Origin of the sequence: Streptomyces similanensis (assembly GCF_039543625.1) — a bacterium.
In the GTDB taxonomy this organism is placed as follows: domain Bacteria; phylum Actinomycetota; class Actinomycetes; order Streptomycetales; family Streptomycetaceae; genus Streptomyces; species Streptomyces similanensis.
The window spans coordinates 1-57263 of the sequence record NZ_BAABKC010000095.1 but is presented as its reverse complement, the minus strand read 5'-3'; the positions used below and the strand labels follow the sequence as shown (position 1 = coordinate 57263).

General features: G+C 72.9%; 46 protein-coding genes and 1 pseudogene (1 of these 47 running past the window's edge). 22 read left to right on the top strand and 25 right to left on the bottom strand.

Translation table 11 applies throughout. The annotated features are described in order from the left end of the window. The 3 genes from ABEB07_RS29235 to ABEB07_RS29225 form a co-directional block, all read right to left on the bottom strand. Window positions 1–349: the beginning of an LpqB family beta-propeller domain-containing protein gene (locus tag ABEB07_RS29235; RefSeq protein ID WP_345671087.1), read on the bottom strand. 1601 nt of this gene lie to the left of the window's left edge; only the first 349 of its 1950 coding nucleotides appear in the window; its start codon is at window positions 347–349; its stop codon lies off the left edge, out of view. Window positions 350–418: 69 nt separating this feature from the next. Next, complete coding sequence (locus ABEB07_RS29230; protein ID WP_176151150.1) at window positions 419–1723, bottom strand: M20/M25/M40 family metallo-hydrolase; 1305 nt, start codon at window positions 1721–1723, stop codon at window positions 419–421. Then, entirely contained in the window at window positions 1716–2549 is an 834-nt protein-coding gene (locus ABEB07_RS29225) for a M55 family metallopeptidase (protein WP_176151149.1), read from the bottom strand. The genes ABEB07_RS29230 and ABEB07_RS29225 overlap by 8 nt, the downstream gene beginning before the upstream one ends. Before the next feature lie 230 nt (window positions 2550–2779). Here ABEB07_RS29225 and ABEB07_RS29220 point away from each other — a divergent pair, with 230 nt between their 5' ends. Continuing rightward, the gene (locus ABEB07_RS29220) at window positions 2780–3871 is read left to right on the top strand and encodes a C40 family peptidase (RefSeq protein WP_345671085.1); all 1092 of its coding nucleotides are present in this window, start codon (window positions 2780–2782) and stop codon (window positions 3869–3871) included. Here the strand turns inward: ABEB07_RS29220 and ABEB07_RS29215 are convergent. The 6 genes from ABEB07_RS29215 to ABEB07_RS29190 all read right to left on the bottom strand — a co-directional run bounded on the left by ABEB07_RS29215 (window position 3868) and on the right by ABEB07_RS29190 (window position 13740). After that, complete coding sequence (locus ABEB07_RS29215) at window positions 3868–4737, bottom strand: class II glutamine amidotransferase (RefSeq protein ID WP_345671084.1); 870 nt, start codon at window positions 4735–4737, stop codon at window positions 3868–3870. The genes ABEB07_RS29220 and ABEB07_RS29215 overlap by 4 nt on opposite strands. A gap of 76 nt (window positions 4738–4813) precedes the next feature. After that, entirely contained in the window at window positions 4814–6244 is a 1431-nt protein-coding gene (locus tag ABEB07_RS29210; protein ID WP_176151146.1) for a glutamate decarboxylase, read from the bottom strand. 116 nt (window positions 6245–6360) lie between these two features. Beyond that, complete coding sequence (locus tag ABEB07_RS29205) at window positions 6361–7494, bottom strand: glycosyltransferase (protein WP_176151145.1); 1134 nt, start codon at window positions 7492–7494, stop codon at window positions 6361–6363. Beyond that, window positions 7491–10385 (bottom strand): bifunctional glycosyltransferase/CDP-glycerol:glycerophosphate glycerophosphotransferase, encoded by a 2895-nt coding sequence (locus ABEB07_RS29200; RefSeq protein ID WP_345671083.1) that lies wholly within the window; start codon window positions 10383–10385, stop codon window positions 7491–7493. The genes ABEB07_RS29205 and ABEB07_RS29200 overlap by 4 nt, the downstream gene beginning before the upstream one ends. A 199-nt stretch (window positions 10386–10584) precedes the next feature. Beyond that, window positions 10585–13137, bottom strand: coding sequence for an MFS transporter (locus ABEB07_RS29195; protein ID WP_345671082.1), 2553 nt, complete (start codon window positions 13135–13137; stop codon window positions 10585–10587). 159 nt (window positions 13138–13296) lie between these two features. Further along, window positions 13297–13740 carry an SRPBCC family protein gene (locus tag ABEB07_RS29190; protein WP_176151142.1) on the bottom strand — a complete coding sequence of 148 codons (444 nt, stop codon included), beginning with the start codon at window positions 13738–13740 and terminating at the stop codon, window positions 13297–13299. 202 nt (window positions 13741–13942) lie between these two features. Here ABEB07_RS29190 and ABEB07_RS29185 point away from each other — a divergent pair, with 202 nt between their 5' ends. After that, complete coding sequence (locus ABEB07_RS29185) at window positions 13943–15022, top strand: Rv2578c family radical SAM protein (protein ID WP_345671081.1); 1080 nt, start codon at window positions 13943–13945, stop codon at window positions 15020–15022. Window positions 15023–15241: 219 nt separating this feature from the next. Here ABEB07_RS29185 and ABEB07_RS29180 read toward each other — a convergent pair whose 3' ends face one another. From ABEB07_RS29180 to ABEB07_RS29170, 3 genes are read right to left on the bottom strand one after another with little or no spacing between them, the layout of a single operon-like run. Next, complete coding sequence (locus ABEB07_RS29180; protein WP_345671079.1) at window positions 15242–15703, bottom strand: DUF6415 family natural product biosynthesis protein; 462 nt, start codon at window positions 15701–15703, stop codon at window positions 15242–15244. Window positions 15704–15729: 26 nt separating this feature from the next. Further along, window positions 15730–15918 carry a hypothetical protein gene (locus tag ABEB07_RS29175; protein WP_345671078.1) on the bottom strand — a complete coding sequence of 63 codons (189 nt, stop codon included), beginning with the start codon at window positions 15916–15918 and terminating at the stop codon, window positions 15730–15732. A 37-nt stretch (window positions 15919–15955) separates the two neighbouring features. After that, on the bottom strand, window positions 15956–16675 hold the full coding sequence (locus tag ABEB07_RS29170; protein ID WP_345671077.1) for a GntR family transcriptional regulator: 720 nt from the start codon (window positions 16673–16675) through the stop codon (window positions 15956–15958). Between the two features lie 54 nt (window positions 16676–16729). Between ABEB07_RS29170 and ABEB07_RS29165 the strand changes: the two genes are divergently transcribed. From ABEB07_RS29165 to ABEB07_RS29150, 4 genes are all read left to right on the top strand, one after another. Further along, window positions 16730–17545 (top strand): class I SAM-dependent methyltransferase, encoded by an 816-nt coding sequence (locus ABEB07_RS29165; protein WP_176151139.1) that lies wholly within the window; start codon window positions 16730–16732, stop codon window positions 17543–17545. Between the two features lie 501 nt (window positions 17546–18046). Next, complete coding sequence (locus tag ABEB07_RS29160; protein ID WP_345671075.1) at window positions 18047–18553, top strand: hypothetical protein; 507 nt, start codon at window positions 18047–18049, stop codon at window positions 18551–18553. Window positions 18554–18771: 218 nt separating this feature from the next. Then, entirely contained in the window at window positions 18772–19296 is a 525-nt protein-coding gene (locus tag ABEB07_RS29155) for a DUF3761 domain-containing protein (protein WP_345671074.1), read from the top strand. 192 nt (window positions 19297–19488) lie between these two features. Next, on the top strand, window positions 19489–21096 hold the full coding sequence (locus ABEB07_RS29150) for an alpha/beta hydrolase (protein ID WP_345671073.1): 1608 nt from the start codon (window positions 19489–19491) through the stop codon (window positions 21094–21096). An 81-nt stretch (window positions 21097–21177) separates the two neighbouring features. Here ABEB07_RS29150 and ABEB07_RS29145 read toward each other — a convergent pair whose 3' ends face one another. Beyond that, window positions 21178–21753: an adenylosuccinate lyase gene (locus ABEB07_RS29145; RefSeq protein WP_176151135.1), complete on the bottom strand. Its 576-nt coding sequence runs from the start codon at window positions 21751–21753 to the stop codon at window positions 21178–21180. Between the two features lie 423 nt (window positions 21754–22176). Between ABEB07_RS29145 and ABEB07_RS29140 the strand changes: the two genes are divergently transcribed. From ABEB07_RS29140 to pssA, 9 genes are all read left to right on the top strand, one after another. Continuing rightward, window positions 22177–23982 (top strand): 3-hydroxyacyl-CoA dehydrogenase family protein, encoded by a 1806-nt coding sequence (locus ABEB07_RS29140; RefSeq protein WP_345671072.1) that lies wholly within the window; start codon window positions 22177–22179, stop codon window positions 23980–23982. 118 nt (window positions 23983–24100) lie between these two features. Beyond that, window positions 24101–24946 (top strand): TetR family transcriptional regulator, encoded by an 846-nt coding sequence (locus ABEB07_RS29135; RefSeq protein WP_217711093.1) that lies wholly within the window; start codon window positions 24101–24103, stop codon window positions 24944–24946. Window positions 24947–25475: 529 nt separating this feature from the next. After that, window positions 25476–26813: a crotonyl-CoA carboxylase/reductase gene (gene ccrA, locus ABEB07_RS29130; RefSeq protein WP_164583068.1), complete on the top strand. Its 1338-nt coding sequence runs from the start codon at window positions 25476–25478 to the stop codon at window positions 26811–26813. 16 nt (window positions 26814–26829) lie between these two features. Then, window positions 26830–28878 (top strand): protein meaA, encoded by a 2049-nt coding sequence (locus tag ABEB07_RS29125; RefSeq protein ID WP_345671071.1) that lies wholly within the window; start codon window positions 26830–26832, stop codon window positions 28876–28878. Next, the gene (locus ABEB07_RS29120; RefSeq protein ID WP_164583058.1) at window positions 28875–29840 is read left to right on the top strand and encodes an HpcH/HpaI aldolase/citrate lyase family protein; all 966 of its coding nucleotides are present in this window, start codon (window positions 28875–28877) and stop codon (window positions 29838–29840) included. Before ABEB07_RS29125 ends, ABEB07_RS29120 begins: the two co-directional genes overlap by 4 nt. A gap of 5 nt (window positions 29841–29845) precedes the next feature. After that, complete coding sequence (locus ABEB07_RS29115; protein WP_176151131.1) at window positions 29846–30358, top strand: MaoC family dehydratase; 513 nt, start codon at window positions 29846–29848, stop codon at window positions 30356–30358. Beyond that, a complete protein-coding gene (locus ABEB07_RS29110) occupies window positions 30359–31564 on the top strand; it encodes an acyl-CoA dehydrogenase family protein (protein ID WP_345671069.1) in 1206 nt (401 codons plus the stop codon). A 170-nt stretch (window positions 31565–31734) separates the two neighbouring features. Then, on the top strand, window positions 31735–32391 hold the full coding sequence (locus ABEB07_RS29105) for a phosphatidylserine decarboxylase (RefSeq protein ID WP_164583064.1): 657 nt from the start codon (window positions 31735–31737) through the stop codon (window positions 32389–32391). A gap of 22 nt (window positions 32392–32413) precedes the next feature. Next, the gene (gene pssA, locus ABEB07_RS29100; RefSeq protein WP_164583071.1) at window positions 32414–33232 is read left to right on the top strand and encodes a CDP-diacylglycerol--serine O-phosphatidyltransferase; all 819 of its coding nucleotides are present in this window, start codon (window positions 32414–32416) and stop codon (window positions 33230–33232) included. Window positions 33233–33571: 339 nt separating this feature from the next. Here pssA and ABEB07_RS29095 read toward each other — a convergent pair whose 3' ends face one another. Beyond that, the gene (locus ABEB07_RS29095) at window positions 33572–34690 is read right to left on the bottom strand and encodes a glycerate kinase (RefSeq protein WP_345671112.1); all 1119 of its coding nucleotides are present in this window, start codon (window positions 34688–34690) and stop codon (window positions 33572–33574) included. A 215-nt stretch (window positions 34691–34905) separates the two neighbouring features. Between ABEB07_RS29095 and ABEB07_RS29090 the strand changes: the two genes are divergently transcribed. Both ABEB07_RS29090 and ABEB07_RS29085 read left to right on the top strand, forming a co-directional pair. Next, a complete protein-coding gene (locus ABEB07_RS29090; protein ID WP_164587638.1) occupies window positions 34906–35406 on the top strand; it encodes an NUDIX domain-containing protein in 501 nt (166 codons plus the stop codon). Window positions 35407–35562: 156 nt separating this feature from the next. Then, on the top strand, window positions 35563–35994 hold the full coding sequence (locus ABEB07_RS29085) for a DUF7144 family membrane protein (RefSeq protein ID WP_345671068.1): 432 nt from the start codon (window positions 35563–35565) through the stop codon (window positions 35992–35994). 57 nt (window positions 35995–36051) lie between these two features. Here ABEB07_RS29085 and ABEB07_RS29080 read toward each other — a convergent pair whose 3' ends face one another. Continuing rightward, the gene (locus ABEB07_RS29080; protein WP_345671067.1) at window positions 36052–36543 is read right to left on the bottom strand and encodes a methylated-DNA--[protein]-cysteine S-methyltransferase; all 492 of its coding nucleotides are present in this window, start codon (window positions 36541–36543) and stop codon (window positions 36052–36054) included. Window positions 36544–36565: 22 nt separating this feature from the next. After that, window positions 36566–38077, bottom strand: coding sequence for an AlkA N-terminal domain-containing protein (locus ABEB07_RS29075; RefSeq protein ID WP_345671066.1), 1512 nt, complete (start codon window positions 38075–38077; stop codon window positions 36566–36568). 249 nt (window positions 38078–38326) lie between these two features. Between ABEB07_RS29075 and ABEB07_RS29070 the strand changes: the two genes are divergently transcribed. Continuing rightward, window positions 38327–39388, top strand: a complete 1062-nt coding sequence (locus tag ABEB07_RS29070; RefSeq protein WP_345671065.1) for an alpha/beta hydrolase — start codon at window positions 38327–38329, stop codon at window positions 39386–39388. Between the two features lie 65 nt (window positions 39389–39453). On the opposite strand, the gene ABEB07_RS29065 is transcribed toward ABEB07_RS29070, so the two are convergent. From ABEB07_RS29065 to ABEB07_RS29045, 5 genes are all read right to left on the bottom strand, one after another. After that, window positions 39454–39966: an O-acetyl-ADP-ribose deacetylase gene (locus ABEB07_RS29065; protein ID WP_345671064.1), complete on the bottom strand. Its 513-nt coding sequence runs from the start codon at window positions 39964–39966 to the stop codon at window positions 39454–39456. Window positions 39967–39973: 7 nt separating this feature from the next. Beyond that, window positions 39974–41383, bottom strand: coding sequence for a phytoene desaturase family protein (locus ABEB07_RS29060; protein WP_345671063.1), 1410 nt, complete (start codon window positions 41381–41383; stop codon window positions 39974–39976). A 200-nt stretch (window positions 41384–41583) separates the two neighbouring features. Continuing rightward, window positions 41584–42456, bottom strand: coding sequence for an inositol monophosphatase family protein (locus ABEB07_RS29055; protein WP_164587633.1), 873 nt, complete (start codon window positions 42454–42456; stop codon window positions 41584–41586). A 132-nt stretch (window positions 42457–42588) separates the two neighbouring features. Continuing rightward, the gene (locus ABEB07_RS29050) at window positions 42589–44418 is read right to left on the bottom strand and encodes a gamma-glutamyltransferase family protein (protein ID WP_345671062.1); all 1830 of its coding nucleotides are present in this window, start codon (window positions 44416–44418) and stop codon (window positions 42589–42591) included. A 271-nt stretch (window positions 44419–44689) separates the two neighbouring features. Next, window positions 44690–46099 (bottom strand): DHA2 family efflux MFS transporter permease subunit, encoded by a 1410-nt coding sequence (locus ABEB07_RS29045; RefSeq protein WP_345671061.1) that lies wholly within the window; start codon window positions 46097–46099, stop codon window positions 44690–44692. A 167-nt stretch (window positions 46100–46266) separates the two neighbouring features. Between ABEB07_RS29045 and ABEB07_RS29040 the strand changes: the two genes are divergently transcribed. The 3 genes from ABEB07_RS29040 to ABEB07_RS29030 all read left to right on the top strand — a co-directional run bounded on the left by ABEB07_RS29040 (window position 46267) and on the right by ABEB07_RS29030 (window position 49567). Further along, window positions 46267–47142 carry a LysR family transcriptional regulator gene (locus tag ABEB07_RS29040; protein WP_345671060.1) on the top strand — a complete coding sequence of 292 codons (876 nt, stop codon included), beginning with the start codon at window positions 46267–46269 and terminating at the stop codon, window positions 47140–47142. A 450-nt stretch (window positions 47143–47592) separates the two neighbouring features. Further along, on the top strand, window positions 47593–48657 hold the full coding sequence (locus ABEB07_RS29035; protein WP_345671059.1) for a lipoate--protein ligase family protein: 1065 nt from the start codon (window positions 47593–47595) through the stop codon (window positions 48655–48657). Window positions 48658–48871: 214 nt separating this feature from the next. Next, a complete protein-coding gene (locus ABEB07_RS29030) occupies window positions 48872–49567 on the top strand; it encodes a hypothetical protein (protein ID WP_345671058.1) in 696 nt (231 codons plus the stop codon). A gap of 63 nt (window positions 49568–49630) precedes the next feature. On the opposite strand, the gene ABEB07_RS29025 is transcribed toward ABEB07_RS29030, so the two are convergent. The 4 genes from ABEB07_RS29025 to ABEB07_RS29010 all read right to left on the bottom strand — a co-directional run bounded on the left by ABEB07_RS29025 (window position 49631) and on the right by ABEB07_RS29010 (window position 56384). Beyond that, window positions 49631–50350, bottom strand: coding sequence for an FHA domain-containing protein (locus tag ABEB07_RS29025; RefSeq protein ID WP_345671057.1), 720 nt, complete (start codon window positions 50348–50350; stop codon window positions 49631–49633). Beyond that, window positions 50319–52328: an AAA family ATPase gene (locus ABEB07_RS29020; protein WP_345671056.1), complete on the bottom strand. Its 2010-nt coding sequence runs from the start codon at window positions 52326–52328 to the stop codon at window positions 50319–50321. The genes ABEB07_RS29025 and ABEB07_RS29020 overlap by 32 nt, the downstream gene beginning before the upstream one ends. Before the next feature lie 100 nt (window positions 52329–52428). Next, entirely contained in the window at window positions 52429–54075 is a 1647-nt protein-coding gene (locus ABEB07_RS29015) for a hypothetical protein (protein ID WP_345671055.1), read from the bottom strand. Then, a complete protein-coding gene (locus ABEB07_RS29010) occupies window positions 54072–56384 on the bottom strand; it encodes a protein kinase domain-containing protein (protein WP_345671054.1) in 2313 nt (770 codons plus the stop codon). Before ABEB07_RS29010 ends, ABEB07_RS29015 begins: the two co-directional genes overlap by 4 nt. A 362-nt stretch (window positions 56385–56746) precedes the next feature. On the opposite strand from ABEB07_RS29010, the pseudogene ABEB07_RS29005 reads away from it, so the two are divergent. Beyond that, window positions 56747–57263, top strand: a pseudogene (locus ABEB07_RS29005) (hypothetical protein); the annotation flags it as partial.

Sequence of the window (57263 nt, the reverse complement as noted above, 5' to 3'; positions counted from 1 at the left end):
GGGAGAGGGGGGTGAGCGGGCGCGGCTCGCCGCCCGGCCGCCAGGAGTACAGCCGCTGGTCGGCGAAGTTCACGAACACCAGCAGGGGCGCGCCCTCGCGCACCGTCCCGGTCCACGGCCGGCCGCCGTACTCGATGACCCGGCTGCGGACGTTCCACGGTTCGGGCAGCACCGCCTCCTCGCCGTCGGCGGTGCGCCGCACCAGGGTGCGCCGGCCGCCCTCCGCGGGCCGGCACGCCGTCCACCAGACCTCGTCGCCGACGAAGCCGGCGAACTCCGGCCTGCCGTGGGCGGCGGCGAGGGCCGCGTCGACGGGCGAGGGCCAGGAACCGTACGGCAGTGTCTGCACTGTCTCCCCTTCGCGTTCGGATGGTTCGGGCGGCGCGTCCGTGACCGGGGGCCGGTCGTCGGCCCGGGTTCAGACGGCCCGCAGGAAGCGGTCGAGGACGCGGACGCCGAAGTGCAGCGCCTCCACCGGGACCCGCTCGTCCACGCCGTGGAACATGTGGTGGTAGTCGAAGCCCTCGGGCAGCTTCAGCGGCGAGAACCCGTAGCCGGTGATGCCGAGCCGGGAGAACTGCTTGGCGTCGGTGCCGCCCGCCATGCAGTAGGGCACCACGTGGCCCTCGGGCGCGAACTCCTCCACTGCGGCGCGCATCGCCGCGAACGTCGGCGAGTCGACCGGCGACTGGAGCGCCGTCTCGCGGTGCTGGAACTCCCAGTCGACGTCCGGGCCGGTCAGCCGGTCCAGGGTGGCGCGGAACTCCTCCTCGCCGCCGGGCAGGAACCGCCCGTCGATGTGGGCGACGGCCTCGCCCGGGATGACGTTGACCTTGTAACCGGCCTCGAACATGGTGGGGTTGGCGCTGTTGCGGACGGTGGCGGCCACCAGGTCGGCGGCCGGGCCGAGCTTGTCCAGCAGCGCGTCCGCGTTGTGCAGGTCAGGCTCCAGGCCGTAGAGCGCGGCGAGTTCGGTGAGCGCCGCGCGGACGGTCGGGGTGAGTCTGAGCGGCCACGTGTGGGCGCCGATCCGGGCGACGGCGGCCGCCAGCCGGGTCACCGCGTTGTCCGCGTTGACCCGGGAGCCGTGGCCGGCCCGGCCGCGCGCGGTCAGCCGGAGCCAGGCGGTGCCGCGCTCGCCGGCCGCGATCGGGTAGATCTGCCGGCCGCCGCCGTCGTGGAAGGTGAACGCGCCGGACTCGCTGATCCCCTCGGTGCAGCCCTCGAACAGCTCGGCGTGCCGGTCGGCGAGGAAGCCGGAGCCGTCCTCGGCGCTGGCCTCCTCGTCGGCGGTGAACGCGATCACCACGTCCCGGCGCGGGCGCACGCCCTGCCGGGCCCAGGAGCGGACCACGGCCAGGATCATCGCGTCCATGTTCTTCATGTCCACCGCGCCCCGCCCCCACACGACGCCGTCGCGCACCTCGCCGGAGAACGGGTGCACGCTCCAGTCCTCGGCGCGGGCGGGCACCACGTCGAGGTGGCCGTGGACGAGCAGCGCGGGCGCCGACGGGTCGGTGCCCTCGATCCGGGCGACGACGTTGGTGCGGCCCGGGGTGCGCTCCAGCATCAGGGGGTTCAGGCCCGCCCCGGCCAGTTGCCCGGCGGCGTACTCGGCGGCCGGGCGCTCCCGGCAGTCCCCGCCGCCCCGGTTGGAGGTGTCGAGGCGGATCAGGTCGGATGTGAACCGGACGACCTCGTCCAGTGCCAGTGCGTCAGCCATACTGTTCCTCCACGGCGGCCGAGGCGATCGTGGTGACCGCCTTGAAGGTACGGATCCCCTCGTACATGGTGGCGCTGGTGTAGGCCACCTTGCGCTCCCCGACGCGGGACACGCCGGGGACGACGGTGGCGGCCATCGCCAGGTGCTCGGCGTCGAACTCCACCGCCACGGTGAACGGGCCTGCGTCGGAGCGTTCCTGACGCACCGCCAGCTCGGTCGCCCGCCCGGCCGCGGCGCGGATGTCGGCGGCGGTGCGGGCCGGGGTGCGGCACACGGCCGCGTAACGCGACACATGGTCCTTGACGGCGACCTTCAGCGCCTCGGGCGCGTAGCCGAGCGCGTCCTCACAGGCCACGTCGTCCCCGGTGACGAGGACGACCGGCACCCCGTACTCGGCGGCCACGTGCGCGTTGAGCAGCCCCTCGCTGGCCCGTACGTCGTTCAGCCACACGCCGGTGATCTGGTTGGCGAGGTAGGTGTGCGCGAGGACGCCCTCCATGCCGGCGCCCGCGTGGTAGCCGACGAAGGCGACGCCGTCCACGTCGCCGTGCTGCACGCCCTCCACCATGGACAGCGACTTGTGCCGCCCGGTGAGCATCTCGGCCCGCTCGTCCAGTCGCTCCAGGAGCAGGTTGCGCATCGACCAGTGGGCCTCGTTGATCAGCACCTCGTCGGCGCCGCCGTCGAAGAAGCCCAGCACGGCCGCGTTGACGTCGGAGGTGAACATCGAACGGCAGCGCTCCCACTGCGGTGTCCCCGGCAGCACGTCCGCCGGCCAGGTGACACCCGTCGCGCCTTCCATGTCGGCGCTGATGAGGATCTTCATGGTGCCTCACGTTACGCGTCGGCCGCAGGAGTTCCTATGAGCCGGCGAAGGAGATCGGACGGCCCTCCGGGCCCCGGCGCGGTGTGCCGTTCGTGGTGAGTCGCGTGCAAGTAATGGAGGGCGTGGTGGGGTTTTGTGCTCCGAGGAATTGAATTCATCACGATCAGGTCACTAAGGTTTGGCTTCGAACTTCCGATCGGGTGCTCACCCAGAAGAAGGAGAACGCTTCCGTGGCGTCCCACCGTCGACCCAGACAGCCCAGCCGCGCACGGGTGACCGTGCTCACCGCGACAGCGGCGGCAGCCGTCGCGATCAGCGCGCAGGCGGCCAACGCGGCGCCGAGCGCGAAGCCGAGCAAGGACGAGGTCAAGTCCAAGGTCGACAAGCTCTACGAGCAGGCGGAGCAGGCCACCGAGAAGTACAACGGCGCCAAGGAGAAGCAGGAGAAGCTCCAGAAGGAGATCTCCACCATCCAGGACAACGTCGCCCGCGGCCAGCAGGACGTCAACAAGCTGCGCGACGGCCTGGGTTCGATGGCGGCCGGCCAGTACCGCACCGGCGGCATCGACCCCTCGCTCCAGCTCTTCCTCTCCGCCGACCCGGACGACTACCTGGACCGGGCGACCGCCCTCGACCGGGTCAGCGGCCAGCAGGCCGACGCGCTGCGGCAGATCCAGGACAAGCAGCGCGAACTCGCTCAGCAGCGCGCCGAGGCCACCGCCAAGCTCAAGGACCTCTCCGCCACCCGCACCGAACTGGGCAGCCAGAAGCAGGCGGTGCAGGGCAAGCTCGCCGCGGCGCAGAAGCTGCTCAACTCCCTCACCGCGCAGGAGAAGGCGGCCCTCGCCGCCGCCGACGGCACCCGCGCCACCCGCGGCACCGAGCGCCCCGGGATGAACGGCGGCACCGGCGGCACCGGAAGTGCCGGCGACACCGGTGAGAGCGGCCACACCCCGGTCACCGGCAGCGGCCGGGCCGGCGCCGCCTTCGCCGCCGCCCAGAGCAAGCTGGGCAGCCCGTACCAGTGGTCCCACGCCGGCCCGTCCACGTTCGACTGCTCGGGCCTGACCTCCTGGGCGTACGCGCAGGCCGACGTGTCGATACCGCGCACCTCCGAGGCGCAGGCCAACATCGGCACCCGGATCTACTCGCAGAGCCAGCTCCAGGTCGGCGACCTCGTCTTCTTCTTCAACGACATCCACCACGTCGGCCTCTACGCGGGCAACGGCCAGGTGCTGCACGCCCCGCGCAGCGGCACGGTCGTCCGCTACGAGTCGATGAGCACCATCGGCGGCCCGTTCATGTTCGGCGTCCGCGTCTAGGAGGGCCGCTGGGAGGCGGCCGCGTCGGGGCGCAGGTCGTCCAGGGTGAGCCGGTGTGCGGGCGGGTCGGGCAGCACGACCCGCCCGGTGGCCGCGGGGCCCGGGGCGACGTGCAGGAGTTCGCCCGCTTCCAGCAGCCGCCACATCGGGTTGTCGTCCATGCGTTCGCTGGCGACGACGACGGCGGGCTGCCCGGCCAGGCTCTCGGAGTGGACGCGCATCCGGCCGTGGCGGCCGCTGTGGTCCAGGTGCCGGTCGCCGTGCAGACCGCCCGCCCGGCGGTCCAGGACGTACAGCTCGTGGGTGTCGGGGTAGCGCAGCGCCCACAGGTCGTCCGGGGTGACGAGGACGAGGTTGAGGGCGTAGACGGGCAGGTTCGCGGCGATCCAGCCGGCGGCGGCCTCGATCCCGGCGCCGACGTCGCCGCCGCGCTCGCGGGTCTCCCGGGTGATCAGGGCGAAGAAGCGCTCGGAGTCGGTGTCGCCGCGCACCAGGCAGCGGTCCGCGCCGAGGTGGTCGTCGAGCCGGTCCAGGCCCTCGACGACCCCGTTGTGCGCGAACAGGCGCCCGTCCTGTTCGAAGGGGTGGGTGTTGCGCGGGTCGAGACCGCCGGTGGAGGCGTAGCGCACGTGGGCCACGAAGGTCGCCGACTCCACCTGCCGGGCCTCCTGGGCGAAGGCGCGGTCCTCGTACGCCGCGATCGGCGCCTTGTCGACGCGTGGCACGCCGTCCGCGGTGAACCGGCCCAGACCGGTGCCGTCCGGTTCCCGGTGGCTCTGGCGGCTGAGGCTGTCGGGGGCGTCCAGCAGCCAGAAGGTGGCGCGGGTGCGCCGCGGGGCACTGCTGAGGCCGAACAGGCGGCACATGGCGTCCTCCGGTGGTCGGTTCCGGCAGGCGCCGGATCGGGCCCCGGCCGGACGCGGCCGGGGCGGGTCCGGCCGGTCAGTCGCGGCCCGGGCGGAGCGGGTTCTTGGTCTCCGCGCCGTGCGCGAACCCGCCGGCGTCGTCGGCGTCGCGGTGCGGCTCGTGCTGCTTGTCCAGCCGGGGCAGCACCCGGCGCAGGTCGTCCAGCAGCAGGTCGGCCAGGTCGTGGCTGAACCCGTTGCGCACCACGATGCGCAGGACAGCCAGATCGGTGCGGTTCTTCGGGAAGGTGTACGCGGGCACCAGCCAGCCGCGTTCGCGCAGCGCGGCGGAGACGTCGAAGACGCTGAAGCGGTCGATGTCCTCGCGCACCCGGAACGCGAAGACCGGGATGTCACCGCCGTCGGTGAGCAGCTCGAACGGTCCGAGCCGGGCGATCTCGGCGGCCAGCCGGGTGGCCACGTCCCGGCAGGTGCGCTGCACGCGCCGGTAGCCGTCGAAGCCGAGCCGCAGGAAGTTGTAGTACTGGGCGACGACCTGGGCGCCCGGCCGGGAGAAGTTCAGGGCGAAGGTCGGCATGTCGCCCCCGAGGTAGTTGACGTGGAAGACCAGGCTGTCCGGGAGGGCGTCCCGGTCGCGCCACAGCGCCCAGCCCACGCCGGGCATGACCAGGCCGTACTTGTGGCCGGAGGTGTTGACGGACGCGACCCGCGGCAGCCGGAAGTCCCACTTGAGGTCCGGGTCGAGGAACGGCGCGATCATCCCGCCGGACGCCGCGTCCACGTGGATCGGGATGTCCAGGCCGGTGCGCCGGTGCAGGTCGTCCAGGGCGGCGGCGATGCCGGCGACCGGCTCGTAGCTGCCGTCGAAGGTGGAGCCGAGGACGGCGACGACGCCGATGGTGTTCTCGTCGCACAGCTCGACGGCGGTCTCGGGGGTGAGGTGGTAGCGGTCCCCCTCCATCGGCACATAGCGCGGCTCGACCTCGAAGTAGTCGGCGAACTTCTCCCAGCAGATCTGCACGTTGACGCCCATGACCAGGTTGGGCCGGTCGGTGGGCTTGCCCTCGGCGCGCCGCCGGTGCTGCCAGCGGCGTTTGAGGGCGAGGCCGCCGAGCATCGCCGCCTCGCTGGAGCCGGTCGTGGAGCAGCCGACGGCGTCGCGCGGGTCGGGGGCGTGCCACAGCCGGGCGAGCATGTGCACGCACCGGGTCTCGAGTTCCGCGGTCTGCGGGTACTCGTCCTTGTCGATCATGTTCTTCTCGGCGCACTCGTCCATCAGCCGCAGCGCCTCGGGCTCGGCCCAGGTGGAGACGAACGTCGCCAGGTTCTGCCGGGCGTTGCCGTCGAGCATCAGCTCGTCGTGCACCACCTGGTAGGCGGTGGCCGGCTCCATCTCGCCGTCCGGCATCGCGTACCGGGGCACCCGGAGGGGCTCCCGGCTGAAGACGGGGTTGACCGCCAGGTCACGGCTCTCGCCGTGGCCGCCGCGGGGGTGCCGCACCGTCATGCGCGCTCCTGAAGTACGTCGCCGGCCTCGCCGGCGGGCCTGGTGGGGATACCGCACCGCCGCGGGCGCGCCGCCGGCCGCCGGGCCGTGGCCCCCGCGGCCGGTGGCGCGCCCGGTCAGCGCTCCAGGAAGTCGAACAGCTCTTCCCAGCGGCGGGTGATGGTGTCCGGGTCGAAGCGGCGCACGCTGCGCAGGGCCTGCTCGCCCAGCTCGTCGCGCAGCCGCTCGTCGGACATCAACCGTACGAGATGGCGGGCGAGTTCGGTGGTGTTGCCGGGGCGGGCGAGCAGTCCGTCCGCCTCGTGGGAGACGATCTCGCGCACTCCCGGCGCGCAGTCGAAGGCCACGCACGGCACTCCGGTGGCCATCGCCTCCAGCAGCACCAGCGGGAAGCCCTCGCCGCGGGAGGACTGGACGAAGACGGAGGAGGCGCGCAGCGCCCCGGGCACGTCGTCGCTCTGCCCGGCGAAGTCCACCGAGTCCTCCAGGCCCAACTCCGCGCACTGCCGCCGCAGTGCGTCCTCGGCCTCGCCCTTGCCGTAGATCCGCAGGGTCCAGCCGGGCTGCTTGGCCACGGCCTGGGCCCAGGCGTCGAGCAGCAGGTCGACGCCCTTCTCGTGGGAGAGCCGGCCGACGCTCGCCACCACCTTGGCGGTGCGCGGCGAGGGCTCGCCGGGCGCGATGGGCAGCGGGTTGGGCATGAAGCCCATGTTGTTCAGGCCCTCGCCCACCCAGCGGTCGGCGTCCTCCTGGGTGAGGGCGAGCAGCCGGTCGACGTCCGCGAAGTACCGCTTCACGCGGGCGAAGCGGGAGGTCTTGCGGGAGGTGTCGAAGGACTCGTGGGTCATGCCGACGACGTGGTGCCCGGCGGTGTCCGCGAGCGCCACCCACTCCATCGCCCACACCTGCGGCACGACGATCATCGCGCCCGGCGCCGCGGCCCGGAACAGCCCGGTGAGCCGGGAGGCGGCGGCCCGCATGTGCGCCTCGTGGCGGCGCACGGCCGGGTCGAGGGAGCCCAGCGGGCGGCGCGCCCGGGGCCGGCTCGGCGGCCGGCGGGCGTAGAGCGTGACCGTCCGGAACGGGGGCGTCTCGCCCAGGTCCATCGGGTGGTTGGCCGGGGTGATGCCGACGACGGTGACCCGGTGGCCGCGGGCGGCCAGCAGGCCGGCGAGCTGGGTCTGCCAGCGGCCGACGCCGCCGAGTTCGTTGACCTCGTTGGCCACGAAGAAGATGTCGCGCTGGGTCATCGGGTCTCTCCCGCGGGACCGAAGAAGCGGTCCACGATCTGCGCCGCGGCGTCCCCGCGGTCGTACTCACCGTACTTGTCCACGAACTCCTTCAGCCGCGCCTCGTAGGTGGTGCGCAGGTTCTTCAGGTCGCCGAGTGCGGCGAAGAGTTCGTCCGGGGTGCGCGGGACGGGGCCCGGCGCCTCGGCGAGCAGGTCGAAGTAGGTGCCGCGGATGTCCTCGGCGTACTCCTCCCAGTCGTAGGCGTAGAAGACGATGGGCCGTTGCAGGAGCGCGTAGTCGAACATCACCGAGGAGTAGTCGGTGATCAGGGCGTCGGCGAGCAGCATCAGCGGGGTGATGTCCGGCTCGGCGCTGACGTCGATCACCCGCCCGGCCACCGACGGGGGCAGGGTGAGCCGGTTCAGGTAGTGCGCGCGGACCAGCAGCACGCAGTCGTCGCCGAACCGGGCGGCGAAGTCCTCGACGTCGAAGGGGAAGGCGAAGTCGCGCACCTTGCCGCCCGCCTGGGCGCGGAACGTGGGCGCGTACAGCAGCACCCGGCGGCCCGGCTCGATGCCGAGGCGCTCGGCGAGCCGCAGCGCCTCGGGGTGCTGCGTCCCCTTCTCCGGGTTCTCCTGGTTCTCCCGGGCCCGCACCAGCGCGTCGTTGCGCGGGTAGCCGGTGCGCAGCAGCTTGTGCTCGGGGATGCGGTAGGCGCGGGCGAGGGTGCGGACGTCGTGCTCGCCGCGGACCACGAAGTGGTCGAAGCGGTCCAGGGCCTGCTGGTAGGCAAGCTGCTCGACCTCGGACAGCATCCTGAGGCCGGGCTCGTCGAAGCCCATCCGCTTGAGCGCGGAGCCGTGCCAGGTCTGGATGTACGTGGTCTCCGGGCGCTTGGTCAGGCGCAGCGGGTAGCCCTGGTTGTCGATCCAGTACTCGGCCTGGGCGAGCGCCTTGAGGTAGCGCCAGGACCAGCGGCGCACCAGTTCCGCGTCCTCGGGGAAGCCCCGGGGGCGTTCGCCGGCGTAGGACCAGATCGGGGTGACGGGTGTGCCGCGGCGGCGCAGCTCCTCGTAGACGGCGCGGGGGCTGTCGCTGTACTGCTTGCCGAGGTGGCTCTCGAAGACGACCGTGCCCTTGCGGACGGGCAGCTTGGTCAGCATGCGCTCGTAGACCTGGAGCTTGCGGGTGCCGGAGTTCAGCTCCCGGCGCACGGCGCGCGCCTTGCGGTAGGCGCTCTTGGCGACGCGGGCGGGGCGGCCGTGCAGGTTGCGCTCGACGGCGGCGCGCCCGGTGCGGGCGAGCCGGCCCTGCTGGGTGAGCCGGAAGGCGAGGTGGCCCTTGGCGGACACCTGCGCCTCCAGGCGGTCGGCCATGAGCCGGGTGAGCCGCGGCCGCACGGGCACCGGCTCGGCGTCCTCCAGGTCGACGGCGCCGACGGTGAGCCTGCTGGTGGTGCGCTTGCCGTCGGCGGTGAGGTGCAGCCGTACGTCCCAGACGTCGTCGACGATGCCGAGCGGCCTGAGCAGCCGGGCCAGCGGGACCTCGGCGCGCCAGGTGATCGCCTCGCCCTCGTGGCGCGGGGCGGGCACCGGGAAGCGGAAGGTCTGGAGGCTGCGGCGGCGGGCCTTGAACTCCAGCTCGGCGGTGAGTTCGGCGTCCGCGGCCACGGTGTGCAGCGGGTTGACGATCCGGCCGGCGAGGGTGACGTCACCGCCGTGGACGGTGTACTCGGTGAGCCGGTTGCGCAGGAACATCTGGTTCAGCCGCTTGGCGTGGTAACCGAGGGGGGTGACGTCGAGGACGGCGCGCATCTCGGGGTCGTCGAGGTAGCGGTCGGTCCAGAAGACCCGGCCGTCGCGCTCGACCAGGGGTGTGGCGACCTTGCCGCGGTTGAGCAGCGCGTCGATGGCCGGCATCAGGTCGGTCCAGTCCTCGCGCAGCAGCAGCTGGGCGCAGATGGCGTGGATCTTGTCGAGCTCGGCGTAGGCCGCCTCCGGGAAGTCCTGGAGGTAGCCGCGGGCCAGCTCGGCGAAGCGGTGCCGGTAGTCGTCGTCGAGGAAGGGCAGTTCCCGCAGGTACAGCACGAGGTCGTGCTTGAGGAACTTGATGTCCTTGCGCAGCTTCAGCTCGTCCTGGCCCTGGCGGTCCAGGAGGGCGTCGATCCGGCGGTGGATCTCGACCCGGTGGGCGAAGTTGGCGATCTCGCCGCGCCGGTTGCTGATCGACTTGACGGCGGTCTTCTGGACGACGTTCCAGTGGTAGACCGTGTTGGGGATGAGGGTGATCCGCTCGGCGGCCAGATAGGCCTGGGCGGAGAAGAGCAGGTCCTCGTAGTGGATGCCGCGCGGGAAGGCGAGGTCGTTGTCGAGGAGGAAGCCGCGCCGGTAGCACTTGTTCGTGGACAGGGTGTCGAAGACGAACAGGTCCGGCAGCTCGGCGACGGAGTCCAGGGTGCGGGTGGTGCGGTACAGCCACGGGTACCAGAGGGTCCGCTTGCCGTGCCGGTTGTCGGTGTGGACCCGGACGCACAGACCGGAGACGAGGTCGGCGCCGGTGCGGTCGGCGGCGTCGACCATGTTGCGGCACGCGTTCTTCTCGAGGGTGTCGTCGCTGTCCAGGAACATCACGTACCGGCCGCGGGCGGCCTTGACGCCCTGGTTGCGGGGTTCTCCGCAGCCGCCGCTGTTCTCCGGCAGCCGGATCGCGCGGACCTTGCCGGGGTGGGCCGCGGCCAGCGCCTGGGCGACCTCGTGGGAGCCGTCCGTCGAGCAGTCGTCGGCGATGATCACCTCGACATTGCGCAGAGTTTGCTCAAGGACGGAACCTACGGCCGTCGGAAGTCTGTCTTGGTCGTTGTAGACGATGACGACAACACTGACGTCCGGATCGGGCGCGACGGTCGACACGGCCACCTCTCGTCTCTGTTCCGTTCGGGATGCGGCGGGGTGGACGTAACCCTACAGGCAGTAGGGGACGGGCCCTTCCCCCACCTCCCCCAAACTACGTCAATGCGACAATAAGCCACTGGCCGGACACGCATGGGCCCCCGTGAGGCCGCCGACTCGTCACCGTGCGCGTCCGGCCGGCGGCCCTCGCGGAGGCCGGTCAGTCCTCGTGTCCGAGCTGGAGGTCGCGTTCGGTGCGGCCGCCGCCGGCCACCTGGAGCACCGTGGCGACCGGCGGGTAGCCGGCCGCGATCACGGTGTACTCGCCGGAGGACAGGTCCACGAACCGGAACGTTCCGTCGGCGCCGGTGGTGAGGGTGTCGACGACGTTGCCGGCCGCGTCCAGCAGCGTCACCCGGGCCTCCTCGACCGGCCGGCCGCCGCTGGCCCGGACGGTGCCGCGCAGCACGGCGCCGCCCGCCAGCTCGACGTCCTGGCGGGTCTCGCGCGAGGCCTGGACGCTGACCGGCAGCGCCGCCGGGCGGAAGGCGGGCGCGCTGGCCGCGAGGGTGTACTCGCCGGCGACCAGCTCGGTGATGACGTAGCCGCCCTCGCGCCCGCTGCGGGTGCTGGCGACGACCTCGCCGTGCACGTTGGTGAGGGTGACCGTGGCGTCGCGCACCGGGGTGCCGTCGGCCGTGCACACGGCGCCGGCGAGCCGTCCGGCGCCGCCGAGGACGACGTCGAGCTCGACGGGCCGCTCGCCCACGGTCACGGAGACCGCCTGCGGCTGGTGTCCGCCGGCCGCGGCGATCAGGACGTAGGAGCCGGTGCCCGGCGTGGACAGCGCGTACCGCCCGTCCTCGCCGCTGGCGCCCCGGCCGATCTGCTGTCCGGCGATGTCGATCAGGGTGAGGGCCGCGCGCGGTACGACGGTGCCGTCGGCGTGCTGCACCGTGCCGCACACGGGGACACCGGCCGGGTACGGCGCCCGGGCCTGCGGCACGGCGGAGGGCGCCGGCGCGGGGTGCGGCGCGGCGGAGTGCGAGTGCGGGGCGGCGGCGTACGGCGGGGCGGTGTCGGGCTCGAAGGCGGCGGGGGCGGGGGTGTTGTGGGACACCAGGGGTTTCTCCTTGAGGAAGAAGGCGATGACCGTGCCGAGGACGAGCACCGGCACGAGGTAGAGGAAGATCCGCGGCATGGCGTCGGCGTACGCCTGGATGTAGGCGTCGCGCAGGGCCGCCGGGAGGGCGCGCACCGCCTGCGGGGTGATCGACTCGGCGTCGGGCGGGGCGCCGCCCGCGCGGGCGGGGACGCGCTCGCGCAGGGCGTCGGTGAGCCGCCCGGCGAAGAGGGTGCCGAAGACGGCGGCGCCGACGCTGCCGCCGATCTGCCGGAAGTAGTTGTTGGCGCTGGTCGCGGTGCCGAGGTCGGCGGGGCGCACCGAGTTCTGCACGGCGAGCACCAGGACCGGCATCACCAGACCGATGCCGGCGCCGAGCACGGCCATCCAGAGGCTGTAGTGCAGCCGGGGCGTGTCGGTCTCCAGCCGGGACAGCAGCCACATGCCGACGGCGGAGAGGGCGCCGCCGAGGAGCGGGTAGAGCCGGTAGCGGCCGGTGTGGCTGATGAGCTGTCCGGAGACGATGGAGGCGCCGACGATGCCGCCCATCATGGGCAGCATGAGCAGGCCGGACTCGGTGGCCGAGGCGCCGTCGACCATCTGGAGGAAGGTCGGCAGGTAGCTGGCCGCGCCGAACAGGGCGACGCCGATGACCAGGCCGACCAGGGCGCTGACGTTGAAGACGGAGTCCCGGAACAGCCGCAGCGGGATGAGGGGTTCGGCGGCGAAGCGCTCGGCGACGACGAAGAGGACGGCGGCCGCGACGGCCCCGGCACCGAGGCCCCAGATGACGCGCGAGTTCCAGGCGTACTCGGTGCCGCCCCAGCTGGTCAGCAGCACCAGGCAGGTGGAGGCGGCGGCGAGCAGCAGTGCGCCGAGGACGTCGAAGCGCCCCCGGGTGACGGGCTTGGGCAGTTTCAGCACGGCGGTGACGACGGCCAGGGTGACCAGGCCGAAGGGCACGTTGACGTAGAAGCACCAGCGCCAGGAGAGGTGGTCGGTGAAGTAGCCGCCGAGCAGCGGGCCGGCCACGGAGGCGAGGCCGAAGGCGGCGCCGATCAGGCCCATGAAGCGGCCGCGCTGCCGGGGCGGCACGATGTCGGCGATGATGGCCTGGACGCCGATCATGAGCCCGCCCGCGCCGACGCCCTGCACCGCGCGGAAGGCGATCATCTGGTCCATGGTCCGCGCCCGGCCGGCGAGGGCGGAGCCGACCACGAAGACCAGGATGGCGAACTGGAACACGCCCTTGCGGCCGATGAGGTCACCGAGCTTGCCGTAGACGGGCAGTCCGACGGTGGAGGTGAGCAGATAGGCGGTGATGGCCCAGGACATCCGGTCCAGGCCGTGCAGCTCGCCGACCACCTTGGGCAGGGCGGTGGCGACGATCATCTGGTCCAGCGCGGCGAGCAGCAGCGCGAGCATCAGCCCGAGGAAGACCAGGCGCACCCGGCGGGGGCTGAGGGCCGGGGCGGCGTCCGGCGGTGCGGTCGCGCGGGGCCCGTGGGGCGCTTCGCGGGTGTCCGGTGGCGCCGCGTGAGTGTCCGGTGCCACGTGGGTGTCCGGTGCCACGTGGGTGTCCGGTGGCGTGACGCGGGGGTCCGGGGGCGGCGCCGCCGGTTCGTCCTGCGCCAGAGTGATCCCGCCCACGTACCTCTCCCTCGTCGTACCTGCCGCGCAATTTCCGCGCGTGAAGCGACAACTACGGGCAGGTGCGACGAGTTACGGCATATCTCCGGACAACGGTGAGATCACCCGAACCGGTGACGGCCCAACAGAGGCTTTTTCAGGGCGAGTTGAGGTGCGGGACTACTTCTCGACCTCGGCGGCGAGCTTGGCGAGCAGGGCGTCGTAGATCCGGCCGAGACCCTTGGGGGCGAACGTCTTCTCGAAGAAGCCGCCGATGCCGCCGGCGCCCTGCCAGGTGGTGGTGACGACCACGCGGGACCTGCCCTCGCCGGCCGGGGTGACCCGCCAGGCGGTGACCATGGAGGAGTTGCGGTCCTTCTCCACCAGCTCGCCGTCGGTGGGCTCGGTCACCTCCAGCAGGCAGTCGCGGATCCGCTTGCTGGTGGCCTGGAGCTTCCAGTGGACGAGGGTGCCCTCGCCGTCGCCGCCCTCGCGCACCTCGTACTCGCTGAAGTGCTCGGGCAGCAGCCTCTCGCGGGTGCCGCTGTAGTCGGCGAGGGCGTCGAACACCTTCTCCGCGTCCGCCGCGACGACCCGCTCCGTAGTGGCCTCGACCTGCGCCATGGGGTTCCTCCAGGACATCCGTTCTCACAGTTGGGGCAAGCCAACCACCCCGTCGCCCGGGCGCCCAAATCGGGGTGCGGCAAGTGATCGCGCGGGTCCGCGGGCCGGTCGCGAACGACGTCCGAACGGCGCCCGAACGGTCGTCCGCACGATCAAGGGAACATATGTTCTATTCTGAGGCCAGTGCTACCGAGGAGGCGTCATGCGCTGGGACAACCTCACAGCGAACCCCACGGACTCCGAACGTCCCGCCGACCACGCGGGCGGCGCGGGGGCGGCGGAGAGCCGGCGCGGGCCGGCCGGGGCCGCCGCGCTGTTCGGCGCGGACGCGGTGACCACCCGCACCTTCGACACACCCGAGTTCCGCGGGATCACCTTCCACGAGATCCGGGCCCGTTCGATCATCAACCGGGTGCCGGGTGCCTCCCGCATGCCGTTCGAGTGGACGGTCAACCCGTACCGCGGCTGCGCGCACGCCTGCGTCTACTGCTTCGCCCGCAAGACGCACAGCTATCTGGACCTGGACACCGGTCTCGGCTTCGACAGCCAGATCGTGGTGAAGGTGAACGCGCCGGAGCTGCTGCGCCGCCAGCTGGCCTCCCGCCGCTGGCAGGGCGAGCACATCGCGATGGGCACCAACGTCGACTGCTACCAGCGCGCCGAGGGCCGCTATCGCCTGATGCCGGGCATCCTGTCCGCGCTGCGCGACCACGCGAACCCGTTCTCGATCTTGACCAAGGGCACGCTGATCCTGCGCGACCTGGACCTGCTCGTCCGGGCGGCCGAGGTCACCGACGTCGGCGTCTCCGTCTCGGTCGGCTTCACCGACGCCGAACTGTGGCGCACCGTCGAGCCCGGCACCCCGGCCCCGGAACGCCGCTTGGACGTCGTGCGCGTCCTGGGCGAACACGGCATCGGCTGCGGGGTGCTGATGGCGCCGGTGATCCCCTTCCTGAGCGACCATCCCGACCAGCTGCGCGCGACGGTACGGGCGATCGCGGCGGCCGGCGCCACCTCCGTCACCCCGCTGACGCTGCACCTGCGCCCCGGCGCCCGCGAGTGGTTCATGGCCTGGCTCACCCGCCACCACCCGCACCTGGTGCGCCGCTACGAGCGCCTCTACGCCGACGGCGCCTACGCCCCCAAGTGGTACCAGCGCCGCATCACCCGCCAGGTCCACGACCTGGCCCAGGAGTACGGAATCGGCCCCACCCACCGCCGCATCCCGGTGGCCCCGTCCGCACCCGTCTCCGCCGAGCCAGTGCAGCTCTCGCTGATCTAGTTGTTCTGTCTCGGGAGGTTGTGGACGGGGTGAGCCAGGTTTCGACTGAGGGGGCTTGAACGGGTGAGGGCCTTCCGGTTCGGTGTGGATTGCGACGTCTACACCGGCAGAAAGGCCCTCATGCCCCACGCGGCGCCTCCGGAAGGACAGGCGTAGGGATGCGGCCCGTCGCGAAGCGGCCGCCTTGGGCCCCGTGAAGGCGGGGCGGGCGAGGGGCCCTCAGACCTGTCGGTCTCGGGCGGCGCAGAGGAGGTGGACTCGGCCGGGCCGACTGCCCTCGGCGAGGACTCGGCCGCCTTGGAACGGCTCCCAGTCCTCGCCGGGCTGGATGGGCTTGTCGCACAGCAGGCACGTCCGAAGGCCGGTCAGGGCGTCGTGGTGGTCACATGCGGCGAGGACCGACTCGGCGATCTTCTTCACTCGCTCGAACTCGCCCCGCAGTCCCGGAGCCTCAGGCTCGGCGAGCCGTCGGCGGGCCTCCGCGAGCGCGGCCAGGGCCACTCTCGCGGGCACCTCGTCGGCCGCCATGGCGCCGGCGAGATCCTCGACTCGCGGGATCAGCCCTTCGAGGGTCCTGCGAAAGCCGTCCTCGAAGGCCCTCATGGTGCCGTGGCGCGGGAGGGCCTTCTGGTCCAGGAACCAGCCCGCGGCGGCGCGCACCGTCACAGAGGCGAGCGCCACGCCTTCAGGCTTCGCGTCGACGCCGTTCACTCGACGGACTCCGGCTGCGCCTCGCGCGTCTGCGGCTCCGCCGCACGGTGGAGCGGGCAGGCGCAGGGCGGGCTCACGAAGCTCATCGGGGTGGGCTCGGGCTGGTGACTGTGGGGTACGGTCACGACGGCGCGCGGCTCGGTGCGCGTGCCGTCGCCGCGCACCGTATACACGCGGATGGTCATCGGTGGACCGGTCCAGTCAAGTCGCTTAGAGGAAGTGCTATCCCATGGGATATGTCTCGGTCTGTTCGAAAACGTGCGCGGGGGTGACGCCCTCCTCGCAGACGAGGGCGCGGTGGTCGTCGTCGTAGGCCGTGTGCAGGATGACAGCGACGGCGGCCGGCTGGACCACCTCCAGCAGATGCGACTCCTCGTTGCTGGCCAGGCGGACCGTAGTGGTGTCGACGCCCTCCCTGGGCGATCGCCCGGTTTCCCTGCGCACGTAGTGCGTGGTGCCCTCGGCGATGGGGCCCGGCAGTGCCAGGCGAGGGGCAGCGTCGGCGATGTCAGGCGGGAACCAGGCGGTGACAAGTGTCCCTGGGGAGCCGTCTTCGAGGAGGACCAAGCGCATCCGCCGCAGTGCGGTCTGACCGGGCTTCAGGGCGAGGACATCCACGACGTGTGCGGGTGGTACGAGTCGGTCCGGCATGCCCAGGCGCCGGTAGGCGGCACCACCGGCGACACGCTTGGAGCCGGCACGGCGGCCGCCCGCCGGCCTGGCGATCGGCGTCTCGGTGACAGTGAACCCCGTGCCCTGCTTCGTGACGACCAGGCCGTCACCCCTGAGTACCTCGTATGCCTTGACCACCGTGGCCCGTGAGACGTGCCACTGTTGGGCGAGGTCACGACCCGAGGGCAGCAGATCGCCCGGCCCGAACTCGCCGCTCTCGATGCGGGTCCGGAGATCTTCGGCGATCTGCTCGTACTTCAGCAGGGGCATGATGCAAGTTTCCGATCACTGGACTGGTCCACTCTTCGGGACCAGAATGCCCGCATGACCCTTCCTGAGCTAGCGCCGGAGATCGCGAGGTTCTACAGCGAGACCATTGATGAGGCGAATCGGCTGGCCAGCACGGCCGACGGGCGCCTGGAAATGGTACGCACCCAGGAACTGCTCCACCGCTACCTTCCGGCACCGCCGGCCCGCGTCCTTGATGTCGGCGGTGGCCCCGGTGCTCACGCCCGATGGCTGGTCCAGGACGGTTACCGCGTACACCTGGTCGACCCGATCCCCCGGCATGTCGACCAGGCCCGGGCCACCGGCGCGACCGTCGAAGTCGGCGACGCCCGTAAGCTCACCGCCCCCGACGGAGGGGCGGACGTCGTCTTGCTCCTCGGCCCGCTCTACCACCTCATCGACGAGGACGACCGTCGGCAGGCCCTCGCCGAGGCTTACCGCGCGCTCAGGCCCGGTGGCCTGCTGGCCGCAGCCGGCATCAACCGGTACTCCAGCCTGTTCGAGCACACGGCCTTCGCGCACCTCCACAAGCCGGCCGTGCAGGAGAGCATCGGCGGCATCCTCGCTTCCCAGATCCACGACGGGAAGAAGGCGTTCACCGCCGCGTACTTCCACAGCGGCGAGCAGTTGCGCGACGAGATCACCGCGGCCGGCTTCGAGGGCGCCGAGGTGTTCGGCGTCGAGGGTCCGGCCTGGTCCATGCTCGCTGCGGCCGAGCGGACCACCGGCGGCGACTTCCGCGACAGCGCCCTGTTCGAATCGGCGTTGATCGCAGCGCGGATGGCCGAGCCGTACCCGGAGCTGCTGGCGGCGAGTTCCCACCTGCTGGCGGTCGGCCGACGGCCGGCCTGACGACGTCCGCCGGACGTGACAAAGTCCCCGCGGCCCGCATGCACCCGCCTCTCCCGAGCCGGTGCAACTCTCGCTGATCTGAAGGCGGTGAGCGGTCCCGGTAGTCCTTGACGCCGCCGCCTCCCAGGGCCACGGAGGTCGTCCTGCGCCCGTTCGACGCACCGGCCTTCGAAATGTCGATCGCCGACTACACTCCATACGATTCTTTGTTCGAGTATGGGGAGTGGCATGTCACCCAGCCGGGGCAGTCGCTCCCTCGTCGCCGTTGCCGCAGGCGCTGTGCTCGCTCTCGCGGGCGGCTGCGCGTCGGGAGGGGACGACACTGCCGACAAGTCCGTGTCGTCGTCTCCCGCCCTGTCACCGAAGCCGTCGACGACAGAGGAACAGCCCCTCACCACCGCAGAGTTGGCGGCAGCCCTTCCCCGGCAAGGCGCCCTGCCGGGCTACAGCGTCAACGGCGCGCCAGAGACGAGAACCGGCGCCGAGAAGTCCGATCACAGCGTGCGGTCCGCGGCGTGCCAACCACTCGAGGACGCGAGATCGGGCGTCTTCGCCGACTCGGCGGCCGGCGCCCGGGTCCCCATATCCGCCCTGAAGTTCGCCCCGCCGACCGAGATCCTGACCTTCACCAGCTATCGCCCCCGTGGCGCCGCCGCGCACCTCGCCTCCTTGACCACGGCGCTCGACGCATGTCCGTCCTTCTCCATGCCCAGCCGCTACGGCGACCGCCTGAGCGTGGACGTCGCGCGAGCCGAGGACCAGGTACCGGCGGGTGACGCCTCCATCAGCTTCCGGATGCACTGGGTCACGACCGTCAACGGGTTCACATCAGACACATACGTCCTGGTCACGACTATCCGCTCAGGAGAAGCGACCCTCACCGACGTGGCGGACACCGGCGCCGGCGGCCAACTCTCCGATGCGAAGAAGCGCTCTTTCCTCCCGCAGCCGGACGGGCGACTGCTGAAGAGCCAGGTCGATGCCCTCGGCAGGGCACAGCACGCCTGAGGCGCCGCGGTCCCAGGATTGACGCCAGCTCAAAGGCGCCCCTGGAAACCGGCGTTGTGTAGATGATGTGGAGATAGTGTGGTTAGTATGAACGCTCGCCGGTGTCGCCGGGGCGTGGAGGTGCCCGGACGCCGCGCACGGGTGACCGCTGTACCGACGCGGCGCGCCGCAGCAACCGGCCCCCTCGTCGGTGCCGGTCACATTCCCTGGGGGGACACATGACCAATCCGTACGCCGCGCCGCCGCAGCCGGTCCGGCCCGCGCCCAAGTGGGCGCGGAAGCGGTACGCGTTGCCCGCGTTGGGGCTCGCCCTCGTCGTCGGCGCGAGCATCGGCGCCGACGGGCAGGACAGTGGGAAGGACGCCAAGCCGGCCGCCGCCAAGGTGCAGCCGGCGGCCACGGTCACCACCACGGCCACCGCCACCGTCACCCCCACCGCCACGGAGACCGTGACCGCCACGCCGACGGCCGTTCCGACGGTGACCGCGACGAAGACGGTCAAGGTGAAGGTGACCGTCACCGCGCACGCGGCCGCCGCCGATACGGGCAGCGGAGGGTCGTCCGGGAGCGGTGGCTCGGGATCGTCCGGCGGCTCCGGTTCCGGGGGCGGCTCCAGCACGTCGGGCAGTTCCGGCGGCGGGAACGGGGCCACCGCCCTGTGCAACGACGGCACCTACTCCTACGCCGCCCACCACCAGGGCGCCTGCTCGCACCACGGCGGTGTGGAGATCTTCTACAAGTAGGCCCACGCGTACGCGTAGGCGCGATTGTTCGAATCGTTTCGACTTTCACTCACGCTTGATCGTTCGAGCGCATCGCTCGGACCGATTGGGTCAAGAATCGTCAGAACGCGTTCTTCCGGGGGTTGTTTCCGGGACGATGCGGCGTGGATCACGAGTCCCGTGGTCCGCAGCCGCTCCGTCCCCGGAGGACCCATGAGAAAACGCGCTGCCGTGCTGTGCGGTGCCGCCGTCGTCCTGGCCGGTTCCGTCACGGCCGTTCCCGCCGAGGCCGACGCCTCGCACGCCGCGGCCGCCGCTCCCGTCGCCAAGGCCGGCTGGAAGAAGTGCGGCACCGCCGACTACCCGACCCTTCAGTGCGCGGCCGTTCAGGTGCCGCTCGACTACGCGCACCCCGCCGGCCGGAAGATCACCCTAGCGCTGTCCCGCGTGCCGCACACCGCGAAGACGTACCAGGGCCCGCTGCTGGTCAACCCCGGCGGTCCCGGCGGCAGCGGGCTCTCGCTCGCCGCCTTCGTGGCGTCCTCGCTGCCCAAGGCCGTGGCGGCCGAGTACGACGTCATCGGCTTCGACCCGCGCGGCGTGGGCGCGAGCAAGCCGGCCCTGGACTGCGCGCCCGGCTACTTCAACCCGGTGCGCCCGGACTCGGTGCCGAGCACGCCCGCGCTCGAACAGGCCAACCTCGCCCGGGTGAAGTCCTACGCGGCGGCCTGCGGCAAGAAGCACGCCGACCTGCTGCCGTACATCAACACCGTCAACGCGGCGACCGACATGGACTCGATCCGCCGGGCGCTCGGCGCTCAGAAGATCAACTACTTCGGCTACTCCTACGGCACCTACCTCGGCGCGGTGTACGCCAAGCTCTTCCCCGAGCGGGTGCGCCGGCTGGTCCTGGACTCCGTGGTCGACCCGACCGGCGTCTGGTACGACGACAACCTCCAGCAGGACTACGCCTTCGACGCCCGCCACCGCGCCTTCATGGCCTGGATCGCCAAGTACGACGCGACATACCACCTCGGCACGGACCCGGCCGAGGTGACGGCCAAGTGGTACGCGATGCGGGCCGCGCTCGCCAAGAAGCCGGCGGGCGGCAGGGTCGGGGCCTCGGAGCTGGAGGACACCTTCATGCCGGGCGGCTACTACAACGGCTACTGGCCCGACCTCGCCAAGGCGTTCGCGGCGTACGTGAACCACCAGGACGCCGGTGCGCTGGTCGACGCGTACGACACCTACGGCGCCGTGGACGCCTCCGGCGACAACGGCTACGGCGTCTACACCTCGGTGCAGTGCCGTGACGTCTCCTGGCCGCGGGACTGGCGGCAGTGGCGCAAGGACAACTGGGCGGTGTACGACAAGACGCCGTTCATGGCCTGGAACAACGCCTGGTACAACGCGCCCTGCGCCTTCTGGCCGACCGCCGCCAAGCGCCCCGTGAACATCGCCAACGCCAAGCTGCCGCCGGTGCTGCTGTTCCAGGCGACGAACGACGCGGCCACCCCGTACCAGGGCGGTGTGACGGTGCACCGCCTGCTGGCCCGCTCCAGCCTGGTCGTCGAGCAGGGCGGCGGCAACCACGGCATCACGCTGAGCGGCAACACCTGCCTCGACACGTATCTGTCGACGTATCTGAGCGACGGCACGGTGCCGCGCGACCGCGCCGGGGCCACGGCGGACGCGGTCTGCCAGAAGTTGCCCGACCCCAAGCCGCAGGCCGCGAAGGCGACGGCCACCAAGACGGCCGCCGACCCGGCGAACACCGCGCCGGGCGCCGCACTGCACCGCTTGGTCCGCTTCCACGGCTGAGCAGGTCGCTCCCCGCCCTCGGCGGTCCGTCGTCTGACGGGCCGTCGGGGGCGGACTCGCCGGCTGGGCGCGCCGGCGGCGTCAGCCCTGGCGCGGGAGACGGGCCAGGGCGCGGACCGCCGCTTCGGCGAGGGCGGGGTGGGCCAGGGCCTCGGTGAGGACGGGGCGGGCGCGGGCGTCGGCCAGGTCGCCCAGGCCCTCCACGCAGGCGAGGGCGACCTTGCGGTAGGGGTCGTGCGGGCGCAGCCGGCGGCGCAGGGTGGTGATGAGGGCGGGGACCGACTCGGGGGCGCGCAGCCGGGTCAGCAGGCGCACCGGGTGCAGGGCGTAGGCGACGCGCAGTTCGTTGGTGGCCAGGGCCGCGGCCGCGCGGGCCGTGCGCGGGTCGCCGAGGCGGGCCAGCGCGTACGCGGCGGCGGCGCAGCGCTGCGGGTCGCGGTGGTTGAGGAGCAGGACGAGGGCTTCGAAGGCCCGCCGGTCGCCCGCGATCCCCAGTCGGACCGCGGCCAGTTCACGGGCCCACAGCGGCTGCGCGGGGGCGGTGAGGACGCCGGCCAGTTCGTCCGGGTCGCCGGCGGCCGCCAGCCGCCGGTAGGCCGCCGTGTCGCCCGACTCCTGCCGTAAGCGCTCCGTGAGTGATCGCAACTCTTCGTCCACGGCAGTCAGCGTAGGGGCGCGGCGGGCGGTGCGGGACCCGGATCGCAAACTCAAGGGGGTAGCGCGCTCGTTACCCACGGGTTAAGCTCAGACGAGCGAGTTACCCACTCGCACCGCCTCGCAGCGGCCTGGTGACGCAGCCGCCGCGAGTGCTGTCGGTTCGGTGCACCAGGTACGGCACGCAGCCATGCGCGGCCCGTACCGCTCGCACCGCAGTACGACCCGGCTTCGGGACAGAGCCGGTCGGTCTTCCGCCGCTGCCCGGACGTGTGCGCGTCCGCGGCGACCGGCACCGGGCGTGTGCGCTCGTAGCCCGGCAACACCCGCACCCTCTTTTCCCGCGCATCCCTCACGCACCCGGTGCGCCCCTCGGCGCACCCGGTCGCGTTCCCAGTCGTCACCCCTCATTCCTGGAGTCCCGCGATGGCCACTCCCCTCTCCGACAGCCCGCTGTCCCCGCTGAAGACGATCGCCGTGGTCGGTCTCGGCACCATGGGCGCCGGCATCACCGAAGTCCTCGCCCGGGCCGGCCGCGAGGTCGTCGGCATCGACATCAGCGAGGCCGCGACCGCCAAGGCGCTCTCCGCCCTGGAGGCGTCCACCGCCCGCGCCGTGGAGCGCGGCCGGCTCACCGAGCAGGAGCGCGCGGACGTCCTCGGCCGCGTGCGCACCGCCACCGAACTGACCGCCGCCGCCGACGCCGACCTCGTCATCGAGGTGGCGCCGGAGTCGTACGAGATCAAGCAGCAGATCTTCCGCGAGCTGGACTCCGTGGTGCGGCCCGGCGCGATCCTGGCCACCGGCACCAACGCGCTGTCGGTGACCCGGCTGGCCGCCGACTCCGCCCACCCCGAGCGCGTCCTCGGCCTGCACTTCTTCAACCCGGCGCAGGCGATGAAGCTGGTCGAGGTGGTCTCCTCGGTGCTGACCGCCCCGCAGGCCGTCGCCGCCGTCACCGACCTCGCCCTGGAGCTGGGCAAGGAGCCCGTCGCGGTCGGCGACCGGCCCGGCTTCGTCGCCGACGGGCTGCTGTTCGGCTACCTCAACCAGGCCGCCGCGATGTACGAGGCGCGCTACGCCTCCCGCGAGGACATCGACGCCGCGATGCGGCTGGGCTGCGGTCTGCCGATGGGCCCGCTCGCCCTGCTGGACCTGATCGGCGTGGACACCGCGCGCACGGTCCTGGAGGCCATGTACGCCGAGTCGCGCGACCGGCTGCACGCTCCCGCGCCGATCCTCAAGCAGCTCAGCGAGGCGGGGCTGACCGGCCGCAAGGCGGGCCGCGGCTTCTACACCTACGAGGCGCCGGGCAGCGCCGTCGTGGTGCGCGACGCGCTGACCCCGCCGGAGGGCGGCGCGCTCACCGCGGGCCGGCCGGTGCGCTCCGTCGGCGTGGCCGGGTCGGGCACCATGGCCTCCGGCATCGCGGAGGTCTTCGCCAAGGCCGGGTACGAGGTCGTGCTCGCCGCGCGCAGCGCGGAGAAGGCGCAGACCGCCCGGGCCCGGATCGGCAAGTCGCTCGCGCGCTCCGTCGACAAGGGGCGGCTGACCGCCGAGGCCGCCGCGCAGACCCTGGACCGGATCACGGCGACCGGCTCCTACGACGACTTCGCCGACGTGGACCTGGCCGTGGAGGCCGTCGCCGAGGACCTGGCCGTCAAGCAGCAGCTGTTCGCGACGCTGGACAAGGTCTGCAAGCCGGGCGCGGTGCTCGCCACCACCACCTCCTCGCTGCCGGTGGTCGCCTGCGCCCGCGCCACCTCGCGTCCGCAGGACGTGATCGGCATGCACTTCTTCAACCCGGCGCCGGCCATGAAGCTGGTCGAGGTGGTGCGCACCGTGCTGACCGCCGAGGACGTGCACGCCACGGTCCGCGAGGTGTGCGGGCGGATCAGGAAGCACGCCGTCGACTGCGGCGACCGGGCCGGTTTCATCGTGAACGCGCTGCTGTTCCCGTACCTCAACAACGCGATCAAGATGGTCCAGGAGCACTACGCGACGCTGGACGACATCGACGCGGCGATGAAGCTCGGCGGCGGCTACCCGATGGGGCCCTTCGAGCTGCTGGACGTGGTCGGCCTGGACGTCTCGCTGGCCATCGAGAAGGTCCTGCACCGGGAGTTCCGCGACCCGGGTCTGGCGCCGGCGCCGCTGCTGGAGCACCTGGTCGCCGCGGGCTGCCTCGGCCGCAAGACGGGCCGCGGCTTCCGCGAATATGCCCGCCGCTGAGCCGTCCGGCGAGCGGCCCGGGGACGGGCGGGAGTGGGGTGGTCTGCTGGAGCCGGCCGCTCCGCCCCCGCCCGCCCGGGGCGGCGGAAGCCGGGGACCCGCGCACCACAGAGCGCACATGCAGTACGTTCGGGTCATGCCCCAGCCCGCCAAGACCTCACGCACCCCCGCCACGCCCGACGCGCCGGAGAGCGCCGCGGGCTCCCGTGCCGCCGCCCAACGGCTGAAGATGCGCCGGGAGCTGGCCGCCGCCGCGATGGAGCTGTTCGCGACGAAGGGGTACGAGGCGACCACGGTCGACGAGATCGCCGCGGCGGCCGGGGTCGCCCGCCGCACCTTCTTCCGCCACTTCCGGTCCAAGGAGGAGGCGATCTTCCCGGACCACGACGACACCCTGATCCGCGCCGAGGCGGTCCTCAACGCCGCGCCCGCGCACGAGCACCCGCTCGACACGGTGTGCCGGGGGATCAAGGAGGTCATGAAGATGTACGCGGCGCGGCCGGACATCTCGGTGGCCCGCTACAAGCTGACCCGCGAGGTCCCGACGCTGCGCGAGGCGGAGATCGCCTCGGTGGCCCGTTACGAGCGGCTGTTCACCCGCTATCTGCTGGGCCACTTCGACGAGCGCGCGCACGCGGACGACGCCAACGACGATCCGCTGCTGGCGGAGGTGGCCGCCTCCGCTGTGGTCACCGCGCACAACCACGTACTGCGGCGCTGGCTGCGGGCGGGCGGCCAGGGCGACGTGGAGACGCAGCTGGATCACGCCTTCGCGATCGTGCGCAAGACGTTCGGCAGCGGGATCGGGGCGGGGCGCAGTGCTTCGGCGGCCCCTTCCGCCCCCGCGGCCCCCGCGGGCGCGACAGTGTCCCACCAGGGGGAGGTCCTGGTCACGGTCGCGCGTACGGATGCTCCGCTGGACGAGGTCATGCGGACGATCGAGGAGGCCCTGAAGGGCCGCTGAGATGTGTTTTGCCGGGTGCCTACGGGGTCGGTGAGAGCGGTTCCTGGGCGGGTGCGGGTGGGTTGTGGCTGGGTGCGCAGTTCCCCGCGCCCCTGGGGGGCTCGCCCAGAGCAAGCAAGTCGCTGTGATGACGGCCATCCTTCGGGGTGGCCGTTTTGGCATGTCAGGGGGGCTTTTCGGGGGGCCTTGAGCGGGCATTCGATCGATCATCGCTCATTTGTTACGTAAAGATTTCGCCTGAGCGGAATTCCTGGCACTCAGTGCCTTGCCAGCTGACACGCGGTGTCATACGTTGAAGAGGTCCGAGCGGCCGGAGCGCGGCGAACCGTACGCGCGCCGGCTGTCCCGGCAGACCGATGGCCTGCCCGCCCGGACGCCTGCGTCACAGGCACCCTCCCGCGCCACCAAGCGCTGCCCCGCACCACCAGCCGAACCGACGGCGCCCCTCACCGAAACACCCCAGCAGCACCGACGTACCCCTCAGCGCCCCTCCCTCAGGGCGCTCACCGCCGGAGGCAACACCGTGACCGTGAAGGACATCCTGGACGCGATCCAGTCGCAGGACGCCACGTCCGCCGACTTCGCCGCCATGCCGCTCCCCGAGTCGTACCGCGCGATCACCGTGCACAAGGACGAGACGGAGATGTTCGCGGGCCTGGAGACCCGCGACAAGGACCCGCGCAAGTCGCTGCACCTGGACGAGGTGCCGCTGCCCGAACTCGGCCCGGGCGAGGCCCTGGTGGCCGTCATGGCCTCCTCCGTGAACTACAACTCCGTGTGGACCTCGATCTTCGAGCCGCTGTCCACCTTCGGGTTCCTGGAGCGCTACGGCCGCACCAACGACCTGGCCAAGCGGCACGACCTGCCGTACCACATCATCGGCTCCGACCTCGCCGGCGTCGTCCTGCGCACCGGCCCCGGCGTCAACGCCTGGAAGCCCGGCGACGAGGTCGTCGCGCACTGCCTGTCCGTCGAGATGGAGTCCAGCGACGGCCACAACGACACCATGCTCGACCCCGAGCAGCGCATCTGGGGCTTCGAGACGAACTTCGGCGGCCTCGCCGAGATCGCCCTGGTCAAGTCCAACCAGCTGATGCCCAAGCCGGATCACCTCAGCTGGGAGGAGGCCGCCGCCCCGGGCCTGGTCAACTCCACCGCCTACCGCCAGCTGGTCTCCCGCAACGGCGCCGGCATGAAGCAGGGCGACAACGTGCTCATCTGGGGCGCGAGCGGCGGCCTCGGGTCGTACGCCACCCAGTTCGCGCTGGCCGGCGGCGCCAACCCGATCTGCGTGGTCAGCAGCCCGCAGAAGGCGGAGATCTGCCGGTCGATGGGCGCCGAGGCGATCATCGACCGCAACGCCGAGGGCTACAGGTTCTGGAAGGACGAGCAGACCCAGGACCCCAAGGAGTGGAAGCGCTTCGGCAAGCGCATCCGCGAGCTGACCGGCGGCGAGGACATCGACATCGTCTTCGAGCACCCCGGCCGCGAGACCTTCGGCGCCTCCGTCTTCGTCACCCGCAAGGGCGGCACCATCACCACCTGCGCGTCCACCTCGGGCTACATGCACGAGTACGACAACCGCTACCTGTGGATGTCGCTGAAGCGGATCATCGGCTCGCACTTCGCCAACTACCGCGAGGCGTGGGAGGCCAACCGCCTGATCGCCAAGGGGAAGATCCACCCGACGCTCTCCAAAGTGTACTCCCTGGAGGACACCGGCCAGGCCGCCCACGACGTGCACCGCAACGTCCACCAGGGCAAGGTCGGCGTGCTGTGCCTGTCGCCCGAGGAGGGCCTCGGCGTGCGCGACGGGGAGCTGCGCGCCCAGCACCTCGACGCCATCAACCGCTTCCGGAACATCTGAGACACCGAGGTCACACATGACTGAGCGTCAGCCTGCCGGTGACCGGCGGGAGAAGGACCGGCCGTGGCTCATGCGCACGTACGCCGGTCACTCCACGGCCGAGGCGTCCAACGAGCTGTACCGGCGCAACCTCGCCAAGGGTCAGACGGGTCTGTCGGTGGCGTTCGACCTGCCGACGCAGACCGGCTACGACTCCGACCACATCCTCGCCCGCGGCGAGGTCGGCCGGGTCGGTGTGCCGGTCGCCCATCTGGGCGACATGCGCCGGCTGTTCCAGGACATCCCCCTGGAGCAGATGAACACCTCGATGACGATCAACGCGACCGCCATGTGGCTGCTGGCGCTCTACCAGGTCGTCGCCGAGGAGCAGGGCGCGGACCTGACCAAGCTCCAGGGCACGACCCAGAACGACATCGTCAAGGAGTACCTGTCCCGCGGCACACACGTGTTCCCGCCCGGGCCCTCGCTCCGGCTGACGACGGACATGATCGCGTACACGGTCTCCCACCTGCCCAAGTGGAACCCGATCAACATCTGCAGCTACCACCTGCAGGAGGCCGGGGCCACGCCGGTGCAGGAGATCGCGTACGCGATGTCCACCGCGATCGCCGTCCTGGACGCGGTGCGCGACAGCGGACAGGTGCCGCAGGAGCGCATGGGCGACGTCGTGGGCCGGATCTCCTTCTTCGTCAACGCGGGCGTCCGCTTCGTCGAGGAGATGTGCAAGATGCGGGCGTTCGGCCGCATCTGGGACCGGATCACCCGCGAGCGGTACGGCATCGAGAACCCCAAGCACCGCCGCTTCCGCTACGGCGTCCAGGTCAACTCCCTCGGCCTGACCGAGGCGCAGCCGGAGAACAACGTCCAGCGGATCGTGCTGGAGATGCTGGCCGTCACCCTCTCCAAGGACGCCCGCGCGCGGGCCGTGCAGCTGCCCGCCTGGAACGAGGCCCTCGGGCTGCCCCGCCCCTGGGACCAGCAGTGGTCGCTGCGCATCCAGCAGGTGCTGGCCTACGAGAGCGACCTGCTGGAGTACGACGACATCTTCGAGGGCTCGACGGTGATCGAGGCGAAGGTGGCCGCCCTGGTCGAGGAGGTGTTCGCCGAGATCGACCACATCCAGGAGCTGGGCGGCGCGATGGCCGCCGTGGAGTCCGGCTACCTGAAGTCCCAGCTGGTCGCCTCGCACGCCGAGCGCCGGGCCCGGATCGAGTCCGGCCAGGAGAAGATCGTCGGCGTCAACGCCTTCGAGGGCACCGAGCCCAACCCGCTCACCGCCGACCTGGACACCGCGATCCAGACGGTCGACCCGGCGGTCGAGGCACGGGTGATCGCCGCGCTGAAGAACTGGCGCGACACCCGCTACCAGCCGCCCTTCAACCACCCGCGCCCCTGCAAGGCGCTGGAGCGGCTGAAGGAGGCCGCCAAGGGCACCGCCAACCTGATGGAGGCCACCCTGGAGTGCGCCCGCGCGGGTGTCACCACCGGCGAGTGGGCCGGGGCGCTGCGCGAGGTGTTCGGCGAGTTCCGCGCGCCGACCGGCGTGTCGTCCGCGCCGGTGGCGGTCACCGCCGAGGCCGGCTCGGCCTTGTCGGAGGTGCGCCGCAAGGTGGAGCTGACCGCCCGGGACCTGGGGGTGGGCAAGCTGCGCTTCCTGGTCGGCAAGCCGGGTCTCGACGGCCACTCCAACGGCGCCGAGCAGATCGCCGTGCGGGCCCGCGACGCCGGCTTCGAGGTGGTCTACCAGGGCATCCGGCTCACCCCGGAGCAGATCGTGGACGCCGCCCTGGCCGAGGACGTGCACGCGGTGGGCCTGTCCATCCTGTCCGGCTCGCACGCGCAGCTGGTGCCGGACGTGCTGGACCGGCTGCGTGTGGCCGGTGCCACAGACATTCCGGTGATCGCCGGTGGCATCATCCCGAACGGTGACGCCGAAGACCTGCGGGCCGCCGGCGTGGCCGCGGTCTTCACCCCGAAGGACTTCGACATCACCGGCATCATCGGCGCCATCGTCGACGAGATCCGGAAAGCGAACAAGCTCGACCCCCTGGAGGTCCCCGCATGAGTACGCCCGTCAACCGCCTGCGCCCGCGGCGCTCGTGTCTGGCCGTCCCGGGCAGCAACCCGCGCTTCCTGGAGAAGGCGCAGGGCCTGCCCGCCGACCAGGTCTTCCTGGACCTGGAGGACGCCTGCGCGCCGCTGGCCAAGCCCGAGGCGCGGCACACCATCGTCAAGTTCCTCAACGAGGGCGACTGGACGGGCAAGACCAGGGTCGTGCGCGTCAACGACTGGACGACCGAGTGGACGTACCGGGACGTCGTGACGGTGGTCGAGGGCGCCGGTCCCAACCTCGACTGCATCATGCTGCCGAAGGTGCAGAGCGCCCAGCAGGTGGTGGCGCTGGACCTGCTGCTCACCCAGATCGAGAAGACGATGGGCTTCGAGGTCGGCCGCATCGGCATCGAGGCGCAGATCGAGAACGCCCAGGGCCTGAACAACGTCAACGAGATCGCGCAGGCCTCCCCGCGCATCGAGACGATCATCTTCGGCCCGGCCGACTTCATGGCGTCGATCAACATGAAGTCGCTGGTCGTGGGCGAGCAGCCGCCCGGCTACCCGGCGGACGCCTACCACTACATCCTGATGAAGATCCTGATGGCCGCCCGCGCCAACGACCTCCAGGCGATCGACGGCCCCTACCTCCAGATCCGCAACGTCGACGGCTTCCGCGAGGTGGCCGGCCGGGCCGCCGCGCTCGGCTTCGACGGCAAGTGGGTACTGCACCCGGGCCAGGTGGACGCGGCCAACGAGGTGTTCTCGCCCTCGCAGGAGGACTACGACCACGCCGAGCTGATCCTGGACGCCTACGAGTACTGCACGTCGGAGGCGGGCGGCAAGAAGGGCTCGGCGATGCTGGGCGACGAGATGATCGACGAGGCCAGCCGCAAGATGGCGCTGGTCGTCGCGGGCAAGGGACGGGCGGCCGGTCTGCGGCGCACGTCGAAGTTCGAGATCCCGGAGGCCTGAGCGCGATGCAGTTCGGACGCACCTACGAGGAGTTCGAGGTCGGCGCCGTCTACAAGCACTGGCCCGGCAAGACGGTCACGGAGTACGACGACCACCTCTTCTGTCTGCTCACCATGAACCACCACCCGCTGCACCTGGACGCGCACTACGCGGAGTCGACGACGGACTTCGGCAAGAACGTCGTCGTGGGCAACTACGTGTACTCCCTGCTGCTCGGCATGTCCGTCCCGGACGTCTCCGGCAAGGCGATCGCCAACCTGGAGATCGAGTCGCTCCGGCACGTGGCGCCGACCTTCCACGGCGACACGATCTACGGCGAGACGACCGTGCTCGACAAGTGGCCCTCGAAGTCGAAGAACGACCGCGGCATCGTCCACGTCGAGACCAAGGGCTACAAGCAGGACGGCACCCTGGTGTGCGTGTTCCGCCGCAAGGTGATGGTGCCGACCGAGACGTACATCAAGGAGCGCGGCGGAGAGCAGCCCGGCCGGCCCGAGCTGAAGGAACAGGGGAAGTAGATGAGCCGTCTCGCCCAGACCCACGGCCTCTCGGACGTCCAGCAGGAGATCGTCTCCACCGTCCGGGACTTCGTGGACAAGGAGATCATCCCGGTCGCGACCGAGCTGGAGCACCGCGACGAGTACCCGCAGGCGATCGTGGACGGGCTCAAGGAGCTGGGTCTGTTCGGTCTGATGATTCCCGAGGAGTACGGGGGCCTGGGTGAGTCGCTGCTGACCTACGCGCTGTGCGTGGAGGAGATCGCCCGCGGCTGGATGTCGGTGTCCGGCATCATCAACACCCACTTCATCGTCGCGTACATGCTCAAGCAGCACGGGACGCGGGAGCAGCGGGACCACTTCCTGCCGCGCATGGCGGCCGGGGACGTCCGGGGCGCGTTCTCGATGTCGGAGCCGGCGCTCGGCTCGGATGTGTCGGCCATCTCCTCCAAGGCGGTGAAGGACGGTGACGAGTACGTCCTGACCGGCCAGAAGATGTGGCTGACCAACGGCGGCACCTCGTCGCTGGTGGCGGTCCTGGTCCGCAGTGACGAAGGTCACCCCGAGGGCACCGCGCCGCACAGGTCCATGACGACCTTCCTGGTGGAGAAGGAGCCCGGCTTCGGCGAGGTCCGGCCCGGCCTCACCATCCCGGGGAAGATCGACAAGATGGGCTACAAGGGCGTCGACACCACCGAGCTGATCATGGACGGCCTGCGCGTCCCGGCCGACCGGGTGCTCGGCGGGGTCACCGGCCGCGGCTTCTACCAGATGATGGACGGCGTCGAGGTCGGCCGGGTGAACGTGGCGGCCCGTGGCTGCGGTGTCGCGCAGCGTGCCTTCGAGCTGGGTGTGCAATACGCCCAGCAGCGCAGCACCTTCGGCAAGCCGATCGCCCAGCACCAGGCCATTCAGTTCAAACTGGCCGAAATGGCCACCAAGGTCGAGGCCGCGCATGCCATGATGGTGAACGCGGCCCGCAAGAAGGACTCCGGGCAGCGCAACGACCTCGAGGCGGGTATGGCCAAGTACCTGGCCTCGGAGTACTGCAAGGAGGTCGTCGAGGACGCCTTCCGGATCCACGGCGGCTACGGCTTCTCCAAGGAGTACGAGATCGAGCGTCTCTACCGCGAGGCGCCGATGCTGCTCATCGGTGAAGGTACCGCCGAGATCCAGAAAATGATCATCGGCCGCAGGCTGCTCGAAGAGTATCGGTTCCAAGGCTGAATGTCCGCGTACGGGGTGTTTTCGCCGAGAAGAAGATCACACCCCGTCAGCGGTTACCGGCCGCCGACTCGGCTTCCCGGCTTACCCAGTTGTGGTCCTTAACCGCTACGATCGCGGAAAGCCGCCGTCCCCCGTCGAAAGCGCGGCATCATCCGCTACGAAGGTCATCCATGCCCCACAGCCAAACCTCTGCACCTCGCGACAGCCTCGCCGGCGTACGCCTCGCGCGCGGAGCATCGCCGTGGCTTCTGCCGACCGTCGCCACCGCAGCCGTCAGCCTGGTCCGCGCCCGCCGCTCGGGCGCGGCCAAGGCCGTAGCCGTCCCCGCCACCGCGCTCGCGGCGGGGATGCTGTGGTTCTTCCGCGACCCCGAGCGCGAGATCACGCAGGGCCGGGTCATCTCGCCCGCCGACGGTGTGGTGCAGAGCATCATGCCGTGGAAGGACGGCCGCACCCGCGTCGCCATCTTCATGAGCCCGCTGAACGTCCACGTCAACCGCGCCCCGCTCGCCGGCACGGTCACCTCGGTCGAGCACATCCCCGGTGGGTTCGTTCCGGCGTTCAACAAGGAGAGCGAGAACAACGAGCGGGTGGTCTGGCACTTCGACACCGAGCTCGGTGACATCGAGATGATCCAGATCGCCGGCGCCGTCGCCCGCCGCATCGTCCCGTACATCCCGTCGGGCACCAAGGTGGAGCAGGGCGAGCGGGTCGGCCTGATCCGTTTCGGCTCGCGGGTCGACCTCTACCTGCCCGAGGGCGTGGAGGTGGCCGTCGAGGTCGGTCAGAAGACCGTGGCTGGGGTGACTCGCATTGACCGTGATTGATCCCGACACCCAGGCCGGCTGGGTGCCCGAGGCCGACGAGCTGGACGACGAGGAGGAGATGCCCCTCTCGCTCCGGCTGTCGATAGCGGACACCCTCACCCTGGGCAACGCGACCTGCGGCTTCATGGCCGTGTACTTCACGACCACCGGAATCCTGATCCCGCACCTCACCGGGAGCACGGAGAACGGCATGGCCCGGCACAGCGCCGCCACGGCGGTCATCCTGATGCTGTGCGCGGCGGTCTTCGACCTGTTCGACGGACTGGTGGCCCGCAAGCTGCGCTCCTCCCCCATGGGCGCGGAACTGGACAACCTCTCCGACCTGATCAGCTTCGGCCTGGCCCCGGCGTACTTCGTCCTCGTCTACGGCATGGTCGCCGACGACGCGCACCAGAGGGTGGCCGCGCTGAGCGCGATCGTGGTGCTGCTGGCGGTGGTGCTGCGGCTGGCGAGATTCTCCTGCGTGACGCTGAAGGACGGCATGTTCCAGGGCATGCCCTCGCCCTTCGGGGCGCTGACGGTGGTCTCCATCGTGCTGCTGGAGCTGCCGTTCGTGGCGACGCTGCTGGCGATCCTGGGGACGGCGTGGCTGATGGTGAGCCGCGTGGAGTACCCCAAGCCGCGGGGCCGGCTCGCGGGGGCGATGCTCGGGTGGATCGTGCTGTCGATGGGGCTGCTGGCCGGCTGGGCCTTCGACGCGCCCAGCGGGCAGCTGCTGCTGCAGACCGGCTGTGCGCTCCAGCTGGTGATGGGTGCGGTGATTCCGTTGTTCGCCACGGCTCGCCGGGTGAACAACTTCCGCGGCAACCGGCGTGAGGCGCGGGCGGCGCAGCTGCCGTGACGCTCCGCCGCGAAGGGCCCCGGACCGCTTTCGGTCCGGGGCCCTTTCGCATGCGCGGCGAGTACTCCCCCTGGGAGCTCCGCCCCCAGACCCCCGGCCTATGCCCACCCACCACCCGACTCGGTAGCCGCACAGCTCGGGCCGCCCCTCCAGCCCGTCGGATGTTCGGACACGAGGCGGTCAGGCGGGACACCGCGATCCCCCCACCACCCCACCCAGCCCGTCCGGCGTTTGAGGACGAGGCCCGTTCGGGGCCGATGCGGGGGGCCGGGGGCGGCAGCCCCCGGGGACGGGACGGGTAGGGGCGGCGGGGGCGACATCCCCCACCGCCCGCCCCGCTCAGCTCAAAAAGTCCCGTGCGATCTGCTCCGCGACCCGCTCCAGGATCGGCCCCGCCTCCGCGATGCACTTCTCGACGTCCGGCTCGACGGACGTCAGCGGATACGCCCGCCGGATCCCCGCCCGCCCCAGCTCCTCCACCGGCAGCGCCAGCCGCCCGCACACCGCGACGACCTCCCGCCCCGCCGCACGCGCCGCCGCAGCCACCCCGGCCGGGGCCTTGCCGTGCAGCGTCTGCTCGTCCAGCGACCCCTCCCCGGTGATCACCAGGGAGGCCCGCTCCAACGCCGGCGCGAAGCCCAGCACGTCGAGCATGACCTCGATCCCGGCACGGAACCGCGCGCCGAGGATCAGCGCGCCGTACCCGATGCCGCCCGCCGCGCCGGCGCCCGGCGAGGCCGCGTACTCGGCCGCCTTCGGCCCGATCGCCGCCTCCAGCACCTTCGCGAAGTGCGCGAGCGCCGCGTCCAGCGCCGCCACGTCCTCGGGCGAGGCGCCCTTCTGCGGGCCGTAGACCGCGGGAGCGCCCTTCGGGCCGGTCAGCGGGTTGTCCACGTCGCTGGCGAGCACGAACTCGACCGAGGCGAGCCGCTCGTCCAGCCCGGACAGATCCGCGCTCGCGAGGTCGGCCAGTCCGCCGCCGCCGGGCGCGACCGGCTCTCCGGCCGCGGTGCGGAACCGCGCTCCCAGCGCCGCCAGCATGCCCGCGCCGCCGTCGGTGGTCGCGCTGCCGCCGACGCCGAACACGATCGTCCGCGCGCCCGCGTCCAGCGCGGCCCGCAGCAGCTCCCCGGAGCCGTACGTCGACGCGGTGAGCGGCGCGAAGACGCCGGCGGGCAGCCGCTGCAACCCGCTGGCCTCGGCCATCTCCACCACCGCCGTGTCGCCGCGCAGCGCGTACGCGGCCGTCACCGCCTCGCCGAGGGGACCGGCGACCCGTACCTCGCGGCGCTCGAACCCGGCCGCGACCGCCGCGTCCACGGTGCCGTCACCGCCGTCGGCGACCGGCAGCGCCTCCACCTCCAGCCCCGGCGCGACCCGGCGCAGCCCGGCCGTCACCCGCTCGGCGACCTGTACGGCCGTCAGCGAGCCCTTGAACTTGTCCGCGGCAATCAGCACCCCACGGGTGCCGTGCACTGCAGCGTCCGCCACCTTGCGTTCCCCTTGCTCTCCGGGCCCCGCACACCGGGGCCAGTCGCGCCGCTGCGACCATAACCGGCGACCGCCCCCGCCGTCATGCCCCGCCCGTACCCTGAGAAGCCCTGGCCGGAGACTCGGGCCGGCCGGCCGGGTGGGGCAGGTGGGAGACGGACACGGCTGGATACCCTTCCAGGATGAGCACTCCAGACGTCCCCGACTACGCCACGTACATCGCGGGGCTGCCCCGTGTCCTCGCCGCCGCCGCGGCCCTCTTCCGCGACGCGCAGGGGCGGGTGCTGCTGGTCGAACCGAACTACCGGGAGGGGTGGGCGCTGCCGGGCGGCACCATCGAGTCCGACACGGGCGAGAGCCCGCGCCAGGGCGCGCGCCGCGAGACCCTGGAGGAGATCGGCCTGGACCGCGCGCTGGGCCGGCTGCTCGCGGTCGACTGGGTGCCCGGCGCCGACCGGCCGCCGCTGGTGGCGTACCTCTTCGACGGCGGTGTGCTGGCCGACGAGGAGCTGAAGGCGATCCGGCTGCAGGAGGAGGAGCTGCTGTCCTGGCGTCTGGTCGGCCGCGACGAACTGGTCGCGCATCTGCCGGGCGCCACCGGCCGCCGCGTCCTGGCGGCCCTGGAGGTGCTCGACGGGGGCACGAGCACGGCGGAGCTGGAGAACGGCCACCGGGCCGGCTGACCCACCGCCCGGGGTGCCGCCCCGCCCCTGATCCCCGGCGCCGCGGGACTCCGGTCGCGGCGTCGGGGGATCGCGGTCAGGCTGGCAGGGGAGCGTGGTTCGCCTCGCGCGAAGCCGTGTGCCACGGCGACCGCGCAGGACAGGAAGGCGAAGGCCATGGCAACGACATCCGGCAAGATCCGGCCGGGACAGGGCGGGCCCGGCCGCGGCGCGAGCACCGACAGCGCGTCCCTGTTCGCCGGGGCGGCGCTCATGCTGAGCGGTCCGCTCAGCATCCTCCTGGGCGTCACCGGCATCGCCCAGGACACCCTGTTCTCGCCGCCCGGATACGTGTACCGGTTCGACCTGACCGCGTGGGGCTGGCTGCACCTCGCGATCGGGCTGGCGCTGGTCGTCGCCGGCCTGGGCATCCTGGCCGGCCGCAGCTGGGGCCGCGGGGCCGGCATCGCGGTGGCGGGCGTCAGCCTGATCACCCAGTTCATGTTCATCCCGTACTACCCGGTGTGGTCCATCGTCGTGATGGTCCTCGACCTGGTCATCGTCTGGGCGCTGAGCAGGTTCCACACGGCGGCGCCCGGCGGCCGGTAGCACCGTCGCCCCCTTCCCCGGCTCCCCCAGCTGCCCCGGCCGCCCCGGCTGCCGGTGCTAGACGTCGAAGAGCGCCGAGCCGGTCTCGAAGTCCAGGAGGCGCTTCTTGCGGGGCAGTCCGCCGCCGTAGCCGGTCAGGCTGCCGTCGGCGCCGACCACGCGGTGGCAGGGGACGATGATGCCCACGGGGTTGCGGCCGTTGGCGAGGCCGACGGCGCGGGAGGCGCCCGGTGCGCCGAGGGCGGTGGCCAGTTGGCCGTACGAGCGGGTCTCGCCGTAGGGGATGCGGCGCAGCGCGTCCCACACGCGGCGCTGGAACGGGGTTCCGGCCAGGCTCAGTTCGAGGGTGAACTCCTTCAACTCCCCCGCGAAGTAGGACGCCAGCTGCTCCTGGGCCGCCCGGAAGGCGGCCGTGCCGGCGCTTTCGCCGAACGTCTCCCGCGGGGGCCGGTGGCGCTGGTCGGTCATGTAGAGGCCGCACAGGACGCCGTCGTCGGCGACGAGGGTGAGCGGGCCGTAGGGGCTGTCGATGACGGTGTGCTGTTTCATGGTGCGTCCCTCGGACGGGCAGTCAGACGGGCAGGAAGTTGATCGGGTGGCTGTCGGTGGCCCACAGGTACTGCACGGCGTACGCGCGCCAGGGCTGCCAGGCCGTCGCGCGGGCGGTGAGGGCGGCGGGTGTGGCGGGCAGGCCCAGTCCGGCGGCGGCGCGCCGGATGCCGAGGTCGGTGGGGAGGAAGGCGTCGGGGTCGCCGAGGGCGCGCATGGCGATCACGTCGACCGTCCAGGGGCCGAAGCCGGGCAGGGCCAGCAGCCGGGAGCGGGTCTCCCGCCAGTCGCTCTCCACGCCCAGGTGGAGGCCGCCCTCGGCGAGTTCGCGCACCAGGGTGGTGAACGTGGTGCGGCGGGTGCGGGGCATCGCCAGTGCCGCCGGGTCGAGCGCGGCCAGTGCCTCGGGGGCGGGGAAGAGGTGGGTGAGGCCGCCCTCGGGGTCGTCGACCGGGTCGCCGTGGGCGGTGACCAGGCGGGCCGCGTGGGTGCGGGCGGCGGCGGTGGAGACCTGCTGGCCCAGGACGGCCCGTACGGCGAACTCGGCCCCGTCCACCGTGCGCGGCACCCGCCGGCCCGGGGCCTTGTCGACCAGCGGGGCGAGCACCGGGTCGGTGCGCAGCTGGTCGTCGACGGCGACCGGGTCGGCGTCCAGGTCGAGCAGGCGCCGGCAGCGGCTGATGGCCACGGGCAGGTCGCGCAGGTCGGCCAGGGTGAGCCGGCAGGCCACGTGGTCCGGTTTCGGGGCGAGCGCGGCGACGCCGGGTCCGTGCGGCAGGCGCAGCGTGCGCCGGTACGCCCCGTCGCGCCACTCCTCGACGCCGGGCACCGCGGTCGCCGCGAGGTGGCCGAAGAGGTTGTCCGGGTTGAGCGGGGCGCGGAAGGGGAGGCGCAGGGTGAGGGTGCCGGGGGTGGCCGCGCGGGTCCGGCCGGGGGCGGTGGTCTGGGGGGTGGTGGGCTCGGGGGCGCGGGTGCGCAGTTCGCCGGGTGACAGCGCGAACACCTCGCGCACGGTGTCGTTGAAGGCGCGGATGGAGGCGAACCCGGCGGCGAAGGCGATCTCCGCCATCGGCAGGCGGGTGGTCTCGATCAGCAGCCGGGCGGTCTGGGCGCGCTGGGCGCGGGCCAGCGCGAGGGGTCCGGCGCCGAGTTCGGCCAGCAGCTGCCGTTCGATCTGGCGGGTGCTGTAGCCGAGGCGGGCGGCGAGGCCGGGGACGCCGTCGCGGTCCACGACGCCGTCGGCGATCAGCCGCATGGCGCGGGCCACGAGGTCGGCGCGCCGGTTCCACTCCGGGGAGCCGGGGCTGGTGTCGGGCCGGCAGCGTTTGCAGGCCCGGAACCCGGCCTGCTGGCAGGCGGCGGCGCTCGGGTGGAAGACCATGTTCTCCGGCTTGGGCGGCACCACGGGGCAGCTCGGCCGGCAGTAGATGCCGGTGGTCAGGACGGCGGTGAAGAACCAGCCGTCGAAGCGGGCGTCCTTGGACCGGACGGCGCGTACGCAGCGGTCCCGGTCGGTGTGCATCCCGTTCTGCATGACTCCAGCATCGGGCACCGGCGGCCTTTGAGCTGGCGGGAATCCGACATGGCCCTGTTGTGTCTTGGTGCGCTCCGAATCGTGGGGGTCGTCCGGATCACAGTGTTGCGGTGTGCGGGGCGGCAACCGACGCCCTTTTTTTCGCATCCTGATGCGTGCCGGGGTTCGCGGCTGCCGCCGCGAAAGCACCGGCTTCTCGGTTTCGGACGGCGCCGTCGCAGACGGTCGCCGCTAGGAGAGGGTGGCCGTGTGGCGCTGACCGGTACGACGTTCTTCTTCGTTCTCGTCGTCGCGACGTTCCTCGCGATGGTGGGGACGGTGGCGTTGTGGCCCAAGGTGGGCGGCCCCAGAGCCCTGCGCTGGCTGACGCACGGGGTGATGATCGCGGTGTGCCAGGTCGTCGCCATCTCCGTGGTGGCGACGTGGATCAACAACAGCTACGGGCTGTACGCCTCCTGGGCCGACCTGCTGGGCACGACGAGTTCGGCCAACGCGGACGCGATGCCGGGGCCGCCGGCGAGCCGTGCGCAGTTCAACCACAGTACGCGTGACGGCGTGCTTGACACGTATTTCCGGGGCGGGCACTCCACGCTGTCCGGTCAGGTGCTGGTGTGGACACCGCCCCAGTACGACGAGCCCGCCTACCGCAGGAAGCGGTTCCCGGTGCTGATCCTGATGCACGGGGTGCCCGGTTCGCCGCAGTCCTGGGTGGAGCACGGCGGCATGCCCGGGGACTTCGAGAACCTGATGAAGCAGCGCAAGGTGCACCCCTTCATCATGGTGATGCCGGTGATCGACCCGGGCAGCGTGGACACCGACTGCAGCGACCTGCCCGACCGCAAGGTCGCCTCGTGGCTGGCGTACGACGTCCCCGATCTGGTCAAGCGCAAGTTCCGCACGCTGAAGGGGCACTCCGGCTGGGGTGTGATGGGGTACTCGACCGGCGGTTACTGCGCGGCGAAGCTGCCTTTGCAGTATCCGAAGATCTTCGGGGCGGGCGCCGCCATCGACCCCGACCCGCTGACGGGCGACTCCTCCGTCATCCCCGACCCCGAGCTGCGCGCGGCGAACACCCCGACCAAGCTGGTCGCCCGTTCCAAGGCGCGGGTGAGCCTGTTCCTGGCCACCTCCCGTCAGGACCGGGTGAGTCCGCCCGCCTCCATCGAGAAGTTCCTCGCCGCCTCCGCGACCTCCTCCGTCCAGGTGCGCACCCAGCTGCTGTCCAGCGGGGGCCACAACTACCAGACCTTCGCGGCGTCGTATCCGATGGCCTTCCACTGGCTCGGCGCCTGGCTGTCCGCGCCACGGTAGCCGTACGGCGGGGCGGCTGAACCGCCGGGGCGGGCCGGGCCGGACTCACGGCGGCTCTGGCGCCGTCAGCCGATCCGTGCGGCGAACACCTCGTGGGCCGGCTGGTCGAAGAGGACAAACCGGACCTCCTCGACCGCGGTCGCCGTGTCCCGGACCGTCTCGACGGCGATGCGGGCGGCGTCGTCCAGGGGCCAGCGGTAGACGCCGGTGGAGATCGCCGGGAAGGCGACCGTGCGGGCGCCGAGTTCGTCGGCGACCCGCAGCGACGCGCGGTGGCAGGAGACCAGCAGGTGCGAACGGTCCTCGCCGGCCGACCAGACCGGGCCGACGGTGTGGATCACCCAGCGGGCGTCCAGTGCGCCCGCGGTGGTGGCGACGGCCTCGCCGGTGGGCAGGCCGCGGCCGTAGCGGGACGCGCGCAGGGCACGGCACTCGGTGAGGATCGCGGGGCCGCCGCGGCGGTGGATCGCGCCGTCCACCCCTCCCCCGCCGAGCAGGGAGGAGTTGGCGGCGTTGACGAGGGCGTCGACGCGCTGGCGGGTGATGTCGCCGCGGACGAGGGTGATGGCGGCGCTCATGTCTGCCTCATGTCTGTCTCAGTCTCCGCCAGACGGCCTTGGCCGCGTTGTGTCCCGACATGCCGTGCACTCCGGGGCCCGGCGGGGTGGCCGAGGAGCAGAGGAAGACGGCCGGGTGCTGGGTGTGGTACGGGAACAGGGTGGGCCGGGGGCGCAGCAGGAGCCGGAGTCCCGCGACCGAGCCGGTGGCGATGTCGCCGCCGACGTAGTTGGCGTTGCGGGCGGCGAGTTGGGGCGGGCCCGCGGTGGCGCGGGCGAGGACGCGGTCGCGGAAGCCGGGGGCGAAGCGCTCCAGTTGGCGTTCGATCGCGTCGGTGAGGTCGCCGCTCCAGCCGTTGGGGACGTGGCCGTACGCCCAGAAGACGTGTTGGCCGGCCGGGGCCCGGGTGGGGTCGACGACGCTGGGCTGGACCGTGATGAGGAAGGGCCGTTCGGGGGCGCGGCCCTCGCGGGAGGCGGCGTTCAGGGCGGCGCCGATCTCCGCGCTGTCGGCGCCGATCTGCACGGTGCCGGCGGCGCGGGGTGCCTCGGCGGTCCACGGGACGGGGCCGTCCAGCGCGTAGTCGATCTTGAAGACGCCGGGGCCGTAGCGGTAGCCCTCGTAGGCGCGGCCGAGGCCGGCGATGCGGGCCAGGGCGGTGGGCGAGGTGTCGAAGACGTACGCCCGGGCGGGCGGCAGGTCGTCGAGGCGTTTGACCTCGTAGTCGGTGTGGACGGCGCCGCCGAGTTCCGTCAGGTATCCCGTCAGGGCGTCCGAGACGGCCTGCGAGCCGCCGCGGGCCACCGGCCAGCCGCGGGCGTGCGCGGCCAGCGCGAAGACCAGGCCGATGGCGCCGGTGGCGAGGCCGTTCAGCGGGGCCATGACGTGGGCGACCAGGCCGGCGAAGAGGGTCTTGGCGCGCTCGTCGCGGAAGCGGCGCATCAGCCAGGTGGAGGGCGGCAGGCCGGTGAGGCCGAAGCGGGCGAGGGTGACCGGGTCGCGCGGCAGGGCGGTCAGCGGCAGGGACATGAAGTCGCGCGCCAGGGTGTCCCAGCGGGGCAGGAACGGTGCGACCAGTCTGCGGTAGGCGCCCGCGTCGCGCGGTCCGAAGGAGGCCGCCGTCTCGGCGACGGAGCGGGCCAGGACCGCGGCGGTGCCGTCCGGGAAGGGGTGCGCCATGGGCAGCTCGGGGTGGAGCCACTCCAGGCCGTGGCGTTCCAGGGGCAGGGCGCGGAAGGCGGGCGAGTTGACGCCGAGGGGGTGGGCGGCGGAGCACGGGTCGTGGCGGAAGCCGGGGAGGGTGAGTTCCTCGGTGCGGGCGCCGCCGCCGACGGTGCCGCGGGCTTCGAAGACGGCCACGGAGAATCCGCGCCGGGCCAGTTCCACGGCGGCGGTCAGTCCGTTCGGTCCCGCACCCACCACGACCGCATCGAGCATCGACGCCACCTCGGGACCCCTTCGTCGGCTTCGCCGGCTTCTTCGGCTTCGTCAGCCGATGGCCACTGGGCTTCAGGATATGCCGCGCGACCGGCCCGGGGGCATCCAGCCCTCCGGGCGGCGGAGGGCCGGCGGTCCCCGCCCCGCCGCGAGCGGCGCCTGTGGCGGGGCGGGGGCTCGTGGCTCGGCGCCGGGGGCCCTCATCCTGCCGCGTGGGCCTCCCCCGGCGCCGCCGGTTCGGTCAGGAGGCCGACGACGCGGCGGGCCGTCGCCCGGTCGCGGGCGGCGGTGAAGGGGAGGGTGTTGCCGCCGGTGACGCGGAAGGGTGTGCCGGCTCCGGTCAGGTGGGCACCGCCCGCCTCCTCGACCAGGAGCAGGCCCGCCGCGTGGTCCCAGGCGGCCTCCCAGCTGAAGGCGGTGGCGTCCAACTCGCCCCGGGCGACGGCGAGGTACTCCAGGCCGGCCGAGCCGCAGGCGCGGGGCTCGACGCCGTCCCGGTACAGGCCGAGCAGGCCGCGCTTCTGTGCGTCCGTGGTGTAGTCCGGGTGTGAGTGGGCCACCCGCAGGGCGCGGCCGGCGTCGGGTGTGCCGGAGCGCAGCGGCCGCCCGCCGAGCAGGGCGCCCCGGCCGCGTACGGCGGTGGCGATCAGGTCGAGCGCGGGGGCGTAGGTCCAGGAGCCCAGCAGGACGCCGCCCCGGGCGAGGGCGACCAGGGTGCAGAAGCCGGGGTCGCCGTGCACGAACTGCCGGGTGCCGTCGACGGGGTCGACGATCCAGACCGGGGCGTCGCCGTGCAGCGCGTCGTAGACCGCGGGGTCGGCGTGCACCGCCTCCTCGCCGACCACGACCGAGCCGGGCAGCAGCGCGCCGAGCGTGTCGGTGAGGTAGCGCTCGGCCAGCCGGTCGGCGTCCGTCACCAGGTCGTGCGGGCCGGACTTCTGGTCGACCTCGTGCTCGGCGAGGCGGCAGAAGCGGGGCATGATCTCGGCCGCGGCGGCCGCGCGGACCGCCTCCTCCACGTCGGCCGAGTGGCGCACGAGAAACTCTTCGATGGTTTCCGTCTCTTCGATCATGCCTCCATGAGAGCACGGACCTGTGACAACGCCCGCCGCCCGGGTGCACCCCGGATGGAATCGGCGTGAACACCCGGTGCCGGGCGGCGGCCGCCGCGCGGCACACCCGGGGGGCGCCTTCATGTTCCCCGTTCAGCGGCCGACGGCGTAGCCCTGCATGCCGCGCGGGTTGGCCGCCGCCGACAGGATGCCGGTCAGCGGGTCCCGGGCGACCGCGCACAGCCGGCCCTCCGACCAGGGGCCGCCGACGGTCACCCGGTGGCCGCGGCGGCGCAGTTCGGCGACGGTCGCGGGGTCGGTGCGGGACTCGACGGTGACGCTGCCCGGGAGCATGCCGCGCGGGTAGAAGGATCCGACGATGCCGTCGGTGTGCCAGTTCGGGGCGTCGACGGCGCCCTGGAGGTCGAGCCCGCCGCGGACGGCCGGGCGCCGGGCGAGGGCCAGCAGGAAGTGCAGCTGCCACTGGTCCTGCTGGTCGCCGCCGGGTGTGCCGAAGGCGAGGACGGGCACGCCGTCGCGCAGGGCGATCGACGGGCTGAGGGTGGTGCGCGGACGGCGGCCGGGTGTGAGCGAGTTGGGCAGGCCCTCGGCCGGCCAGGCCATCTGGAGCCGGGTGCCGAGGGGGAAGCCGAGTTCGGGCACGACGGGGTTGGACTGGAGCCAGCCCCCGCTGGGTGTGGCGGCGACCATGTTGCCCCAGCGGTCGACGACGTCGAGGTGGCAGGTGTCGCCGCGGGTGCCGCCGTCGCCGGCGACCACCGGCTCGCCCGGCACCGGGGAGGTGGGCGGCTTGGCGACGGTGGGCTCGCCGACGCCCGGGCCGGTGGGCTCCGCCCCGTGTGCGGCGGCGCGGCGGGCGTGCGCGCCGAGCCGTGGCGTCCGTCCGCCGGGGCTGCCCGGCCGCAGCTCCAGGGCGGCGCGCTCGCCGATCAGCCGGCGGCGTTCGGCGTTGTACTCGGCCGACAGCAGGTCGGCCAGCGGCACTTCGGCGGCGTCGCCGTACCACGCCTCCCGGTCGGCCATCGCCAGTTTGCAGCCCTCGATCAGCAGATGGAGGTAGTCGGCGGAGTCGTGGGCGGGCAACTCCTCGGGCAACAGGGCGAGTTGCTGGAGGAGGACGGGACCCTGGCTCCAGGGGCCCGCCTTGCACACGGTCCAGCCGTTCCAGTCGTACGTCGCGGGTGTCTCGTAACTCGCGGACCAGGCGGCGAGGTCGGCGGCGGTGAGGGTGCCGGTGTGGCGCTCGCCGCTGGTGTCCAGGGTGGGCCGTCCGGCCTGCCGGACCAGGGCCTCGGCGATGAACCCGGTGCGCCACACCTCGCGTGCGGCGTCGATGCGCGCCTCCCGGCCGGCGGCGCCAGCGGTCTCGGCGAGCAGCCGTTTCCAGGTGGCGGCGAGGGCGGGGTTGCGCAGCAGCCGGCCGGGCCCGGGCGCGCGGCCGCCGGGCAGGTAGACCTCGGCGGAGGAGGTCCACTCGGTCGTGAACAGGTCCCGTACGGTCTCCACGGTCGCGCCGACGCCCTCGACGGGGGCGTGGCCGTGTTCGGCGTAGCCGATGGCGTAGGCGAGAACCTCGTCGAGTGCTCTGGTGCCGTGGTCGCGCAGGAGGAGCAGCCAGGCGTCGAAGGCGCCGGGGACGGCGGCGGCCAGCGGCCCGGTGCCGGGCACCAGGTCGAGACCGAGGCCGCGGTAGTGGGCGACGCTCGCGCCGGCCGGCGCGACGCCCTGTCCGCACAGCACCCGCACCTCGCCGCCCGCCGGGGCGAGCAGGATCGGCGCCTCGCCGGCCGGGCCGTTGAGGTGCGGCTCGACGACGTGCAGGACGAAGGCGCCGGCCACGGCCGCGTCGTAGGCGTTGCCGCCGCTCTCCAGGACGGCCATCGCCGACTGGGAGGCCAGCCAGTGGGTGGAGGACACCATCCCGAAGGTGCCCTGGAGGGTGGGGCGGGTGGTGAACCGCATGTGTGTCACCTCGGTGTGTGTGCGGTGTGGGCGCCGTCGTGGCCGGGCGCCGCCAGGTGTGCGCGGACGTCCCGGGCCGGACACCCGGGCTTCGGCCGCGCGTCGCGCGATCCGGTCCGCTGGATATCACAGCACCTCGCGTCCGCGCCCCGAAGGCGATCCGGGAAACGGCGCGCTCCGTTGGACGAGCCGGGTGTTCCCAGGTGCCGAAGGGGCGGGGCGCCGCAGTCGGAACGGGGTCGGTCGCGGCCGCCTCGCGCGCGGTGTGCGCTCAGTTCGCGGGGCGCCCCCGCAGTCCCGTCACGGTGACGAGGGCGCCGGACAGCAGGGCCAGGCCGCCGACGACGAGCGCCCAGCGGGTGCCGTCGGCGTTGGCCGAGGACAGGTTGAGGATCACGCCGAGGACGGCGACGCCGAGCGACGCGCCGATCTGGCGGGCGGAGTTGAGCGCGCCGGAGCCGATGCCGGCCAGTTCGGCGGGCACCGAGCCGACGGTGCCGGCGACCAGCGCGGGCAGGGCGAAGGAGACACCGAAGCCGAAGGCGAGCAGACCGGTCACGGTGGCCGTGAGGTCCACGGCGCCGTCGCCGGTGAACGGCGCCTGGAGCAGCGCGCCGACGCCCATGAGGACGAAGCCGGTGGTGGCGGGGCGGCGCGGGCCGATCCGGCCGACCAGGCGTCCGGTGTAGACGGGGTTGAAGGCGGTGGGCAGGGTCAGCGGCAGGAAGGCCAGGCCGGCGCCGAAGGAGGAGTAGCCGCGGCTCTCCTGGAAGTACAGCGACAGCACGAACAGCAGGCCCGACAGGCCGAAGTTGGCGAGCAGCCCGGCGCCCAGCGCGGAGGAGAAGCCGCGGCTGCGGAACATCCGCAGCGGCAGCATCGCCGCGTCGCCGGCGCGGGTCTCGGCGACGAGGAACACCGCGGCCGCGACGAGGGTGACGGCGAAGGCGCCGATCACCGGGCCGCCGCTCCAGCCCTTGTCCGGGCCCTCGATCAGGGCGTAGACCAGGGCGCCCAGGGCGAGGACCGCGCTGAGCTGGCCGGTGACGTCGAGGCCGCCGCGCTGCTTGCGGGCGGTCTCGGGGGCCAGCCGTACGGTGATGACGAGGCTGACCAGGGCGAGGGGCACGTTGACCAGGAAGATGGCACGCCAGCCCACCGCGTCGGTGAGCGCGCCGCCGACCAGCGGTCCGGCCGCCAGGGCCGCTCCGGTGATCGCCGCCCAGTTGCCCACCGCACGGGCGCGGTCGGCGGGGTCGGCGTAGGCGTTGGTGATCACGGCGAGGGAGGCCGGGAGCAGCAGCGCCCCGGCGACGCCGAGTGCCAGGCGCAGGGCGACCAGCGCCTCCAGCGTGGTGGCGGCGGCGGAGATGCCGGAGAGGACGCCGAAGGTGACGAGTCCCCAGAGGAAGACGCGGCGGCCGCCGTAGCGGTCGGACAGCCAGCCGGCGGTGAGCAGCAGGGCGGCGAACGTGATGGTGTAGCCGTTGGTGACCCACTGCAGACCGCTGAGCCCGACGTGGAGGTCACGGGAGAGGGCGGGCAGCGCCACCGAGACGATCGTCATGTCCAGCAGGACCATGAAGTAGCCGAGCGAGAGGCCGGTCAGCAAGGTCCGGGAGGGCTTGTCGGTTCGTGCCGGTGCGACGGAAGCCCGTTGCGGTTCCGCCTGCGTCGACATGTTGGCTCCTTCGTTTTGATGTCGGCAACTCGCCGTGGAACCCGATGAGTTCGGGGCGGCACTCACCATTCAAGCGGACCGGAACGGGCCATCGTCGCTGGTGACGGCGGGAATGCCCTATGGGTAGCATCGGCCCAGCCGATCGTTCAGCGAGGGGGCCCGGGGTCGTGGAGTTACGGCATCTGCGAACGTTCGAAACGGTCGCCAGGACGCTCAGCGTCACGCAGGCGGCGAAGGAGTTGCACTACGCGCAGTCCAGCGTCAGCGACCAGATCCAGGCGCTGGAACGCGAGCTGGGCGTGGAGCTGCTGGACCGCACGCAGCGGCGGGTGCGGCTGACGCCGCGGGGGGTGACGCTGGCGGAGTACACCGAGCGCATCCTCAAGCTGCTGGAGGAGGCGCGCTGGGCGGTGTCCCGGCCGGGTGCGGAGGTGGCGGTCGGCGCGCTGGAGACGGTGGGCCTCAACCTGCTGCCCGGGGTCCTCTCGCGCTACCGGTCGCTGTATCCGCAGACCCGGGTGCGGGTGGCCCAGGACAACCGGGGGGAGCTGTACCGGGCGGTGCGCCGGGGCGACCTGGACGTGTGCCTGACCTTCGGCGATCCGCCGCCGGACGCCGGCCTGCGCGCCGAGACGCTCGCGGAGGAACCGCTGGTGGTCATCGTCCCGCCGGAACATCCGCTGGCCGGGCGCGGCCGGGCGCCGCTCGCCGACCTGTTCCGGGAACCGTTCCTGGCCACCGAACGCAGCTGCGGCTTCCGGGAGATGTACGACGGCGTCTTCGCGGCGTCGGCCGCCGAGGAGCCGGTCGCCCAGGTGTCGAGCATCGGCACGCTGGGGGCGTGCGTGGCGGCCGGCATGGGCTGCGCGCTGCTGCCGGAGCTGGCGGTGCGCGCCCAGGCCGAGCGGCGGGAGGTGGCCGTGGTCCGGGTCGAGGACGTCGACCTGCGGACACCGGTCACGATGACGTGGCTGGACCGCAACTCCGCCAACCCGAACCTCATCGGGCTGCAGACGGTACTGCGCAAGCAACTGGGCGGCTGAGGCCGCCCGGCGCGGGGCCCGGCGGGCGGTCCTGGCCGCGTACGTCGGCGGCGTGCACCGCGCGGGGTCACCGGCAGCTGGCGCGGGCCGGCGAAGCCGAGGCCGCGTATGCACTCCTCGGCGAGGGTCCAGCGGGACTCGCCGAGCACGGCGGTCTCGGCGTCGGTGGCGCCGTAGGCGTCCAGCGGCCGGTACCGCGGGTCGTCGGCGGACAGCGGCGGCGTGCCGCTCGCGCGGGCGCCCGAGGTGGACGCGCAGGCCGTGCGGGCGAGGCCCGCGGCGAGCAGCACGAGCGGAAGGGATCTGCGCATCGGGCCGGCTCATCAGGGGCCGGCACCGGGAAGCCGTGACGGAGGCCACAGTTCCGGTCACAGCCGCGTCACAGGTGCGGCGGGAACACCCCGGCCGCCCCGGGCGTTGTCCGCTGCGGCGGGAACGGAGGACCTGGCAGTGCACGGTGAGTACAAGGTGCCCGGCGGCAAGCTCATCGTCGTGGACGTGGAGGTCGAGGACGGCGTGCTGCGGCACGTACGGGTGGCGGGCGACTTCTTCCTGGAGCCGGACGAGGCGCTGGAGGCGGTGAACGCCGCGCTGGAGGGCGTCCCGGCGGACACGGACGCCGCCGCGCTCGCCGCCCGCATCGAGGCCGCGCTGCCCGCGGGCACGGTGCTGTACGGGCTGACCTGCGAGGGCGTCGCGGTCGCCGTGCGGCGCGCGCTGGCGCACGCCACCGACTGGACGGACTACGACTGGCAGCTCGTCCACGACGGCCCGCAGTCCCCCGCCCTGCACATGGCGCTGGACGAGGTGCTGACGGCACAGGTGGCCGCCGGTCTGCGGCCGCCGACCCTGCGGGTGTGGGAGTGGGCCGCCCCGGCGGTGATCATCGGCAGCTTCCAGTCGCTGCGCAACGAGGTGGACGCCGAGGGCGCCGCCCGGCACGGCGTCGAGGTGGTGCGCCGGATCTCCGGCGGCGGCGCGATGTTCGTCGAGCCGGGCAACACGATCACGTACTCGCTGTCGGTGCCCGAGTCGCTGGTGCAGGGTCTGTCCTTCCAGGACAGTTACGCCTACCTGGACGACTGGGTGCTCGGCGCGCTCGGCGAGCTGGGCGTCCGGGCCTGGTACCAGCCGCTCAACGACATCGCCACCGACCAGGGCAAGATCGCGGGCGCCGCGCAGAAGCGGATCGTGGGCCCGGCGGGGCGGCCCGGCGCGGTGCTGCACCACGTGACCATGTCCTACGACATCGACGCGGACAAGATGGTCGAGGTGCTGCGGATCGGGCGGGAGAAGCTGTCCGACAAGGGCACCAGGAGTGCGAAGAAGCGGGTGGACCCGCTGCGCCGGCAGACGGGACTGTCCCGCGAGGCCGTCATCGAGCGGATGATCGACTCCTTCCGCGGCCGGTACGGCCTGGCGGACGGCGAGGTCACCGACGGCGAGCTGGCCCGCGCCCAGGAGCTGGCCCGGACGAAGTTCGCCTCGCCCCAGTGGACGGCCCGGGTGCCGTAGGGCCGCCGCGGCGCCTCGCCGCCCGGTGCGCGGCGGCCGTCCGGCGACCGGACACAGGGGGGCGAACCAGGCGTCGGCGGCGGGGTCCCGTGATCGTCCGGGTACGGAGCGAGTTGGCACTTCCACCCCACAGCCACTCGTGTGACACTGGCGTCCACCGTCCACAGTGTGGACGCCCTCCGCTTCGTCCGTCCCCCACCACGAGAAGTGCGCCGTGCGTGAATTCCCCCTTCCGCTCGCGCTCACCGCGCGGCTCAGCCCGGTCCTCGTCCTCGCCTGCACCGGCTGGGCGCTGACCTCCGGGCCGTTCGCGGCGCCCTCCGCGGGTGCGCAGCGCGCCGCCGGACAGGAGACCCGGACGGCCGCCGCCGGGTCGTCGGCCGGTGCGGGCCCCGCCGACGCGCCGTCGCCGACCGCGCCGGCGCAGAGCTACACGACCGCGCCCAAGCCGTGCACGGCCGTCGCCGCCAAGACCGTCGCCTCCCTGGTGCCGGGCGCGAAGACGGCGGGCAAGGAGATCCCGTCCACCGACGAGCAGGTGCGCCGCACCTGCTCCTGGAACGCGCTGAAGGGGTACGACTACCGCTGGCTCGACGTGTCCTTCGAGGTCATGCGGTCGACCGACGCGGCGCGCACGTCTTACCAGCAGCGCACCGCCGAGAAGAGCGGCGGCGGCGCGGTGCCCGGTCTCGGCGACGAGGCGTACTCGGTGGTGAACCTGACCACCCAGGACAAGCAGCAGACCCGGGAGGGCATGGTGCTGGCGCGCGTCGCCAACGTGCTGGTGGTGATCACGTACAACGGCAGCGACTTCGAGACGAAGAAGGCGCCGGACACCGACGAGATCAACAAGGGCGCCATCAAGGCCGCCAAGGACGCCGTGGCCGCACTCGGCGACGCCCGGGGCTGAGGCGCCGTCGCCGGGCGGCGCCCGGGGCCGAGGCGCCAAGGCGCACGCCCCTGTTCCGCGCGCTCAGTCGCCCGCGTCCCCGGGTTCCCGCGCCACCCCGTGGACGACGAAGTCGACCCACGGGCCGAGGCCCACCCGGTCGCCGTTGCGCAGCCGGAACCGCGAACCCGGCCTGAGGACCAGCTCGTTGACCCGGGTGCCGTTGGTGGCGCCCTGCGGGACCTCCGTCACCCACGCGGCCCCGTCCGCGGTGTGCTCGACGGTCGCGTGCCGGGCCGAGACCGAGGGCTCGTCGGCCAGGAGCCCGGCCGCCTCGGGCGCCCAGCCGCCGCTGCGGCCCAGACGGAGCACGGCGCCGCGCGGCACGTCCAGGTGCCCGGCCCCGCCTCGCAGGACCAGCCGCAGCGCGCCCCCGGCGATCCGCCCCGCGGCCCGTCCGGCGCCGCTGCCCCGCTCACGGGCGGCGACGGGGGCGAGACAGCTGGGGCACACGGCAAGACCGGTGGGGACGAGGGCGGGGCACCGCGGGCACCGCACGCCGAGCGTTTGAGGGGGCCGCGGCGCCGGGCGGTGCGGACGCGGGGGGCGGACCGGCGCGGCCGCCTCCCCCACCTCCTCCCAGTCGTCGGGGTCCGCCTCGCCCACCGCCTCCCCGTCGTCCGGGTCCGCGTCCGCCGTTTCCTCGCGGTCGTCGCGGTCGGCTCCTTCCGCGCGGTCGCCGGCGTCGTCGTCGAGCGGTTCCGCGCGCGCGTCAGCGTCGTCCGGACTCCCCTGCGCCCGCACCGGCACCGCCTCCCCTCTTCAGCACGACCGACACGTCGACCCGCCCGTTGTCGGCCTGCCGCACGTCGGTCACCACCACCGTGGTGCCCGGCCCCAGTTCGGAGGCGGCGAACAGCTCGCGGGCGAGTGGGTTGATCAGGTGGGTCTCCAGCACCATGCCGATGCCGCGGCCGCCGTTCCACTTGTCCCGGGTGCAGTGCTCCAGGAGCCGGGCCCGCGCGCCGTCCTCGATCTCCAGCACGAGTTGGTGCCCCTGCGCCAACTGCCGCTGGATGTTGCCGACCTGGAGGTCGAAGATCCGCTCGGCGACCTCGTCGGCGATGAAGTCGAAGACGACGACGTTGCCGCCGATCCGGTTCATCAGCTCCGGGCGGCCGATGACCTGGTCGAAGTGCTTCTTGACGTTGTCCTTGACGGTCGCCTCCAACTCCGGATACGGCGTGCCGGGTTGGACGATCCACTCGCGTTCCTGTGTCTTCGGGTCCGTGCGCTGCACGCCGAGGTTGGAGGTGAAGATCAGGACGCACTCGCTGAAGTAGGTGGTGACACCTTGGCCGTCGGTGAGCCGGCCGTCCTCCAGCACCTGGAGGAACTTGTCGAGGATGCCCTTGTCGGCCTTCTCGATCTCGTCGAAGAGGACGACCCGGAAGGGGTTCTCCCGTACGGCGGAGGTCAGTTCGCCGCCCGCCTCGTAGCCGACGTAGCCGGGGGGCGCGCCGACCAGCCGGTCGGCGGAGTGGGCGGCCGAGAACTCGCTCATGTCGAAGCGGAGGTACGCCTGGTCGCTGTCGAAGAGGACGGAGGCGACCGCCTTGGCCAGTTCGGTCTTGCCGGTTCCGGTGGGGCCGGCGAAGAACAGCACGCCCCGCGGGCGGTGCCCTGGGCTGGTCGCCTGCGCCCCGGACAGTCCCAGCGCGGCGCGCTTGAGGATGTCCAGGGTCATCGCCACGGCCGCCTCCTGGCCGAGCACCCGCCGGACGATGGAGCGGGGGTTGCCGGGGTCCTCGCCGTGCAGGATGCGCTGCCGGATCTCGTCGCGGCTCCAGGGGTTCTTCTCCACGCCGAGCCGGTAGATCCGCACGGCGTCGGGCACGGCGGCGAACGGCATGTTCCGGGAGCGGGCCAGCGCCACGCTCTCCGCCATGGCCCGCAGGCTCATCCCCGTCGCCGCCCGCGCGAAGGCGCCGACCGTCCGGGCCCGCTCCGCCTCCCGCTCGCCGGACGGCCGGGAGGGGTCGTCGAACGCCGGGCCCGTCTCGCGCTCGTGCTGCTCGCACAGCAGGCGGGCCATCGTCGTGCGCTCGTCCGCGTCCGGCTCCGGGACGGCCACGGCGCGGACGCGCTCGCTGCCCGAGAGCAGCCAGCCGGGCAGGTCGCGCTCGCCGTCGGCGAGCCAGATCACCGGGTTGAACAGGTCGGGCCCGGGCGCGATGACGTCGCCGTTGACGGTGGGCAACCGCTGTGCCTCGTGGGCGAGTTTGAGGCAGGCGAGGAAGAAGTCCCGTTCGTCCGGGGTCAGCCGGGAGGGGTCGGTGACGAGCCGGGAGGCGTGGTCGACCACCAGCGCCACCCGCAGCGGCCGCAGCCGGGCGCCGCCACGCAGCATCTCCTGGCGCTGCTCGGCCCATCCGGTGGTGACGTTCCTCAACTGCTCGATCACGGACTGGCGTTGGGCCGCCGTCTGACCGGGGAAGTCGTGGGCGCCGTGGAGCAGTTCCTCCACGTCCGCCCGGGCCGAGCCGACCTCCGCCACCCGGAAGCCGCCCACCTGGTCGCAGATCACCAGCGCCTGGTAGCCGATCTTCCGCAGCGGGTTCCACAGCACTTCGAGCAGCGAGCGGTACTCGTCCCGGCCGCGGCGGCGCACCAGGTGCAGATCGCGGACGTTGCCGTGCAGGACGTACTGCGCGTGCACGCCGAGTGTTCCGGTCAGCTCCTCCACGAAGGGCGGCAGCCGGTCTCCCTTGGCCAGGTCCATCGTTCCTCCCGGTGCCCGCGGGCGCGGCGCCATGGGTGTGCTCGTACGGGTTCATGGATGTGCTCGTACGCTTTCGTACGGTCGGGTCCTGCGGACGTCCTCAGCGGCGCCGGTCGCCGTCGGCGGTCCGGTGGCGGGGGCCCTCGCGGGACGCGTCCCGCTCCCGGGCCGCGCGCCGGCCGGCTTCCTCGGCGACGACGTCGTCCAGGACGTCGTCCAGGTTCCAGGCGTCCTCCCCGAGCACGCCCGGCAGCGCGCCCTCGGTCTGTTCCAGGGTGAACTCCAGCTCCAGGCCGAGCGTGCCGGTGATCTCCTGGAAACGGCCGAGCAGTTCACGGGTCTCGTGGCAGCGGGCGTCGTCCAGGGCGCGCTGCTCGGGCGTCCGCTCCCCCGGCGCCCCCCGGTACATGGTCGCCACGCGCAGGCTCCCCTCGACGAGGCCGGCCCGGAGCCAGTGGCCGGGCTCCCAGCCCGGGGGCGTCCAGTCCAGGCGCAGTTCCTGCCCCTCGGGCCGTGCGGCCGTGGCCCGGCCGCCGAACCGGTGCGCCAGTTCCGCGAGGGCGCCGGCGCACTGCTCGCGGACGTACAGGTCCTCCAAGGCGCAGCGGCGCTCCTCCGCCCGGCGTTCGACGAGGTCCCGCTCGGCCGGGCTGAGCGGCACCCCCTCGTCCAGGACGCGGCGGAGCAGGGCGAGCGCGTCGGAGGCCGGGTCGATGTCCTCGGCGCCCTCGGGGGTCCGGTAGGCGAGGAACTCGTGGAGCTGGGCGGCGCGTTCCTCGGCCTCGCGGGTGCGGCGGGCGTCCCGGTTGGCGTCGCGGACGAACTTGCGCGCCTCGTTGAGGTGGATGCGGGCCCTGCGGGGGTCGTCGGCCGCGCGGCGCACCGCGTGCCCGACCGCGGCGGCGGCCAGTTCGGCGGTCACCGCCGCGGCCTGCGGGTCCAGCTCGCCGAGGATCTCCGCGCCGGCGCCGCGGACCTCGTCCGCGTCGAGTCCCGGGGCCGCGCGCCGTTCGGCGGTCTGCCGGGGCACCTGCCGTTCCTCGGCGCCGGCGGTGCGCTCCTCGGCGAACCGCCGCAGGGTGCGCCGCCGGCTCTCGTCGAGGGCGCGCCGGAAGTCGTCGTCGCCCTCCGTCACCCGCAGCGCGGCGGCCAGGCGCCGCTGCTCCCACTCGGCGTGCCGTTCCTCGGCCCGCTGGACGGCCTCCTCCAGCCGGGCCAGATCCTGACGGAGGTCGCACAGACGTTCGCCGATGGGCGTCAGCGGCGGGGGCAGGTCGGGACGGGGCGGGGCGTCGGCGGGGCCGCCGCCCCCGGCGCCGGGGCGGGCGGCGCGGCCGGCCCGGGCCAGCAGGGCGTGTCTGCGGGCGTTGACGCGCACGGCGGCGAACGCGGCGGCCTGCCACTGTTCGGCGGCCGTCGCGGCCAGCGCCTGCTGCCGCTCCAGGCACCGCTGTTCGTCGGCGGCGCGTACCGCGGCCGCGGCCAGGAGGCGGGTGGTGACCAGCGCGGCCCGGCCGGCGAGCAGGACGCCGCTGAGCGAGCCGAGCACCTGGAGCGCCGCGTCGGCGGCCTCGTGGACGGCGTGGCCAGCCGCGTCGGCGAGGTGGCCGGAGGCATGGCCGACGGCGTCGTGGGCGTGCAGCATGCCGGTGTGCGGCAGCGCCTGCGCCTCCAGGGGCGGGGGCGGCGGGAAGCTCACGGCCGGCGCGATGAAGTCGGTCATCGGAAAGGCGAGACCCGAGCTCATGCCTGTTCTCCTGTCCTGCCGGGCGTGGTGAGGGGCCGCCGGGCGTCCGTCCGGCGGGTGCGGTGGGCGCGGCGGGTGCGGCGCCGCGCCAGGCAGCGCCGCACGCTCCAGGCGGCGACCGCGACGGCCGAGGTCAGCGGCCAGATCCAGGGCGCGGCGTCGATGGCGTAGAAGGCGAGGAGGACCGCGAGCAGGAGCAGCGCGGCCGCGACGAAGAGGCCGAGGCGGCCTCGGGAGCGGGTCAGCCGGGCGGGGCGCTCGGCGCTGCGGATGAGGAGTCCGGCCAGCGAGTGCCGGGGGTGGTAGAGGAGCGGGCCGATGTACACGGCGGTCCACAGCTCGGCGGCGAAGACGATCGCGGCGGAGGGCAGTTCGAGCAGCCAGGCGGTGATGACGCCTTCCTGGGAGGCGCGGCCGAGGACGTCGGCGAGACCGGTGACGAAGGTCCAGGGCGCGGTGACGACGGTGGCGCCGAGCAGGGCCCAGCCCAGGGTGGGCAGGCGGTCCAGCCGCCGCAGCACGGTGGCCAGGTGGTCCTGGTCGGTGTCGAACAGCCGGACGGCCTCCGCCTCGACGCGATCCGCCCGCAGCCCGTCCGCCTCGGCGGCGGCGTGCGGGGTGAGGAGGAGGGCGGCGAGCAGGCGCGGGTCGTCGTCGGGTGCGGCGAGCAGCGCGTCGTACCAGGGGACGCGTTCGGGGAACCGGGCGCGTTCGCGCAGTGCCGCGTCGGTGAGTCTGCCGCGGGTGCGTTCCGGCTCGCGGGCCAGTTGCAGGAGCCAGGCGTCCACGGCCGGGGTGTGCTTGAGGGCGGCGCGTACGGTGCGCGTCCGGCCGGTCGCGATCTCCTGGACGGTGGGCTCCCAGCGGGCGCGCAGGACGCGCCAGGCGCGGTCGGTCTCGTCCAGGCCCTGGCCGCCCGGCCGCTGGGCGAGTCCGGTGAGGATCGCGGGGTGGTTCACCAGGTGGGCGACGAGGGCCACGGCGTCGGCGTTGCCCTCCCGCGCGCCCTGGCACAGCAGGCGCATGCCGTGCGCGTCGAGGGCGACGCCGTGCCAGGTGGCGTCGAGGCCGGGGCCGAGCCAGTTCAGCAGCCGGACCAGGACGGCGGCGGTCGGCGGGCGGGCGAGTTCGGTGCGCAGGGCCGCGAGCCGGTCCAGTTCCTCGGGGCTGCGGTTGCCGACGGTCTCGAACTGGCCCAGCCACTCGACGAGTCGGGCCCGGTCGGCGTCGGCGGCGAGCATGCGGGCGGCCGAGAGGTGGTTGTGGTCCAGATGCACGGCGAGCCGGTCGGTGCCGGTGAACTCCTGCCCCATGAAGGGGAACGGGCTGATCACCGGGCGCGAATCGGCGTCGGCGGGGGTCATCGCCTCGCCGCTCCGGACGGCGACGTCGGGGTCCTGGCCGGCCAGCCAGTCCCGTACCTGTTCGGCGCCCCAGCGGTGTTCGCGGGCCCGGGTCAGCAGGCCCTCGCAGAGCAGCCGGGTGCGCCGGTCCTCGATGCCGCCGACGTCGGGGTCGTGGGTGGCGATCTCGGCGAGGACCTCCTCGTCGCGGCGGAAGGTGATCGGGTGTGAGCCGAGGGCGAGTTGGGCGACCACCATGCCGACCGACCACCAGTCGCCGGCCTCGGAGACGGACTGGCGCAGCAGACCCGCCTCGGGGGCGAGGTAGAGGGGTTTGCCGCGCCAGTCGGTGCGGGGTTCCAGCGCCTCGTCGGGGCGGTGGACGGCGGCGCCGAAGTCGACGAGGACGAGGTCGGCGGTGTCGGCGCGGCGGGTCTGCACCATGATGTTGTCGGGGGTGACGTCCCGGTGCACGACGCCCCGTCCGTGCAGGGCGGTCAGGGCCGTCCACAACTGGGCGACCAGCGACTTCACGGCCGTCGGCGGCAGTCCGTCGGGGTGGTCGGCGTGGTACCGCTCCAGGGTCTCCTCGCCGTGCGACCAGTACAGGTGCCAGGGGTGTCCGTGCGCCCGCCCGGTCTCCAGGAGCCGTTCCAGGTGCGGCGCGGGCCGTGCGCCGAGGTCCAGCAGTTCGTGCTCGACGTCCGGCGACGGGGCGTGCAGGCGGTGGTAGTACTTGAGCACCAGGGGCATCCCGGTCGCTCCGTGACGCGCCGTCAGGTCGCGTACGCGCAGCACCACGGCCTCGGCGGGGCGCTCGGCCCGGGAGAGCACGGCCACGAGGACGAAGCGCTCGGCGAGTTCGGCGGGGACGTCGGCGCGCGCCGGCCGGGTCTCCACGGTCCGGGCGGAACCGAAACCGCCGTCCGCCTGGTCGACGTATTCCGTGGGCGGCGTGGTCGTCATCTTCCGGCCTTCCGGGATACGCGGGGGACGGACCTGAGGGGCTCGGCGGGCTCGGCGGGCTCGGCGGGCTCGGCGGGCTCGGCGGGCTCGGCGGGCTCGGCGGGCTCGGCGGGCTCGGCGGGCTCGGCGCGGAACGAATGATCCCGGCGCATGGGTCGCGGGGCGGTCAAGAATAACCACCTCCATTCGACTACCGGGCGGTTTTCAAAATCTTCACCGATTCGCGTGAAACGGCCGCCGGAGCATTCCGGACCGTTCACGGGCCGCGCCGGAAAGAACGGATGATTCCGGTTCCGTTTCGCCTTCCGGTACGCCGCCCGCGCGCCGTCCGTTTTTCCGGCGCCGGGACTACCATGCGCACCATGCAGCCCCTGCCCTCGCACGAAAGTCTCGTCGTCGAACTGCGTGAACTCAGGCGCCGCGGTCTGCCCGGACTGCGCCACTGTCCCCGGGACGCGCTGCGCGAGGCCGCCGTCGCCGCGGGGCTGTGCACCGGGGGGCGGGACGAGCAGAGCGCCATCGAGGAACTGCTGGCCGCGGCGGTGCGGCGGCTGGCCGGCGGTGTTCCGGTGCGCGACGACCCCTCCTGCGATCCGCTGGCCCGGGCCGCCGCCCACTCCTTCGGGATCCTCGCCGCACGGCGCGGGGTGCCCGCGGTCGACCGCCGCAAGGCCGCGGCGGGCGTCTACGGCGTGAGCACCGAGCGCTTCCGCAAGAAGCAGGAGCACGACGTGGTCGCCGAACTGGCCGCGGCGGTACGGGCGGTGGCCCGGGAGGCGGCCGGCGGCCGCCCCGGCGCGCCGCCCGTCCGGGACGCCCGGGCGGTGGACCCCGGACAGGCGCCGGCCCTGCCCCCCGCGGCCCCGCCGACGCACGCCG

Bases quoted from the DNA above. Each gene is read 5' to 3' on its own strand.
- ABEB07_RS29170 (WP_345671077.1), bottom strand. From the start codon at position 16,675: ATGCCCCTGCTGAAGTACGAGCAGATCGCCGAAGATCTCCGGACCCGC.
- ABEB07_RS29150 (WP_345671073.1), top strand. From the start codon at position 19,489: ATGAGAAAACGCGCTGCCGTGCTGTGCGGTGCCGCCGTCGTCCTGGCC.
- ABEB07_RS29085 (WP_345671068.1), top strand. From the start codon at position 35,563: ATGGCAACGACATCCGGCAAGATCCGGCCGGGACAGGGCGGGCCCGGC.
- ABEB07_RS29065 (WP_345671064.1), bottom strand. From the start codon at position 39,966: ATGAGCGCCGCCATCACCCTCGTCCGCGGCGACATCACCCGCCAGCGC.
- ABEB07_RS29090 (WP_164587638.1), top strand. From the start codon at position 34,906: ATGAGCACTCCAGACGTCCCCGACTACGCCACGTACATCGCGGGGCTG.
- ABEB07_RS29230 (WP_176151150.1), bottom strand. From the start codon at position 1,723: ATGGCTGACGCACTGGCACTGGACGAGGTCGTCCGGTTCACATCCGAC.
- ABEB07_RS29110 (WP_345671069.1), top strand. From the start codon at position 30,359: ATGAGCCGTCTCGCCCAGACCCACGGCCTCTCGGACGTCCAGCAGGAG.
- ABEB07_RS29225 (WP_176151149.1), bottom strand. From the start codon at position 2,549: ATGAAGATCCTCATCAGCGCCGACATGGAAGGCGCGACGGGTGTCACC.
- ABEB07_RS29210 (WP_176151146.1), bottom strand. From the start codon at position 6,244: ATGACGGTGCGGCACCCCCGCGGCGGCCACGGCGAGAGCCGTGACCTG.
- ABEB07_RS29165 (WP_176151139.1), top strand. From the start codon at position 16,730: ATGACCCTTCCTGAGCTAGCGCCGGAGATCGCGAGGTTCTACAGCGAG.
- ABEB07_RS29010 (WP_345671054.1), bottom strand. From the start codon at position 56,384: ATGACGACCACGCCGCCCACGGAATACGTCGACCAGGCGGACGGCGGT.
- ABEB07_RS29190 (WP_176151142.1), bottom strand. From the start codon at position 13,740: ATGGCGCAGGTCGAGGCCACTACGGAGCGGGTCGTCGCGGCGGACGCG.
- ABEB07_RS29135 (WP_217711093.1), top strand. From the start codon at position 24,101: ATGCAGTACGTTCGGGTCATGCCCCAGCCCGCCAAGACCTCACGCACC.
- ABEB07_RS29125 (WP_345671071.1), top strand. From the start codon at position 26,830: ATGACTGAGCGTCAGCCTGCCGGTGACCGGCGGGAGAAGGACCGGCCG.
- ABEB07_RS29015 (WP_345671055.1), bottom strand. From the start codon at position 54,075: ATGAGCTCGGGTCTCGCCTTTCCGATGACCGACTTCATCGCGCCGGCC.
- ABEB07_RS29115 (WP_176151131.1), top strand. From the start codon at position 29,846: ATGCAGTTCGGACGCACCTACGAGGAGTTCGAGGTCGGCGCCGTCTAC.
- ABEB07_RS29205 (WP_176151145.1), bottom strand. From the start codon at position 7,494: ATGACCCAGCGCGACATCTTCTTCGTGGCCAACGAGGTCAACGAACTC.
- ABEB07_RS29185 (WP_345671081.1), top strand. From the start codon at position 13,943: ATGCGCTGGGACAACCTCACAGCGAACCCCACGGACTCCGAACGTCCC.
- ABEB07_RS29215 (WP_345671084.1), bottom strand. From the start codon at position 4,737: ATGTGCCGCCTGTTCGGCCTCAGCAGTGCCCCGCGGCGCACCCGCGCC.
- ABEB07_RS29055 (WP_164587633.1), bottom strand. From the start codon at position 42,456: ATGATCGAAGAGACGGAAACCATCGAAGAGTTTCTCGTGCGCCACTCG.
- ABEB07_RS29140 (WP_345671072.1), top strand. From the start codon at position 22,177: ATGGCCACTCCCCTCTCCGACAGCCCGCTGTCCCCGCTGAAGACGATC.
- ABEB07_RS29050 (WP_345671062.1), bottom strand. From the start codon at position 44,418: ATGCGGTTCACCACCCGCCCCACCCTCCAGGGCACCTTCGGGATGGTG.
- ABEB07_RS29155 (WP_345671074.1), top strand. From the start codon at position 18,772: ATGACCAATCCGTACGCCGCGCCGCCGCAGCCGGTCCGGCCCGCGCCC.
- ABEB07_RS29060 (WP_345671063.1), bottom strand. From the start codon at position 41,383: ATGCTCGATGCGGTCGTGGTGGGTGCGGGACCGAACGGACTGACCGCC.
- ABEB07_RS29120 (WP_164583058.1), top strand. From the start codon at position 28,875: ATGAGTACGCCCGTCAACCGCCTGCGCCCGCGGCGCTCGTGTCTGGCC.
- ABEB07_RS29045 (WP_345671061.1), bottom strand. From the start codon at position 46,099: ATGTCGACGCAGGCGGAACCGCAACGGGCTTCCGTCGCACCGGCACGA.
- ABEB07_RS29175 (WP_345671078.1), bottom strand. From the start codon at position 15,918: ATGACCATCCGCGTGTATACGGTGCGCGGCGACGGCACGCGCACCGAG.
- ABEB07_RS29080 (WP_345671067.1), bottom strand. From the start codon at position 36,543: ATGAAACAGCACACCGTCATCGACAGCCCCTACGGCCCGCTCACCCTC.
- ABEB07_RS29105 (WP_164583064.1), top strand. From the start codon at position 31,735: ATGCCCCACAGCCAAACCTCTGCACCTCGCGACAGCCTCGCCGGCGTA.
- ABEB07_RS29020 (WP_345671056.1), bottom strand. From the start codon at position 52,328: ATGGACCTGGCCAAGGGAGACCGGCTGCCGCCCTTCGTGGAGGAGCTG.
- ABEB07_RS29075 (WP_345671066.1), bottom strand. From the start codon at position 38,077: ATGCAGAACGGGATGCACACCGACCGGGACCGCTGCGTACGCGCCGTC.